Annotated in this window: 54 protein-coding genes, 1 riboswitch and 1 other annotated feature (2 of these 56 cut by a window edge); of the genes, 44 read left to right on the forward strand and 10 right to left on the reverse strand. The window is 37.2% G+C overall.

The window, feature by feature from the left end:
• Positions 1-196 carry the 5' portion of an NAD(P)/FAD-dependent oxidoreductase gene (locus tag IGL17_RS06300; RefSeq protein ID WP_016617940.1) on the reverse strand. It extends 1,091 nt beyond the left edge of the window, so only the first 196 of its 1,287 coding nucleotides appear in the window; the start codon lies at positions 194-196; the stop codon falls past the left edge of the window.
• Positions 197-333: 137 nt separating this feature from the next.
• Here IGL17_RS06300 and gdhA point away from each other — a divergent pair, with 137 nt between their 5' ends.
• A complete protein-coding gene (gdhA, locus tag IGL17_RS06305) occupies positions 334-1,680 on the forward strand; it encodes an NADP-specific glutamate dehydrogenase (RefSeq protein WP_016617941.1) in 1,347 nt (448 codons plus the stop codon).
• Positions 1,681-1,861: 181 nt separating this feature from the next.
• Complete coding sequence (locus tag IGL17_RS06310; protein ID WP_002357685.1) at positions 1,862-3,211, forward strand: glucose-6-phosphate isomerase; 1,350 nt, start codon at positions 1,862-1,864, stop codon at positions 3,209-3,211.
• 65 nt (positions 3,212-3,276) lie between these two features.
• Here IGL17_RS06310 and IGL17_RS06315 read toward each other — a convergent pair whose 3' ends face one another.
• Complete coding sequence (locus tag IGL17_RS06315) at positions 3,277-3,456, reverse strand: hypothetical protein (RefSeq protein WP_002357684.1); 180 nt, start codon at positions 3,454-3,456, stop codon at positions 3,277-3,279.
• Positions 3,457-3,514: 58 nt separating this feature from the next.
• Positions 3,515-3,958, reverse strand: coding sequence for a class Ib ribonucleoside-diphosphate reductase assembly flavoprotein NrdI (gene nrdI, locus IGL17_RS06320; RefSeq protein WP_002396395.1), 444 nt, complete (start codon positions 3,956-3,958; stop codon positions 3,515-3,517).
• Positions 3,959-4,166: 208 nt separating this feature from the next.
• Positions 4,167-4,214 (forward strand) — a sequence feature (sodium ion sensor (DUF1646 type); this cis-regulatory element may regulate processes involved in with the transportation of sodium ions).
• Positions 4,215-4,330: 116 nt separating this feature from the next.
• On the opposite strand from nrdI, the gene IGL17_RS06325 reads away from it, so the two are divergent.
• From IGL17_RS06325 to IGL17_RS06380, 12 genes are all read left to right on the forward strand, one after another.
• Positions 4,331-4,654, forward strand: a complete 324-nt coding sequence (locus IGL17_RS06325; RefSeq protein ID WP_002391201.1) for a hypothetical protein — start codon at positions 4,331-4,333, stop codon at positions 4,652-4,654.
• Positions 4,644-6,623, forward strand: coding sequence for a V-type ATP synthase subunit I (locus tag IGL17_RS06330; protein WP_016617942.1), 1,980 nt, complete (start codon positions 4,644-4,646; stop codon positions 6,621-6,623). Before IGL17_RS06325 ends, IGL17_RS06330 begins: the two co-directional genes overlap by 11 nt.
• 27 nt (positions 6,624-6,650) lie before the next feature.
• The gene (locus IGL17_RS06335; protein ID WP_002363905.1) at positions 6,651-7,124 is read left to right on the forward strand and encodes a V-type ATP synthase subunit K; all 474 of its coding nucleotides are present in this window, start codon (positions 6,651-6,653) and stop codon (positions 7,122-7,124) included.
• 16 nt (positions 7,125-7,140) lie between these two features.
• Positions 7,141-7,722 (forward strand): V-type ATP synthase subunit E, encoded by a 582-nt coding sequence (locus IGL17_RS06340; protein ID WP_016617943.1) that lies wholly within the window; start codon positions 7,141-7,143, stop codon positions 7,720-7,722.
• Positions 7,723-7,738: 16 nt separating this feature from the next.
• Positions 7,739-8,740 (forward strand): V-type ATPase subunit, encoded by a 1,002-nt coding sequence (locus IGL17_RS06345; protein WP_002363908.1) that lies wholly within the window; start codon positions 7,739-7,741, stop codon positions 8,738-8,740.
• Positions 8,730-9,041 carry a V-type ATP synthase subunit F gene (locus tag IGL17_RS06350; protein ID WP_002357676.1) on the forward strand — a complete coding sequence of 104 codons (312 nt, stop codon included), beginning with the start codon at positions 8,730-8,732 and terminating at the stop codon, positions 9,039-9,041. Before IGL17_RS06345 ends, IGL17_RS06350 begins: the two co-directional genes overlap by 11 nt.
• A 17-nt stretch (positions 9,042-9,058) precedes the next feature.
• Positions 9,059-10,840, forward strand: a complete 1,782-nt coding sequence (locus IGL17_RS06355; protein WP_025193351.1) for a V-type ATP synthase subunit A — start codon at positions 9,059-9,061, stop codon at positions 10,838-10,840.
• Positions 10,833-12,209: a V-type ATP synthase subunit B gene (locus IGL17_RS06360; RefSeq protein WP_002357674.1), complete on the forward strand. Its 1,377-nt coding sequence runs from the start codon at positions 10,833-10,835 to the stop codon at positions 12,207-12,209. The genes IGL17_RS06355 and IGL17_RS06360 overlap by 8 nt, the downstream gene beginning before the upstream one ends.
• A 4-nt stretch (positions 12,210-12,213) precedes the next feature.
• Positions 12,214-12,849: a V-type ATP synthase subunit D gene (locus IGL17_RS06365; protein ID WP_002357673.1), complete on the forward strand. Its 636-nt coding sequence runs from the start codon at positions 12,214-12,216 to the stop codon at positions 12,847-12,849.
• A 74-nt stretch (positions 12,850-12,923) separates the two neighbouring features.
• Positions 12,924-13,313: a hypothetical protein gene (locus IGL17_RS06370; protein ID WP_016617945.1), complete on the forward strand. Its 390-nt coding sequence runs from the start codon at positions 12,924-12,926 to the stop codon at positions 13,311-13,313.
• 138 nt (positions 13,314-13,451) lie between these two features.
• Entirely contained in the window at positions 13,452-13,961 is a 510-nt protein-coding gene (locus tag IGL17_RS06375) for an RNA polymerase sigma factor (protein WP_002360391.1), read from the forward strand.
• The gene (locus tag IGL17_RS06380; RefSeq protein ID WP_016617946.1) at positions 13,962-15,059 is read left to right on the forward strand and encodes a hypothetical protein; all 1,098 of its coding nucleotides are present in this window, start codon (positions 13,962-13,964) and stop codon (positions 15,057-15,059) included. It begins immediately after the preceding gene.
• A gap of 108 nt (positions 15,060-15,167) precedes the next feature.
• On the opposite strand, the gene IGL17_RS06385 is transcribed toward IGL17_RS06380, so the two are convergent.
• Complete coding sequence (locus IGL17_RS06385; RefSeq protein WP_002357668.1) at positions 15,168-16,055, reverse strand: serine hydrolase; 888 nt, start codon at positions 16,053-16,055, stop codon at positions 15,168-15,170.
• 154 nt (positions 16,056-16,209) lie between these two features.
• On the reverse strand, positions 16,210-18,090 hold the full coding sequence (locus IGL17_RS06390) for a fructose-bisphosphatase class III (protein WP_016617947.1): 1,881 nt from the start codon (positions 18,088-18,090) through the stop codon (positions 16,210-16,212).
• A 197-nt stretch (positions 18,091-18,287) separates the two neighbouring features.
• Here IGL17_RS06390 and lysA point away from each other — a divergent pair, with 197 nt between their 5' ends.
• Together lysA and IGL17_RS06400 are read left to right on the forward strand one after the other, a co-directional pair.
• Positions 18,288-19,598, forward strand: a complete 1,311-nt coding sequence (lysA, locus tag IGL17_RS06395) for a diaminopimelate decarboxylase (protein ID WP_016617948.1) — start codon at positions 18,288-18,290, stop codon at positions 19,596-19,598.
• Between the two features lie 147 nt (positions 19,599-19,745).
• Entirely contained in the window at positions 19,746-20,738 is a 993-nt protein-coding gene (locus IGL17_RS06400) for an alpha/beta hydrolase (protein ID WP_016617949.1), read from the forward strand.
• A 15-nt stretch (positions 20,739-20,753) separates the two neighbouring features.
• On the opposite strand, the gene IGL17_RS06405 is transcribed toward IGL17_RS06400, so the two are convergent.
• Positions 20,754-21,287, reverse strand: coding sequence for a hypothetical protein (locus IGL17_RS06405; RefSeq protein WP_016617950.1), 534 nt, complete (start codon positions 21,285-21,287; stop codon positions 20,754-20,756).
• A 286-nt stretch (positions 21,288-21,573) separates the two neighbouring features.
• On the opposite strand from IGL17_RS06405, the gene IGL17_RS06410 reads away from it, so the two are divergent.
• Positions 21,574-22,428, forward strand: coding sequence for a hypothetical protein (locus IGL17_RS06410; protein ID WP_016617951.1), 855 nt, complete (start codon positions 21,574-21,576; stop codon positions 22,426-22,428).
• A 212-nt stretch (positions 22,429-22,640) separates the two neighbouring features.
• On the forward strand, positions 22,641-23,180 hold the full coding sequence (locus IGL17_RS06415; protein WP_010713419.1) for a GNAT family N-acetyltransferase: 540 nt from the start codon (positions 22,641-22,643) through the stop codon (positions 23,178-23,180).
• Positions 23,181-23,277: 97 nt separating this feature from the next.
• On the opposite strand, the gene IGL17_RS06420 is transcribed toward IGL17_RS06415, so the two are convergent.
• A complete protein-coding gene (locus tag IGL17_RS06420) occupies positions 23,278-23,622 on the reverse strand; it encodes a metal-sulfur cluster assembly factor (protein ID WP_002357660.1) in 345 nt (114 codons plus the stop codon).
• A 275-nt stretch (positions 23,623-23,897) separates the two neighbouring features.
• Here IGL17_RS06420 and IGL17_RS06425 point away from each other — a divergent pair, with 275 nt between their 5' ends.
• The 12 genes from IGL17_RS06425 (at position 23,898) to fur (ending at position 42,199) form a co-directional block, all read left to right on the forward strand.
• Positions 23,898-24,962, forward strand: coding sequence for a dipeptide epimerase (locus IGL17_RS06425; protein WP_002377472.1), 1,065 nt, complete (start codon positions 23,898-23,900; stop codon positions 24,960-24,962).
• A 16-nt stretch (positions 24,963-24,978) separates the two neighbouring features.
• The gene (locus tag IGL17_RS06430; RefSeq protein WP_016617952.1) at positions 24,979-26,355 is read left to right on the forward strand and encodes a transglutaminase-like domain-containing protein; all 1,377 of its coding nucleotides are present in this window, start codon (positions 24,979-24,981) and stop codon (positions 26,353-26,355) included.
• A gap of 17 nt (positions 26,356-26,372) precedes the next feature.
• Positions 26,373-28,025, forward strand: a complete 1,653-nt coding sequence (locus IGL17_RS06435; RefSeq protein ID WP_010710403.1) for a peptide ABC transporter substrate-binding protein — start codon at positions 26,373-26,375, stop codon at positions 28,023-28,025.
• An 864-nt stretch (positions 28,026-28,889) separates the two neighbouring features.
• Positions 28,890-29,723: a PRD domain-containing protein gene (locus tag IGL17_RS06440; RefSeq protein WP_002357655.1), complete on the forward strand. Its 834-nt coding sequence runs from the start codon at positions 28,890-28,892 to the stop codon at positions 29,721-29,723.
• 36 nt (positions 29,724-29,759) lie between these two features.
• On the forward strand, positions 29,760-31,757 hold the full coding sequence (gene nagE, locus IGL17_RS06445) for an N-acetylglucosamine-specific PTS transporter subunit IIBC (protein WP_438839741.1): 1,998 nt from the start codon (positions 29,760-29,762) through the stop codon (positions 31,755-31,757).
• Between the two features lie 226 nt (positions 31,758-31,983).
• The gene (locus IGL17_RS06450; protein WP_002357646.1) at positions 31,984-32,601 is read left to right on the forward strand and encodes a lysozyme family protein; all 618 of its coding nucleotides are present in this window, start codon (positions 31,984-31,986) and stop codon (positions 32,599-32,601) included.
• 128 nt (positions 32,602-32,729) lie between these two features.
• Entirely contained in the window at positions 32,730-35,066 is a 2,337-nt protein-coding gene (locus tag IGL17_RS06455) for a cation-translocating P-type ATPase (protein ID WP_016617953.1), read from the forward strand.
• A 315-nt stretch (positions 35,067-35,381) separates the two neighbouring features.
• Positions 35,382-37,268: a DNA primase gene (gene dnaG, locus IGL17_RS06460; RefSeq protein WP_016617954.1), complete on the forward strand. Its 1,887-nt coding sequence runs from the start codon at positions 35,382-35,384 to the stop codon at positions 37,266-37,268.
• A 107-nt stretch (positions 37,269-37,375) separates the two neighbouring features.
• Positions 37,376-38,482: an RNA polymerase sigma factor RpoD gene (rpoD, locus tag IGL17_RS06465; RefSeq protein WP_002360364.1), complete on the forward strand. Its 1,107-nt coding sequence runs from the start codon at positions 37,376-37,378 to the stop codon at positions 38,480-38,482.
• Between the two features lie 151 nt (positions 38,483-38,633).
• Entirely contained in the window at positions 38,634-40,679 is a 2,046-nt protein-coding gene (locus IGL17_RS06470; RefSeq protein WP_016617955.1) for a cell division site-positioning protein MapZ family protein, read from the forward strand.
• Between the two features lie 73 nt (positions 40,680-40,752).
• Entirely contained in the window at positions 40,753-41,634 is an 882-nt protein-coding gene (locus IGL17_RS06475) for a CvfB family protein (RefSeq protein WP_231423271.1), read from the forward strand.
• Positions 41,635-41,749: 115 nt separating this feature from the next.
• Entirely contained in the window at positions 41,750-42,199 is a 450-nt protein-coding gene (fur, locus tag IGL17_RS06480; RefSeq protein ID WP_002357640.1) for a ferric iron uptake transcriptional regulator, read from the forward strand.
• Positions 42,200-42,249: 50 nt separating this feature from the next.
• Here fur and gap read toward each other — a convergent pair whose 3' ends face one another.
• Positions 42,250-43,260 (reverse strand): type I glyceraldehyde-3-phosphate dehydrogenase, encoded by a 1,011-nt coding sequence (gene gap, locus IGL17_RS06485; protein WP_016617956.1) that lies wholly within the window; start codon positions 43,258-43,260, stop codon positions 42,250-42,252.
• 287 nt (positions 43,261-43,547) lie between these two features.
• Between gap and obgE the strand changes: the two genes are divergently transcribed.
• The 5 genes from obgE to IGL17_RS06510 all read left to right on the forward strand — a co-directional run bounded on the left by obgE (position 43,548) and on the right by IGL17_RS06510 (position 47,911).
• The gene (gene obgE / locus IGL17_RS06490) at positions 43,548-44,864 is read left to right on the forward strand and encodes a GTPase ObgE (RefSeq protein WP_002384537.1); all 1,317 of its coding nucleotides are present in this window, start codon (positions 43,548-43,550) and stop codon (positions 44,862-44,864) included.
• 138 nt (positions 44,865-45,002) lie between these two features.
• Complete coding sequence (locus tag IGL17_RS06495; RefSeq protein ID WP_002357636.1) at positions 45,003-45,305, forward strand: hypothetical protein; 303 nt, start codon at positions 45,003-45,005, stop codon at positions 45,303-45,305.
• A 26-nt stretch (positions 45,306-45,331) separates the two neighbouring features.
• The gene (locus tag IGL17_RS06500) at positions 45,332-46,630 is read left to right on the forward strand and encodes a PTS sugar transporter subunit IIC (protein ID WP_002363934.1); all 1,299 of its coding nucleotides are present in this window, start codon (positions 45,332-45,334) and stop codon (positions 46,628-46,630) included.
• A gap of 218 nt (positions 46,631-46,848) precedes the next feature.
• A complete protein-coding gene (locus IGL17_RS06505; protein WP_002360361.1) occupies positions 46,849-47,394 on the forward strand; it encodes a TetR/AcrR family transcriptional regulator in 546 nt (181 codons plus the stop codon).
• Between the two features lie 142 nt (positions 47,395-47,536).
• A complete protein-coding gene (locus tag IGL17_RS06510; RefSeq protein WP_002357632.1) occupies positions 47,537-47,911 on the forward strand; it encodes a YxeA family protein in 375 nt (124 codons plus the stop codon).
• A gap of 43 nt (positions 47,912-47,954) precedes the next feature.
• Here the strand turns inward: IGL17_RS06510 and IGL17_RS06515 are convergent, their stop codons facing one another.
• Complete coding sequence (locus IGL17_RS06515) at positions 47,955-48,704, reverse strand: peptidylprolyl isomerase (RefSeq protein WP_002374887.1); 750 nt, start codon at positions 48,702-48,704, stop codon at positions 47,955-47,957.
• Between the two features lie 181 nt (positions 48,705-48,885).
• On the opposite strand from IGL17_RS06515, the gene IGL17_RS06520 reads away from it, so the two are divergent.
• The 8 genes from IGL17_RS06520 to IGL17_RS06555 all read left to right on the forward strand — a co-directional run bounded on the left by IGL17_RS06520 (position 48,886) and on the right by IGL17_RS06555 (position 56,937).
• Positions 48,886-49,977 carry a DUF871 domain-containing protein gene (locus IGL17_RS06520; RefSeq protein WP_002360357.1) on the forward strand — a complete coding sequence of 364 codons (1,092 nt, stop codon included), beginning with the start codon at positions 48,886-48,888 and terminating at the stop codon, positions 49,975-49,977.
• Positions 49,978-50,170: 193 nt separating this feature from the next.
• Positions 50,171-51,100, forward strand: a complete 930-nt coding sequence (locus tag IGL17_RS06525; RefSeq protein ID WP_002357629.1) for an alpha/beta hydrolase — start codon at positions 50,171-50,173, stop codon at positions 51,098-51,100.
• Positions 51,101-51,268: 168 nt separating this feature from the next.
• Complete coding sequence (gene xerD / locus IGL17_RS06530) at positions 51,269-52,159, forward strand: site-specific tyrosine recombinase XerD (RefSeq protein ID WP_016617958.1); 891 nt, start codon at positions 51,269-51,271, stop codon at positions 52,157-52,159.
• Between the two features lie 64 nt (positions 52,160-52,223).
• Positions 52,224-53,018 carry a segregation/condensation protein A gene (locus IGL17_RS06535; protein WP_002384532.1) on the forward strand — a complete coding sequence of 265 codons (795 nt, stop codon included), beginning with the start codon at positions 52,224-52,226 and terminating at the stop codon, positions 53,016-53,018.
• Positions 53,015-53,620 carry an SMC-Scp complex subunit ScpB gene (gene scpB, locus IGL17_RS06540; RefSeq protein ID WP_002357625.1) on the forward strand — a complete coding sequence of 202 codons (606 nt, stop codon included), beginning with the start codon at positions 53,015-53,017 and terminating at the stop codon, positions 53,618-53,620. The genes IGL17_RS06535 and scpB overlap by 4 nt, the downstream gene beginning before the upstream one ends.
• 3 nt (positions 53,621-53,623) lie before the next feature.
• Complete coding sequence (locus IGL17_RS06545) at positions 53,624-54,340, forward strand: pseudouridine synthase (RefSeq protein WP_002357624.1); 717 nt, start codon at positions 53,624-53,626, stop codon at positions 54,338-54,340.
• 153 nt (positions 54,341-54,493) lie between these two features.
• A riboswitch (FMN riboswitch) is annotated at positions 54,494-54,613 on the forward strand.
• A 71-nt stretch (positions 54,614-54,684) separates the two neighbouring features.
• Positions 54,685-55,350 carry an ECF transporter S component gene (locus tag IGL17_RS06550; RefSeq protein ID WP_002382314.1) on the forward strand — a complete coding sequence of 222 codons (666 nt, stop codon included), beginning with the start codon at positions 54,685-54,687 and terminating at the stop codon, positions 55,348-55,350.
• Between the two features lie 255 nt (positions 55,351-55,605).
• Positions 55,606-56,937: a zinc ribbon domain-containing protein gene (locus IGL17_RS06555; protein ID WP_016617959.1), complete on the forward strand. Its 1,332-nt coding sequence runs from the start codon at positions 55,606-55,608 to the stop codon at positions 56,935-56,937.
• A gap of 22 nt (positions 56,938-56,959) precedes the next feature.
• On the opposite strand, the gene IGL17_RS06560 is transcribed toward IGL17_RS06555, so the two are convergent.
• Complete coding sequence (locus tag IGL17_RS06560) at positions 56,960-57,178, reverse strand: ferredoxin (RefSeq protein WP_002357617.1); 219 nt, start codon at positions 57,176-57,178, stop codon at positions 56,960-56,962.
• A 35-nt stretch (positions 57,179-57,213) separates the two neighbouring features.
• Here IGL17_RS06560 and IGL17_RS06565 point away from each other — a divergent pair, with 35 nt between their 5' ends.
• Positions 57,214-57,671 carry the 5' portion of a helix-turn-helix domain-containing protein gene (locus IGL17_RS06565; protein WP_010713410.1) on the forward strand. It continues 577 nt past the right edge of the window, so 458 of the gene's 1,035 nt are visible here — the first part of the coding sequence; its start codon is at positions 57,214-57,216; its stop codon lies off the right edge, out of view.

The raw sequence follows: 57,671 nt of genomic DNA on the forward strand, positions 1-57,671 counted from the left end.
GAATAAATGAAATGATTTCTTCTGCGGGCCGATTATTGGTTACATTACAGCGGCCGCCACCAGTCATTAATAATTTTTTCCCAACACGACGATTTTTTTCAATCAATAATACTTGAGCGCCAGCTTCTGCGGCCGCAATCGTGGCCATCATACCACTCGTCCCAGCGCCGACAATAATTACATCAAATTTCTTCATAGTTCTCCTCCAATTCAATAGGTAGTGTACCATAATTACGGGATTTTTTCTGGATTTAAGGAAAAAATAAACGTTTGACTATGGTAATTTTTGAATTTTCAGTTAAAATAAACCTATAACAATGAGAGGATGATTAAATGGACGCAAAACAATATGTTAAAAATATTCAAGAAAAGATTCACCAATTAGACCAAGGTCAAACAGAATATTTACAAGCAGTCGATGAGTTTTTACCAACCGTAGAAGGTTTTTTAGAAAAAAATCCTCAATACATTGAAGCAAATGTTTTAGGTGTCTTGATTGAACCTGAACGTATTTTTCAATTTCGTGTGCCGTGGCAAGATGACCAGGGCAACTGGCATGTGAACAGAGGCTATCGTGTTCAATATAATTCAGCGATTGGACCATACAAAGGTGGTTTACGGTTTCATCCAAGTGTGAATTTAAGTGTGATGAAGTTTTTGGCCTTTGAACAAATTTTTAAAAATAGTTTAACTGGTTTGCCAATCGGTGGCGGCAAAGGTGGTAGTGATTTTGATCCAAAAGGCAAGTCAGATGCTGAAGTGATGCGCTTTTGTCAAAGTTTCATGACCGAGCTTCAAAAACATATTGGTCCAAGTACAGATGTTCCAGCAGGCGATATTGGCGTAGGCGCTCGTGAAATTGGTTATTTGTTTGGTATGTATAAACGCTTGCGCAACTATGATGCAGGAGTGTTGACTGGCAAACCTTTAGGATACTGGGGAAGCCAAGCAAGAACAGAAGCGACGGGTTATGGAACGGTTTATTTTGTTAAACATTTATTAGCAGATAAAAACGATACGTTTGAAGGCAAAAAAGTCGCTGTTTCTGGTAGCGGGAATGTCGCAATTTATGCCATGGAAAAAGCGACTGAGCTAGGCGCCACAGTAATCACATGTTCCGATTCGTCTGGTTTTGTCTATGATCCAGAAGGAATTGATGTGGCGTTAGTAAAAGAACTAAAAGAAAAAAATCGTGAACGCATTTCAAAATATGTTGAAACACGTAAAGGCGCAACTTATTATGATAAAGAATCTGTTTGGGATTTCGAAACAGCGTATGACATTGCGTTACCATGTGCAACACAAAATGAAATCAACGAAAAGCAAGCCGCTATTTTAGTGAAAAATGGAGTGAAAGTCGTGGCAGAAGGCGCAAATATGCCTTGTACACTAGAAGCAGTCGCCGTTTTTGCTAAATCAGCTGTAATTTATTGTCCAGGTAAAGCCGCTAATGCAGGTGGTGTTGCGGTTTCTGCATTAGAGATGAGCCAAAATGCTGAACGTTTAGCTTGGTCCTTTGAAAAAGTTGACGGTATGCTAGATCAAATTATGCAAAACATTTATGAGACTTGTCGTGATACAGCTAACAAATATCAGGCACGAGATAACTTTGTTTTAGGTGCGAATATTGCTGGCTTTGAAAAAGTAGCGGCAGCGATGCTGAGTCAAGGACTTGTTTAATAACAAAAAATGCTAGGATTTCCTAGCATTTTTTCTTGGTTTGTTTGATTAAGAGAATAAATATCTCTAATTAAATAGTTAAAATTAAACAATTGGTCTATCCAAAAGAATTTGCTTGAAAAAATGTCTAAAAACACGTAAAGTATACATGTAGTAAGTTTACTTTCGAGGAGGAAAAGGAATGTCACACATTCAATTAGATTATTCCAAATTAGCACCATTTGTTGCTGACCATGAATTGGAATACATGCAAACACAAGTCACTGCAGTGGACAAAGCATTACGTGAAGGTACAGGAGCTGGTAATGATTTTACTGGCTGGATTGATTTACCAGAAAACTATGACAAAGAAGAATTCGCGCGCATTAAAAAAGCAGCAGCAAAAATTCAATCTGACTCTGAGGTATTAGTAGTCATTGGTATCGGTGGTTCATATTTAGGTGCCCGTGCAGCAATTGAATTTTTGACACATTCATTTAATAATCTATTATCAAAAGAAGAACGGAAAGCGCCACAAATCTTCTTTGCTGGAAATAGCATCAGCTCAACTTATTTAGCTGATTTAATCAATGTGATTGGTGATCGTGATTTTTCTGTCAACGTTATTTCAAAATCTGGAACGACGACAGAACCAGCGATTGCTTTCCGCGTCTTTAAAGAGTTATTAATTAATAAATATGGCAAAGAAGAAGCCAATAAACGTATTTATGCGACAACTGACCGTGCTAAAGGAGCAGTAAAAGTTGAAGCTGATGCGGAAGGTTGGGAAACATTTGTGATTCCTGATGATGTGGGCGGCCGTTTCACTGTTTTAACGCCAGTAGGTCTTTTACCAATCGCTGTTAGCGGTGCGGATATTGATCGTTTAATGGAAGGTGCAAATGATGCACGTAAAGAATACGGCGCAACGAGCGACTTAAAAGAAAACCAAGCCTATCAATATGCTGCGTTACGTAACATTTTATATCGTAAAGGTAAAACAACTGAAATGTTAATTAACTATGAGCCTGGCATGCACTATTTCTCTGAATGGTGGAAACAATTATACGGTGAATCAGAAGGAAAAGATGGCAAAGGTATTTTCCCAGCAGCCGCAGACTTTTCAACTGACTTACATTCTATGGGTCAATATGTTCAAGAAGGTATGCGTAACTTATTTGAAACAGTGGTTAAAATTGAAAATCCACGCCATAGCATTTCAATTCCAGAACAAAATGAAGATCTAGATGGCTTAGGCTATTTACAAGGAAAAGAAATTGACTTCGTCAATACAAAAGCGTTCGAAGGTACGTTGCTTGCTCACACAGATGGTGGTGTGCCAAACATGATCGTTAAAGTGCCAACAATGGATGCTTATTCATTAGGTTATGTTATGTACTTCTTCGAAATTGCAGTGGGCATCTCAGGTTACTTAAATGGGGTTAATCCATTTGACCAACCAGGTGTTGAAGCTTACAAACGCAACATGTTCGCTTTATTAGGTAAACCAGGTTTTGAAGAATTAGCAAAAGATTTAAATGCACGCCTATAATTTGTAAATAACAGAAGAAAAGAGCCAGAAACACTTACGTTTCTGGCTCTTTTCTTCTGTTTAAATTATTTTTCCAATGGCTCGTTCCATTTTTTAGGACTCCAAATAGTTCCTTCCAATGCAACTTGAAGACTTTCATTATCATCTTCTAATTGTTCAATATATTTGATGGTTTCCTCGATAATAAAAGAATTGGGCTCTTCGCTGATTGACTGAAGTTGTTCTGCTAACCATGTATTTCTCATTTTTCTTCACCTCAAAATGTAGTCTATCATAGGTGAGCTTTTTAGTAATGAAACTTGCTTATTGGTTTTCCTTTAAAATAGCATAAATTCGTTCAATATCCGCTTGAGTACCTCTTAATTCATAGTCAGCTAAGAAGGGGAAGTTAAATTGTTCCGCATACTGTTTAGCTGTCAGGCAGTATTGGTGGTTAAAGTTTTTATTGCCGCTGCCCACCACGCCAGAGCAATAACGATAATTATTTTCAAAAGCAAGATATTCTCGCATGACTTCTGTTAAAATTTCGGTATTGCCGTTGTTGATGCCATCGCCACCATCTAAATAGGTAGGCACAAAAGTAAAAAATGGTTCTGTTTCTACTTCTAACGGAGAATTTTCCGAAATTTCTTTGAAAGTAATCGTAGGATTTTTTTCGTTTTGCTGATGTTGCTCTTCAGCATAAGCTGTTAAACGTTGAACAAATGAGCGTGTATTACCAGAGATTGAAATATATCGTATATTCATCAGAGATCCCTCCAAATAAATTTAATTGTTTACGTAAGTATAGCACATCTATGTGAAAAAAATTCAAGATCAATAATTATAAAGCGAAAAAAATAATGCCTTTTTATTACCTATTATAAAAGTGAAAATTTGTTATTTTAATTCATTTGGGTAAGTATTGAATTTTGCGAAAAACTTTGCTAAGATGGTAGAGTATTGAATAAAGAATGGTTGGGCGAAAGCTTCAAGGATTCAGTTCTTCAAGGGGTGAGAAGAACAATTTTTGAGTTTGCGCCTTTTTGCATACCTAAAACAAAAGGGCTGAGCGTATCTCTATTTCGCTAGTCCTTTTTCTTATATGCTAAAGGTGTAAAAACTAAGGAGGTGGAGACAATGGTACAAGAAGTACTAGAGCAAATCAAGGCAGCGGAAGATGCGGTGGAAGAGCATCGGCAACAAGCTAAGATGAATTGTCGTTTATATGAAGAACAGAAGCAAGAACGTTTAGCTAAACTACGTCAAGAGAGTGAAGAAGCTGTTGAAAAAGTGCTGACGGATTCACTAGCAACGCAAGAAAAGATGTTACAACTTGAAAAAGAACAACTTTTAGATGAAACAAAGCGCACTGAACAAGCGCTTCACGAACGTTACGAAGCGAACAAAGAACAAGTCATTGATTCAATTATTGAGAGGGTGAAAGACGTTTATGGCAGTTAGTAAAATGGAAAAAATGACAATAATTGCCGCTGCCGAAAAAGAAGCAGCAATTCTACAAGCCATTCAAGGCTTGCAAATTGTCGAAGTAAAACGGATTTTTCATTCGCCTGAAGAAGAACAAGCCTTAAAGAGTCAATATTCTTTTTTACAAGCAGAACAGTCAACTGAACAGCTACGTAAATATGAAACGATGCTACAACAATTGCAAGAGCTTCTTTTATTTTTGACACGCTCTTCAGGAAAAGGCTTAAAGATAAAAAGAAAAGTCTATACCTTAGAAGAGTTGGAACAAACCTTTGATGAAAAAACATTACAAAGCTATTTGACGGAATTAAAGAATATTCAAGAATCTTTGAAACAAATTCAAACGGATCGTCAAGGGTTAGAAGCAGAAGAAGAATTATTAGGCCGCTGGCAATATCTGGATGTTCTACCACACAAACAGCAGTTAAAAAGTAGTCATGTCGTTCATGGTTCGATAAATCTAGCCAATAAAGCCAGTTTCTTGAGCGCTTTGTCTCAATGGCCAACGGTTTATTTTGAAGAAATTTATCAAAGTATGCATCATAGTTACTTTACACTCGTTTACCTGAAGGAACATCAGCAGAGTGTAACCGAGTTATTAAACCAATATAGTTTTGAACCACTCCAATACCGTTATGATGTTCCGCCTAAAGAGGCATATCAACAAGTCAAAGAACGATATGAAATTTTACAAAAAGAAGAAAAAGCCTTAAAGCAACAACTGGCTTCTTATCATGATTTCTATGAAACGTTTTGCTTGGCTGAAGAAGTCTTATTGGCGGTTATCCAAAGAGAACAAGCACGTCAACATTTGTTAAATGCTTCATCATTTTTTATCTTGCAAACGTGGATTCCAGTCGAAGAAAAAGCCGAGATTTTGACAGCGATTGAAGAAAAAGTTCCTAAGGACGAAATAGCTCTTACTTTTGAAAATCCTACGAAGGCGGAAATTGAGACAGATATACCAGTTAAACTAGCGAATAATAAACTGGTGCAGCCGTTTGAAATGTTAACAGAGATGTATAGCTTACCAAAATATGAAGAAGTTGATCCGACACCTGCGATGATGCCGTTTTATCTAGTCTTTTTTGGCATGATGGTAGCGGATATTGGCTATGGCTTACTGATGCTACTCTTGTCTATTATTGCTTTGAAAGCATTTGTTTTACCGAGAGGCATGAAACGTTTTGCCGACTTTTTCTTGATTTTATCATTTCCAACAATTATTTGGGGCTTCATTTACGGTTCGTTTTTCGGTGCAGCATTACCGCCAACAATGTTTGGAATCAAATCACCATTTCCGATTTTATCAACGACCGAAGATGTAAATACGATTCTTATTTTATCGGTTATTTTTGGGTTTATCCAATTGGTTGTCGGTTTAATGATTAATGGGATTCAGTTATCAAAACAAAAGCGCTATTTAGATAGTATTAACGAAAGTTACGCTTGGTTAGGGATTTTGTTTGGTTTAGCATTGTTAGTCGTTGGTAAATTAGTGGTTAAAAATGAAGGCTTATTTACAGCAGGTGCGATTTTAGCTAGCCTTTCTGCCATTGCAATTATTGTGATTCCAATGATTCAATCGAAGGCCAAATTAAAAGGCTTAGCCAAAGGACTGTATGGACTATACGGTGTGACAGGTTATGTCGGTGATTTAGTTAGTTATACACGTTTGATGGCGTTAGGAATTGCTGGGGGAAGTATTGCTTCAGCGTTTAATATGCTCGTAGAGTTCATGCCGCCAGTTGCCCGTTTTAGCGTGGGCATCTTGCTGTTAATTGTTTTACATGCGTTAAACATATTCTTATCGTTATTAGGTGCTTATGTTCATGGCGCACGTTTGCAATATGTTGAGTTCTTTGGAAAATTTTACACAGGCGGTGGCCGGGCGTTTAATCCGCTAAAAACAAAAGAAAAGTATGTCAATGTTGAGAAAAAATAGAAAATTATTTATTGGAGGAAAATAGAGATGATGGATTACTTAATTAATAATAATGGTGGAATTGTTTTTGCAGTATTAGGAATGGCGATGGCGACAATTTTTGCTGGGATTGGATCAGCCAAAGGGGTTGGCTTTACTGGGGAAGCAGCAGCAGCTTTAACGACGGAGCAGCCAGAAAAATTTGGTCAAGCGTTAATTTTACAGTTATTACCAGGTACACAAGGACTATACGGTTTCGTTATTGCTTTCTTAATTTATATTAACTTAGGAAACGATATGAGTATGGTTCAAGGATTGAACTATTTTGTAGCAGCTTTACCAATTGCTTTTGCAGGATTGTTCTCTGGGATTGCCCAAGGTCGTGTAGCCGCTGCGGGGATCCAAATTTTAGCGAAGAAACCAGAACATGCAACAAAAGGAATTATCTATGCTGCCATGGTTGAAACTTATGCCATCTTAGGGTTCGTAATTTCCTTCTTACTTGTATTGAACGTCAAATAATTGAGGAGGCAGATGGATGGATGCCATTGAAAAAATCATCAGTGAAATTAAGCAGCAAGGAAAGCAAGAAGTCGAAGCCTATGTCACCAGTGAACAAACGCGCATCGATCAAGAATTCCAAGCAGCACAACAAGAAATTTTGCTGAAGCAAGAACATGAAATAGAAAAACGACAACAACAATTATTAAAAGAATTTAAACAACGCCAACAACGGCAAACACTAGAAATTCGTCAGGATGCATTAAATAAAAAACAAGCATATCTTAACCAATTATTTGACGAAGTGGTCTTAAAGATGAGTGAATGGTCAGCGGAAGAATTTCAACAATTCATGAAAGCACAATTAGGTTCACTTGAATTAACAGGAAACGCGACCATTCTTTTAGGAGAGTATTCTCAAACGAAAGTGACGCAAGAATGGCTGACCGCCCTTTCTGATGCTACTGTTCAATGGGAGCTTTCAGAGGAAGTTGTTCCAAAAGAAAGTGGCTTTATCGTTGCAAAAGACGGTTTGGATTATAATTTTCTCTTTTCAGCATTAGTTGAAGAGATTCAAAAAACAGAAGGCTTTAAAGTAGCAGAAAAACTTTTCAGTTAAGAAGGGAGGACGTAGAATGAGAAAACCAACGTATCATCAAATTAATCCGCTGATTCGTTTAAAAGAAACGGAGCTGCTTTCTGAGCAACAGTTTCAACAACTTTTAGAAGCGGAAACGGTTGAAGACGTTAAAAATATGTTAAAAAGTACGGTTTATCAACCTTATTTAACCGAAACTTTTGAAGAAAAATTTGACTACCATTCTTCTGAAGCGCTGGGAAGTCTTTATCGCTGGTTATATGAAATGGCTCCAGAACCAGCTGTAGTAACGTTGTATACGATGCGTTTTACCTTCCATAACTTGAAAATTTTGACGAAAGCTGAGCGAACAGGTAAAGATTTTGATTATCTTTATTTAGAGGATGGTCGTTATTCTCTAAACACAGTCAAAAGTGCCATTCATACAAAAAACTCTTCCGAACTTGAACCAGCATTATTAGAAGTGATCCGTGATGTTTTTGCCTATCTGGAAGAAGGCGGTTTGCCGCAAGCAATTGATATCCTTTATGATCGAGCATTTTTACAGCAACAGCGAAAATTAGCGGATGAATTGGGGTATGAAGAGTTAACGAAGGAAGTCATCGCTTTTATTGATTTAACCAATCTATCAACGATGGCTAGAGGGATTGTTCAACATCAAAACAGTAACTTTTTATCAACCGTGCTTTCTAGCGCTGGCAGTCTCTCAAAGAAAGAACTGTTGACCTATGCGGAAAAGTCACTTGTAGAATTTACAGCATTTGTCAGAACAACGAATTACGGACAACTATTAGAAAAGATTATCAATAAAGAAACCAATGAATTAAATTTATTGGCTTTTGAAAAACTCAAAGATGATTACCTGACCTCAATGTATGAAAACGGTCGAACGGTCGCTTTTGGGCCGCTCCCATTACTAGCCTTTTTGAATGCGAAAGAAGTTGAATGGAAAAATTTGCGTTTAATTTTGGTCGGAAAACATAGTGGGTTTTCAAATGAAAAAATTCGAGAAAGGATGCGAAAAGTCAATGGGGTATAAAATTGGTGTCATTGGAGACAAAAATTCAATCTTACCATTTAAACTGTTTGGCTTTGAGGTCCATCATGCCATTTCAGAAATGCAAGTTAGAGAAGCCATTGAAACTATGGCAAAAAATAAGTTTGGGGTCATTTTCATAACGGAAGAAGCCTCTACTTTAGCAGAAGAAACGATTGAACGATACAAAGAACAAGTGACACCAGCGATTATTTTAATCCCAAGTCATAATGGTACAATCGGAATCGGTTTAAGCGAGATTGAAAAAAATGTTGAAAAAGCAATTGGACAAAATATTTTATAATGCAAAGGAGAATGAGCGTGCAAATTGGAAAAATTGTCAAAGTTTCAGGTCCTTTGATTTTAGCTGAAAACATGTCAGATGCTAGTATCCAAGACATTTGTCATGTAGGAGATTTAGGCGTTATCGGAGAGATTATTGAAATGCGAGGCGACGTCGCTTCGATTCAAGTATATGAAGAAACAACAGGCATTGGACCAGGAGAACCAGTTATTTCAACAGGAGAACCATTATCTGTTGAATTAGCCCCAGGTTTAATTGCCGAAATGTTTGATGGTATTCAACGACCATTGGATACATTTCAAGAAGTAACCCACAGTAACTTTTTAGGTCGTGGTGTTAAAATTGATGCGTTAGATCGTGAGAAAAAATGGACGTTTGAACCGACTGTGTCAGTTGGTGAAGAAGTGTCGGCAGGTGACATCGTCGGTGTGGTTCAAGAAACACCGATTATTCAACATAAAATTATGGTGCCTTTCGGCGTTTCAGGAACGATTGCCGAAATTAAAGCAGGTGACTTTGCCATTGATGAAACAGTTTATTCAGTGGAAACGGCTAAAGGAACAAAAAGTTTTAGCATGATGCAAAAATGGCCCGTTCGGCGGGGACGTCCCATTTTAGAAAAACTAAGTCCCAAAGTACCGATGGTGACCGGACAACGCGTAATTGATACCTTTTTCCCAATTACGAAAGGCGGAGCGGCAGCAGTTCCAGGACCATTTGGCGCTGGAAAAACAGTCGTTCAGCACCAAATTGCTAAGTGGGCCGATGTCGACTTAGTCGTTTACGTTGGTTGTGGCGAACGCGGGAATGAAATGACAGATGTTTTAAATGAATTTCCAGAATTAATTGATCCAACAACTGGTGAGTCTTTGATGAATCGGACGATTTTAATTGCGAATACGTCAAATATGCCGGTGGCGGCACGGGAAGCCTCGATTTATACAGGGATTACCATTGCAGAATATTTCCGTGATATGGGTTACTCAGTCGCAATTATGGCGGATTCTACTTCTCGTTGGGCAGAAGCGTTACGAGAAATGAGTGGCCGATTAGAAGAAATGCCTGGTGATGAAGGCTATCCAGCCTATTTAGGTAGCCGCTTAGCTGAATATTATGAACGAGCAGGACAAGTCATCGCGTTAGGAAAAGATCATCGTGAAGGAAGCATTACAGCGATTAGTGCGGTTTCGCCATCTGGTGGGGACATATCAGAACCTGTCACCCAAAATACGTTACGCGTTGTTAAAGTATTCTGGGGCTTAGATTCTCAATTAGCACAAAAACGTCATTTTCCTTCTATTAACTGGTTGCAAAGTTATTCTCTTTACTCCACAGAAGTAGGGCAATATTTAGACTTGGAATTGCAAGGAAACTGGGCCGCTATGGTAGCTGAAGGGATGCGGATTTTACAAGAGGAATCTCAATTGGAAGAAATTGTTCGTTTGGTTGGGATTGATTCCTTGTCGGATAAAGACCGTTTAACGTTGGAAACAGCCAAATCATTACGGGAAGACTATTTGCAACAAAATGCTTTTGATGACGTGGATACGTTCACTTCTCGAACCAAACAAGCGAAAATGTTGCAATTGATTCTAACTTTTGGTGAAGAAGGTCAAAAAGCCTTAAGTTTAGGCACTTATTTCTCTGAGTTAATGGCGGGAACAGTTGAAATCCGCGATCGCATTGCTCGTAGCAAGTATTTACCAGAAGAAGAATTAGAAAAATTGGATCGTTTACAAGCAGAAATTAAAACAACGATAAAAGAAATCATTGCTGAAGGAGGAATGACGAATGATTAAAGAATATCGCACAATCAATGAAGTCGTTGGTCCTCTGATGATTGTTGAAAAAGTGGCAGGCGTAAAGTACGAAGAATTAATTGAAGTACGCATGCAAAATGGCGAAATTCGCCAAGGGCAAGTTTTAGAAATCAATGGAGATAAAGCGATGGTCCAAATTTTTGAAGGAACGAGTAACATCAATATTCGTGATTCAAAAGTTCGCTTTCTGGGACATCCTTTAGAATTAGGGGTTTCGCCAGATATGATGGGGCGCGTTTTTGACGGCTTAGGTCGCTTAAAAGATAATGGACCAGAATTATTACCTGAGAAAAAATTAGATATTAACGGCGAAGTTATCAATCCAGTTGCTCGTGATTATCCCGATGAGTTCATCCAAACAGGGATTTCAGCGATTGACCATTTAAATACCTTAGTTCGTGGTCAAAAATTACCTGTTTTTTCAGCATCTGGCTTACCTCATAAAGAATTAGCGGCACAAATTGCCAGACAAGCCAACGTGTTAAATAGTGAAGAAGAATTTGCCGTAGTTTTTGCGGCCATTGGGATTACCTTTGAAGAAGCGGAATATTTTATGGAAGATTTCCGTCAAACAGGCGCAATTGATCGTTCAGTCTTGTTTATGAACTTAGCGAATGATCCAGCCATTGAACGGATTGCAACACCTAGAATGGCTTTGACAGCTGCTGAATATTTAGCTTATGAAAAGGGCATGCATGTCTTAGTTATCATGACGGATATGACCAATTATTGCGAAGCGTTGCGAGAAATTTCAGCAGCACGCCGTGAAGTTCCAGGACGTCGTGGTTACCCAGGTTATCTTTACACGAACTTAGCAACGTTGTATGAACGGGCGGGCCGAATTCGTGGCTCAAAAGGTTCCGTAACACAGATTCCTATTTTAACAATGCCAGAGGAGGATAAAACACATCCAATTCCCGATTTAACTGGCTATATTACAGAAGGGCAAATTATCTTGTCCCGGGAATTATATAAGAGCGGTATCCAACCACCAATTGATGTCTTGCCATCACTTTCCCGTCTTAAAGACAAAGGAACTGGTGAAGGCAAAACGCGCGGGGATCATGCAGCGACGATGAATCAATTGTTCTCAGCCTATGCACAAGGGAAACAAGCCAAAGAATTAGCTGTCATTTTAGGAGAATCAGCTCTTTCCGATGTCGATAAAATTTACGCAGCTTTTGCCCAACGTTTTGAAGAAGAATATGTCAATCAAGGATTCGATACAAACCGTTCGATTGAAGAAACGTTAGATCTTGGGTGGGAGCTATTAAGTATGCTACCGAGAACAGAACTAAAACGAATTAAAGAGGATATGCTCGATCAATATTTAACTGAAGGGAAGTAGAAAAATGGCTCGATTAAATGTTAATCCAACCCGTATGGAACTTTCCCGATTGAAAAAACAGTTAACTACGGCCACGAGAGGTCATAAGTTGCTGAAAGACAAACAAGATGAATTGATGCGACGGTTTATTGCGCTAGTCAAAGAAAACAATGAGTTACGTATTCAGGTTGAACAAGAAGTGACGGATGCGTTATCAAATTTTGTATTGGCAAACGCAACGTTGAACGAAGCCTTTATTGAAGAGTTAGTGGCAATTCCAGCCGAAAAAGTTGAATTAGAAATTATTGAACAGAACATCTTAAGTGTGCCAGTTCCTAAAATGATTTTTGATTACGATGAATCGGTTCAAGAAGCACCCTTAGATTATGGCTACGTGAATTCAAACAGCGAGCTTGATCAAGCTTTTGCTAAAATTTCAAGCATTTTACCGAAATTATTAGCACTTGCAAATGTTGAAAAGACGTGCCAATTATTATCAAAAGAAATTGAAAAAACGCGTCGTCGTGTCAACGCCTTAGAGTATATGACGATTCCACAATTAGAAGAAACAATTTACTACATTCAAATGAAATTAGAAGAAAATGAACGTGGCGAAATTACACGTCTAATTAAAATTAAAAGCATGAACAAAGAAAATTAGTGGTTAGAAAGAACGAGTGCGAAGCCAGTTGGTAGCTTTCGTGCTCGTTTTTAATAAAAAAGGGAGTGGAAAAAATGAAAAATGAAGAACGCCGCAAAGCGATTGCGCTGAATTGTCAAAAGTACGAAAGTGATTATGCTCACTTGGTGGAACCAATCAATGAGCTACTGTTAAACTTGGGAGCGGATATTTCAGAAGAAGCCGCGAAGCAAATCATTCTGAATGTAAAACGATATCATCACGGCGTGAAATATCTTCCTGAGTGTCATTTAGATGAAAGTAACCAATTTATCGAAGATGGGCTTGAAGCTCTTAAAAAGGGAGATTTAGGCAACGGTGCGTTACAACTATTTGGGGCCGGCTTAAACTTTGCTAGTTTTGCAGCAAAAGCACAAGGAACCAAAAAAATTGATGCCCACCAAATGTTGGCAGAACGTTTTACGAAGTTGTTGTCTGTAAAGTAGCCAGCTACTCATTGTGAATTTTAGTATCTGGGATAGTAGTCAAAATGACTCTTGTCCCAGATATTTTTTTTATAAAAATATGAAACCTTTTACAGATACTTAACGTCTAATAGTTAGTTAAATGAAAAGAGGTGTTTTATGGATAAAATTTCAACAAAAAAATTAGTTCAGAAAGCAAAAAAAGGAGATGGACAAGCATTTGTTCACCTTTGTCAAAAATATGAAACAGTTTTATACAATGCTGCATATAAAATGCTATTAAACGAAGTCGACGTTGCTGATTGTTTACAAGAAACTGAACTATGTGCATGGGAAAAAATAACAACATTAAAAAATGAATATGCGTTTAATTCATGGATTTTTAAAATAATGTTAAACCAAGTTCAAAATATTTTTAGAGAAAAGCAGAAAACAACTCACTGGATGGATACTTATTCTCCTGTTCCTGCTTTTGATGATTTATATGATTTGGATAAAGGATTACATAAATTACCTGATAATTATCGTGTTCCGCTAGTTATGTACTATTATGTTGGCCTTAGTATAAAAGAAATCGCTCAGCAACTTGATGTTTCAACAAATACCATCAAAATTCGTCTTTCTCGTGGTCGAAAAAAATTAAGGACATATTTAAAGGAGACATGGTAAATGGATAGAAAACGAAGTGATATATTAAAATATGAAAAAAAGATGCCTTTAGAAACAGTGGAACGTTTAAACATACAAAGAACTAAGATATTAATGGGAGAAATAAAACAATACAGACAGCCAAAGAAAAAGATATCGCGTAAACATTTAATTATAGGGCTAATTAGTATTGCTACCACTTTTACTTTGATAGTAAAAACACCCATTGGACGTGCCATAGAAGAGGTGTTGGGGATTAGTCAAGATACAGGTGTTCAAACAGTAGAATCTTCTGGTGTTCCAACAAAACTAGAATTGCGGAGTGTACAAAATGAGCGAGAAATCGTATTAACAAAATTTGTATCGACAAAAAATAAAATGGCGTTTGATTATCAATTTAAGATTAAAGATCAAAAATTAAAAGAGTTATTACAGAAAAAAATCGCTAGAAATAATTATTCTCAAGATATTCAACTAGGGTTATTTAGAGAAGGAAGCAAAGAAGATTTATTTGGGGGTGTAAGTTCAACATCGTTATATAGAATCGAGAAGGATGTTTTTTATGGTTCAGTGATTTCAACTTTCAATAAGCAAAAACTTGTTAGTCAAGATCAATTAACGCTCCATATCTACCGATTAGCTTGGGAAGATCAAGAACAGCATGATAATGAATTAAAAGAAGCAATCAAAGCAAGTAGCCGATCTTTTAGTGTTGAGAATGCATTAGAGTATCAAGGCGATTGGACGTTTAAAATTCCTTACCAACCCATTATGAAAGAAACGAAACCTAGTATTAAAAACGTGAAAAAAATTAAAAATATTAAGGCCCAAAGTGATGCACTTCAAACTACGCTGATTATGGATATTCCAAATCCAGAAAAAAATAAAAAAAGTCGTGAGATTCTAATTTCAGTTTATAAAAACGGTCTTGAGATACCTATTGCACGTCAGATTGGTAGTGGCTTTAATAAAGGGGAAGATGCTACAATTAACATTTCTTTTGACTTAAGTAGTTTGGATCATAAGTCATTATATAAAGTAATCGTTAGAAATTCTTATGAAGATGATGCAGCAGGAAAAGAATTAGGTTCGTTGGAGTTAAAAAATACTCAGAAATAATTGCTAAAAAGGTTATGGAAAATACAAATATTTTAATTAATATAACTACTAAAAAAGCATCTTTTTTATTGAGCGTTGTCATTAAAAAAGATGCTTTTATTTTCATTATCAATGGTTATCATTAGGATATTCAGACACCTGTAATTGCCATAACTTATCTGTCACTGAAGCAATAAACGCAGCACTCTTAGCATTATCAGGTCCTTTAGTAAAAATTGCTAAAGCAAAGGGGTGAGGTGTTTCTAAAATCCCCATATCATGAATAAATTCATCATAGGAACCAATTTTATGAGCAACTTTTCCTTGAGTTGTGGGAGTTTCCATTCTTTCATGGAAAACACTTTGTTTCATAGAATCATAAATCGCTTGGTAATCTGGTTTTGTTGCTTTTTCAGTATATAATTTTTGTAGAATAACAAGCGCATCTTCAGAAGAAAATTGTGGCTCTTCAATCGAAGGTGTCTTGTGCAAATAACGCTGATACATTTCTCGTTTTGCTTTTGCATCACCACCCAATGTGTCATAGAGCATATTTTTAGCGATATTATCAGAATAGGTGATGGCATATTCTTGTAACGTTTTTAATGGATACTCTGGTTGGATATTATAGGCAATGATCCCAGTTCCTTCTTCATAATCTTCTTCGGCGTTATAGGGAATCAGGTCTGTCCATTTTTTTTGACCAGAAGCAACCGTGTCGGCGACTAGCATCGTCAGGGGCACTTTAATAGTACTAGCTGTATAAAATTCATGTTGGCCATTCACGGAACGCTGTTCGCCAGTTTCTAAATCCAAATAACTAATCCCAACCGTTCCTTCAAATTCTTTGACAGAAGCGACGAGCAGGTCATTTATTTTATCAAAAAATACTGTATTTGCTGAATTATTTTCTTCCTTGTCTTTCGTATGCTTCTCATGTTTGGCGGAATCAATTGTAACTTTTTGTTCAGATTCTTTGGCATAATCTTCGCCACGACTTGAGAAGAAGAAGCCCACAATTAGGAAAAAGCAAAGAAAGAAAATGATGCCGTATAGTGAGAGTTGCTGTTTCTTCAATGTAAAACCCTTTCCGTTTCTCTAATAGATATTTTTCTCAACTCCTCCATTTAATCATTTTTCGGATAAGAGCGCAAGCGTCTTTTTAACGGCACTACTGGTTTTGTTTCATTTGTTTTTGGAGTGCTTGCGATTGCTTTAATAGCTCTTTGCCGATAGTGGTATCTTTTACCAATAGCCGCTGTAAGGGACGATCGATGACTTGTTTGATGGAATGAATGTCTTGATTATTTAAAATGGCTGTTTCTTTACTAGAAAAAGATTTATGCGCGGTCAGTTGTAAACCAAACGAGTTGTACAACAATGTATAACCAGCAATCCCAGTAATTGTCTGATAAGATTTTGAAAAGCCGCCGTCAATTACGAGAAGCGTGCCATTTGCTTTGATTGGTGATTCGCCTTTTGTTCGTTTAACTGGTGTATGACCATTTATGATATGTCGATTTTCACCAGTCACTTCAAATTCATCTAGGATTCTTTCACAAACTTCAACCGTATCACGCAAAGAGTAGTAAGGATTCTTTTCTTCGTAATGTGTTTCTTTTTCAGCGAGAAAATAACGCTCGAAGGTTTTCATAGCTCGTTTGCCAAATAATGAGGAACCTTCGCCACACCAAAGATACCATAAACAATCTGTTGCATAGTCATCTGTACTAGCAGGCTGAGCATAAGCTTCTTCTAACATTTCCTGAAAGAAGTCAACTAAAGCTTTTCCTGAATAGGAGTGGCCTTTAAATGTATAAGCTTGAAAAGTACCGTCCGCATTCAGAGGCAGACAGCCATGAATCAATAAATTTTGATTATACACAAGGTAAAGAGAAGCTTTTTCCATTAGAAAGTGCATGTGTTTTGTTAACCGCGGTGAAGACTGAAATTGCGTTAATAAATCATCAATTATCTGTTTTTCCTCACGTGTTAATTGGTAAGGCTGCTCTTCAGAAACGGTTTGGAAACAGCTGTTAATTAATGTATAACGACATTCGTCAAAAGTAATAGTTTCCCCTTGAATCTTATCTAAGCGTAGCCGATGTGCCAAGTTAAAATCAGGGCGTCGACCAATAATTTGGCCTTCTAGTTTTTCTTGAATAATGGCAATGGCTTGTTGCACACGCATCGCTACTTGTTTTTCAGCTTCAGTTAACGCACGATAGGGATTTTTCTTGGGTGCAAAAGCAGGATTTTCTTTATATGTTTCTAAACTAAATTTTTTTAAGGCGGTTAAATCGATAGCATAACGTTCTTCTAACAGATCTAAATTTCCATAGCGAGCACAAATACGTACTACATTGGCTAAACAAGCCAGTGAACCACTATAAGCAGCCAGCCAAATCATATCGTGATTGCCTAGTTGAATATCCAAGGAGTGATAGGACATTAATCGGTCCATAATTTTATCTGGTGCTGGCCCCCGATCATAGATATCACCAATAACATGTAGGTGATCAATAATCAGACGTTGGATTAGATAAGCTAATTCTGTCACGAAACGTTTGGCTTCACCTAGTAAAATAATTTTTTCAATAATTTGTTGATAGTAACCGTTTTTGGTTGTTGTTTCATCATATTGATAAATCAATTCTTCGAGAATATACCCATAGGTTTCAGGAAGGGCTTTGCGAACTTTAGAACGTGTGTACTTCATCGAAGAAGAACGGACGATTTCAACCAGACGGCGAATCGTTAATAGCCACCATTCATAAGAGAGGGCGCTTTCATTTTCTAAAAGTGTTAATTTTTCTTCTGGATAGTAGATAATAAAACAAAGCTCGTCCATCTGATGGGCATTTAATTCTTGTTTAAATAAAAATTGAACTTTTTCTCGGATTCGCCCAGAACCATTTCTTAAAATATGGTCAAAAGCTTCAAATTCACCATGTAAATCACTGACAAAATGTTCTGTTCCTTTCGGTAAATTCAAAATTGCTTCCAAATTAATAATTTCTTCAATTTGTTGATCGCGGTTCAGTGTAGCCAAGTCATCTGCCTTCTTTCTTTTTCGTATATACCAATTTCGATTTAAAAGATTAAAGTCTTGAGAATAAAGGTTTTTTATCCGTATGCCAATTATTGTAGGCTATTTGGCGAGAAAAAGCAACAGGAGAAAGTCAGAGAAAAATGTGGAAAATTATAGGAAGCTACTGGGTTTTATGCTATGATTTTTAATAAAACGAAATGAAGGGGCGGGAAAACATGTTATTTGGTACAGCAAAAATGAATCGGGAAAATCATTTAGAAATCGGTGGTTGTGACACCGTAAAGTTGGCGCAAAAATTCGGGACGCCGTTATTTGTTTATGATGTCGCTCATATTCGCGCACAAGCACGTGGTTTTAAACAAACGTTAAATCAATTAGGTATCAAAAATAAAGTGGTTTATGCAAGTAAAGCATTTAGTTGTTTAGCTATTTATCAAGTGTTAAAGGAAGAAGATATTGCTTGTGATGTTGTCTCTGGTGGAGAACTATTCACAGCTTTAAAAGGGGGCATGGAGCCAGCGGAAATTGAATTCCATGGAAATAACAAAACCCCTGAAGAATTACGTTATGCTTTGGATAACAAAATAGGTACAATTGTCATTGATAATTTTTACGAAATTGACTTGTTGGAAGAATTATTAGCTACACGAAACCAAACACAAAAAGTTCTTTTTCGGGTGAGTCCTGGCGTGGATGCAGAAACACATGATTACATTTTGACAGGCCAAGAAGATTCAAAATTTGGTTTTGATGTTGCAAGTGGCCAGGCAACAGAAGCGCTCGTTCGCCTTTTATCAAATCCCTCTTTTGATGTGCAAGGGGTCCATTGCCATATTGGCTCGCAAATTTTTGCTGTGGAAGGCTTTTTAGCTGCTGTTGAAAAAATGTTCACTATTTTAGAAGACTGGCGGCAAGTCCATCAATTTACAGCACGTGTTTTAAATATGGGTGGTGGTTTTGGTGTGCAGTACACGCAGCAAGATGAGCCATTAGCACCAGCAACATTTGTTGAAAAAATTGTTTATTCCTTGAAAGGTCATTGTGAACAATTAGGGTATCCACTGCCTGAGCTTTGGATTGAACCAGGCCGCAGTTTAATTGCCGAAGCGGGCACAACGATATATACAGTTGGCGCGCAAAAAGAGGTTCCTGGTGTTCGTCATTTTGTTTCCGTAGATGGTGGCATGGGTGATAATATACGGCCTGCTTTGTATCAAGCGGTTTATGATGGATTTCTAGCGAATCGTGAGGGGCATGATTCAGTCAAGAAAGTCACAGTGGTTGGTAAATATTGCGAATCAGGAGATGTCTTACTTCGAGATATTTTATTGCCAGCAGTTAAAGCAGGGGATTTATTGGCCATTAGTAGTACGGGGGCTTACGGTTATTCAATGGCAAGTAATTACAACCGAAATCCTCGACCAGCGGTGGTTTTTGTCGAAGATGGACAAGCAAAATTAGTTGCTCGCCGTGAGACATATGAAGATATGACAACGTTGGATTGTTGATAGATTAAAAGTAGCCGCCTCTTTTTGAGACGGCTGTTTTTTTTTTCAAAAAATAACAAAATGTAAGGGTGATTTCTTTCAGAAATGAAAAATCCATAGTATATTAAATGAAGAAGGAAATACTTTAGAAGAGGGTGTGATTTGCAGATGAAATGGCTCCTCGGGTTACTGATCATTTTTGCAATGATTGGCGTTGTTTTTTCTTTTTACATTGCCAATTATTTTTTGAAAATCGCGTTGCTTAAAGACAACCCTTGGTATCATAAAAAAGGGCATCGGTTATTAAATCCTGATAATTTTCAAGAACGAGAAACAAGATATACAAAAATAGAAGAACAACAAAAACAAGAAGGCGAAGCTTTTTGGACAGAGTCTTTTGCTGAAGATCGTTGGTTGAAAATTAAAGATGAAACATTGTATGCACGGTGCTTTATTCCTTATCCAGATAACCATCGTTGGGCGATTTGTGTGCATGGTTATCGTTCAAACGGAAAACGCGATATGGCATATACTGCATTACGTTTTGCAGAAGAAGGCTACAATGTTTTAGTTCCCGATTTGCGTGCGCACGGGAAAAGTTCAGGGAATAAAATTGGGATGGGATGGCTGGATCGGTTAGATTTATTAAGTTGGCTTAGTGAAGTTCTTGCCATTGATATGGAAGCAGAAATTATTTTAGTGGGCGGTTCCATGGGAGCGGCTACTGTCATGATGGCAAGTGGTGAAAAGTTACCAACGAATGTCCGCGGATTAATAGTGGATTGTGGCTACACTTCTGTTTATGATGAATTTAAATACGTCCTACATGAATCTTTTCATTTACCCGCTTTTCCTATTTTAACAATTGCTAATCAATTAGCATTAAATAACTATGGCTTTCAATTGAAAACCGCTTCTTCCGTGAGACAATTACACAAAAATACGTTGCCGACATTTTTTATTCACGGTACAGGTGATCGCTTTGTTCCAATGACAATGTTTGAAGAAAATTTAGCGGCAACTCAGGGGATAAAAAAAGGTCTCATTGTTGCTAAAGCACCACATTTATCTTCAAGTGTCTACGAACCTGAAAATTATTACAGTAGTATTTTTGAATTTTTGGAAGAAAACTGTCCTGCGGTAAAAACAATATCCGACTAAAAAAGACATGGATTTTCATGATTCCATGTCTTTTTTTTGTCTGACTCGTTTAGCTAAATTTAAAGTGCTTAAAAAGAAAAATAACGGCGCCAAACTACCAAGGCAAAGGAACCATTTCATTGAATAAGTTAACTCTTGCTGTAAAAGAGATTCTCGTATATAGCTGAAACCTTCGCCATGGACCCGCAAATAAATATAAATGTAAGCAAAAAGAATCACTAAAGGCAAAATACAGACTTCTAATATTTCCAAAAGATAAGGAAAGGTTTTATTTAATAATTTGAGGCGTGTCTTATTCAATAGATAAGCAAAAATGAAAATTGACCATAAAAAACCAAAAAAACTAATCAAATAAAAAATCAGATTCGCACTTCCTGCGTTCATAAAAGCTTTCGGGAAAAGTAGTCTGCCGATGAATGTATTTTTAATTGTAAAAGGAACATCAAAAATGGAAATATAAAGACAAAAAAGTACTAATATTAACAAGGCATGCCAAATCTTTTTCTCCATTTCATTTAAAAAATATCTAATTACTTGGTACATTTCCATAAACTGTCGCTCCGTGTTTGAAATAATCGTAGTTTTGACTATACCATAGCTGTTCTCAATTTTCTTGAAAAAAATACTCGCAACTAGCCTCGACTATACGAAACACACAGAGTGTCTAAAAAATAAGTTGCCGATCGCATTTTTTCGCATGCTAGTGTTGCACTTCTGTTTCGTTGGTGTTTTCTAATTGCTGATTTGTTGATTAAAAAAGGGCAGGAGGGAGCGTTTTTCTAGTATAATAATATAAAAGAATATAGAGAAAATCGTAGGATGGGAGTTATTCAAAGTGGCGGAGATTACAGTTAAGACAATTTCAGCGAAAGATGATTTAAAGAAGTTGCTTTTGGGTCAAGAGTATGACCAACAGCAGCCAGTTAAAAATATTTTAAAAGCTAGAACATCGAATGTCCATATTGAAAAGTACGAGGTTGTGGAGGATGTTTTTTTAAAGTTAACTGGGAAGGCGACCATGCACAAAGATATTATGAACTCATTTTGGACAACGTATAAAATTATGTTACAACTTGTTTATCCCGATTTCTTTAGACCAGCGGAAGTAATTGGGGAAAATCAAGAAAGCTATTTAGAAAAACCTTCTGAACAGAATTTGCTTGCAGTAAATAGCAAGTATCCGCCTCATGATTCCGGGGCATCGGCTGTGATTTCGGACCGATATTTAACTTATTTTGACCAAGCTTTTCCTGACTATTTACCAAATCCTGTACCCAAAAAATATACATGGAATGAATTCCTTCTCGACAATTTTACTAAATTTGATCGAGTCCATCAGGACCCACAATTAAAGCGTTTTGCCGAACTTACCCATTCAATTGGAAACATTACAGTAGTTCCACTAGGATTTAACAGTGGAAGAAGCTTATCGTTTAAAGATTATTGGGATTATTCTTTAGAACAACTTTCGATATTTTTAGCTTCGTTTCATTCATGGGAAAGCTACGTTCATACGTATGAGATGCAACCATTTTTAAATGAACAGTATCAACCAGTAGCGCTATGGAAAAATCATTTGAAAAAAGACTCGTTTATCTTACCTCAGAATCTAGAGGAGATAAATGAATATTTAGTTCAAGTAAATCAACGAATAGAAAAAAGAGGGCAGCGAATAGTGAATAGGTTGTAATGAAATAAGAATCGACTTTTCACTAAACGTTGAAAGTCTCGAATCTTGTGCTCTTTTATTGACTCAGGAACAGAGAACGATTAAACTACTAGATTAGTATCAAAAAATAATTGCGTATAGGGATAACCAGTCGCATGTTTAAATGACTTTTAGGTCTTATGTAAGTAACAAAAGTTATTAGTACGAAGCAATCATTTTAGAAAGGAGCTTTTATGCAATTCACATTATTAAATCAAGGAAATCAAGCCTATTGGGAAGCAACCTACATAGAAGCTTTTCCAGAAGAAGAGAGACTGCCGTTTGATCAATTATTGACGTCTTCTCAAGCAGGAAAATTTCATTTGTTTGTTATTCAAGAGGCGGATGAGAACGTGGGGATTTTGTTAAATAGTCAAATTGCACCTGAAGCAACCTATGTCTTTTTCTTTGCAATTGATCAGCACCACCGAAACCAACGATTAGGTTCAACAGTGTTAGCGTTATTGAAGACACGTTATCCTAAGGGGGTTCTTTTGGAGAGTGAAGAAATTGGCAAAAATGCAGCGAATGAAGCCCAAAGAGAAAAACGTTATCAGTTTTATGAAAGAAATGGCGTGCTGGATACAGGGTATCTGATTATGGATAGAGGACTCACTTTTCATATCATGTTTGCTGGAGCATCAGGCTTCAGTGGAACGCAGCTACAGTTTTTATTAGACTTCCATCCAGTAGCAAAAATTTGGAAAAAGCCAAGTATTGATGGCATCAGGTAATTTTTATCAAATAAGTAAATTAAACAAACAAAAAAACATATGAAAGAACGGACCAATCGGTTCTTTCATATGTTTTTTATCATTAGCCTCGAAATAACTAGCGAATACCCAAAGCAATTCGTGCGTAACGGCTCATTTTATCCGTTGTCCAAGCAGGGTACCAGACTAATTTTACTTCGATATTATTCACTTCAGGAATATCTTTTAAAACACCATGGATTTGTTCTGTTAAAACATCTGCTAACGGACAACCCATTGTGGTTAAGGTCATTTTGATGACAGTATCACCAGTTTCTTCTGCAAATTCAACTTCATAAATTAGTCCTAAATTAACAATATCGATGCCTAATTCAGGGTCAATCACTGTTTCTAATGCAGTTAAAATATCTTCTTTAATTGCTTCAACTTCTTCGGTTGAACGTTGTTGAGGTTGTTCACTCATTCGTCTTCTACTCCTTTGCAAGTTGCCTCTTTACTATCATACCTTTTTTAAGAATGTTTGTAAATGAGAAGTATCTCACATGTCATGTAATTTACTGATTTATTAAAAAAGCTCATAAAATTCGAAATTCATTTTATTTTAATTGAAATCTCATTATTTTATTGACATTAGAAAACAATGAGTTTAGAATGATCGATAACAATCTAAATTTAATTTTTGGATATTTTTAAAAAACTGAATTTTCAGTCAATTGGAAATATCAAAGGGAGGATTTTATGAAAATTAAGCAGGTACATGTTAGGGCATCGAAAATTAAACTGAAAGAAACATTTACGATCGCTTTGGGGACGATAGAATCAGCGGATAGTGCAATTGTGGAAATTGAAACAGAAGAGGGATTAGTTGGATATGGAGAAGGAGGGCCAGGCATTTTTATTACCGGTGAAACGTTGGCTGGCACGCTTGAAACGATCGAATTATTTGGCCAAGCAATCATTGGCTTAAACCCCTTTAATATTGAGAAAATTCATGAAGTGATGGATAAAATATCTGCTTTCGCTCCAGCGGCAAAAGCAGCAATCGATATTGCTTGTTATGATTTGATGGGTCAGAAAGCTCAACTGCCTCTTTATCAATTGTTAGGCGGCTATGATAACCAAGTAATAACGGATATTACACTAGGTATTGATGAACCAAATGTGATGGCACAAAAAGCCGTCGAAAAAGTCAAACTAGGTTTTGATACATTAAAAATTAAAGTCGGAACAGGAATTGAAGCTGATATCGCAAGAGTAAAAGCGATTCGTGAAGCAGTTGGCTTTGATATCAAGCTCCGCTTAGATGCGAATCAGGCTTGGACGCCCAAAGATGCAGTTAAAGCGATTCAAGAATTAGCAGATTATCAAATTGAATTAGTGGAACAGCCAGTTAAAAGACGCGATTTAGAAGGTCTAAAATACGTTACTTCACAAGTTAATACGACAATTATGGCTGATGAAAGCTGTTTTGATGCTCAAGATGCGTTGGAATTAGTTAAAAAAGGCACAGTCGATGTTATCAATATAAAATTAATGAAGTGTGGCGGCATTCATGAAGCGCTGAAAATTAATCAGATTTGTGAAACAGCAGGCATCGAATGCATGATTGGTTGCATGGCGGAAGAAACAACCATTGGCATCACGGCTGCTGCCCATTTAGCTGCTGCTCAAAAGAATATCACACGAGCAGATTTAGATGCGACATTCGGTTTAGAAACTGCGCCCGTAACTGGGGGCGTATCCTTAGAAGCAAAACCATTATTGGAATTAGGAGAAGCAGCTGGATTAGGCATTTCTCATTAAAAAAGGAGTAAAGCAAATGAAGTATGATTTAAAGTATCTTAGTGTTCCTTTGCCTGAGGAAATTCAAAGGGTGAAAGAATTTGGCGATTTTGCAAGTGCGGATATTGCCATTGATTTTTGGTTGACAAAAGAACTTCCGCAGGCATTAAAAGAACGTTTGATAATTGAAAAAGATGTCATTAAAATGATGCGTATGAATGAGTATCCTCATAGCTTTGCAAAAGCTGATCAAATGATGAGAGACACTTTTCAGGATTATCAAACAGAGGAATTAATTCGTTTAAAAGAAACGGGATTAGTGGACTGGGTTTATATTGACGGTGAACCGTATTTCCAACTTCGATTTTTGGCCAATTTAATTAAAACAAATGCGGCATATGTTGCACGTTTGCGGGAAGCAGAAAGCAATCAATTAGAAATTCTCCGCAAAAAAGAACTAAAAGAGAACATCGAACAAATGCAAAAAAACGGTGGTAGAAAAGTGAGAACAACAATTAAAGCCACCATTCAGGTGAAAAAAGAATTTGAGCGTCCAGGTGAGCGTGTTCGTGTCCATTTGCCGCTGCCCAAAGCGTGTCAACAACAATCAGAAATTGAAATCCTAGCTACGTCACCTGAAGCAACCTATATTGCGGCAGAAGATGCGCCTCAACGAACACTGTGTTTTGAAACAATCTTAAAAGAAAATCAAACGTTTACAGTTGAATATTGTTATGTTAATCGGATGGTTTACCAACAGTTAGAAGAAAATAACGTAGACAAAATGCAACCAAGCTTTGATTTAGAGGAACAGTTACCGCATATTCGATTCACGCCTTATTTAAGAAATTTAGCAGATGAGATTGTGGGCGATGAAAGTAATCCCTTAAAAAAGGCACGCTTGATTTATGACTTTGTGACGACAAAGATTCATTATTCTTTCATGCGTGAATATTTTACAATTACCAATATTTCAGAGTATGCTGCAACTAATTTAAAAGGTGACTGCGGCGTGCAAGCGATTTTGTTTATCACGCTTTGTCGGATTACAGGGATACCAGCCAAATGGCAATCGGGATTATATGTTTCTACACATTATACAGGCTGTCATGATTGGGCACAATTTTATATAGAACCGTACGGCTGGCTCTTTGCGGATTTATCTTTTGGCGGAGGTGCTTACCGAGACGGGGATAGACAGCGGTGGAATCATTATTTCGGCAATTTAGATGTTTTTAGAATGGTCGCAAATAGTGAGATCCAGGCAGACTTTCACCCGGCAAAAATGCAATTACGTGCAGACCCAATTGACAACCAGCGGGGAGAATTTGAGTACGAAAATGAGGGCTTGCCCTACGCATGCTTGATAGTTTCGCAAGAACGGCTTTCCATGGAAGAGTTGCCGTTTGATTGACACATAGGGGGAATAGTATGAAAAAGTTAAAAATGATGGGGATTATGTTATTTGTTAGTACGGTCTTGGTAGGTTGTGGCACAACAGCAGAAACAAAAATAGACGAGAAAGCAACTGAGAAAACCAGTGTCTCGAAAAAAGTTTTAAATTTAATGGAGAACTCGGAAATCGGTTCAATGGATTCTATTTTTACACAAGATGAAGCCAGTATTAACGCACAGTCCAATGTCTTTGAAGGGTTATATCAATTGGATGAAAAAGATCAACTAATACCAGCTGCCGCTAAAGAGATGCCTGAAATTTCTGAGGATGGCAAACGATATACCATTAAACTAAGAGAAGATGGTAAGTGGTCCAATGGTGATGCTGTAACAGCCAATGATTTTGTTTTTGCTTGGCGTAAATTAGCGAATCCCAAAAACCAAGCCAATTACTTTTTCTTGTTAGAAGGAACGATTCTGAACGGAACAGCTATTACAAAAGAGGAAAAAGCACCAGAGGAATTGGGTGTCAAAGCGCTTGATGATTATACTTTGGAGGTTACTTTGGAAAAGCCTGTACCGTATTTTACGTCGTTATTGGCATTTTCTCCATTTTTCCCACAAAACGAAGCATTCGTGAAAGAAAAAGGACAAGCATATGGCACTTCTAGTGAAATGATTGTATCTAATGGTCCATTTTTAATGAAAAATTGGGATCAGTCAGCGATGTCGTGGGATTTTGTGCGTAATCCCGACTATTACGATAAAGAAAAAGTAAAATCAGAAACGATTCATTTTGAAGTTCTTAAAGAAACCAATACCGTTTATAATTTGTACGAATCAGGTGAATTAGATGTGGCTGTCTTAACAGGAGATTTTGCTAAACAAAATCGAGACAACCCAGACTATGAAGCAATCGAACGGTCAAAAGTCTATTCCTTACGTTTAAACCAAAAAAGAAACGAAAAACCATCCATTTTTGCAAATGAGAATGTCCGCAAAGCTTTAGCTTATGCTTTGGATAAAAAAAGTTTAGTCGACAATATTTTAGCAGATGGTTCAAAAGAAATTTATGGGTACATTCCAGAAAAATTTGTATATAACCCAGAAACGAATGAAGATTTTCGTCAAGAAGCAGGCGCCCTTGTCAAAACAGACGCCAAAAAAGCCAAAGAGTATTTAGATAAAGCAAAAGCAGAGCTAAACGGAGATGTAGCCATTGAACTTCTTTCAAGAGATGGTGATAGTGACCGAAAAGTTGCTGAATTTATCCAAGGCCAGTTACAAGAAACGTTGCCAGGTCTCACTATTAATGTCAAAACAGTTCCTTTAAATAATGCGATTGAATTAATGAGAAAAGGGGATTATGAATTGTCTGTTGGCATGTGGGGACCCGATTATCAGGATCCAATGACTTTCTTAGAAAGCTCAGTTAGTGGTAACCGTATGAACTATTCTAGCCCAACGTTTGATCAACTAATTGAAGAAGCAACAACTAAATACGCAAATGATCCTGAAACTCGTTGGCAAACATTAATTAAAGCTGAAAAAGTATTGGTGGAAGAAGATGCCGCTTTAATTCCTTTATACCAAGAGGCTCGTAGTCAGCTTATACGACCAGGTGTCAAAGGTATTCAGTATCATAACTTCGGTGCAACGAGCACATATAAGTATGCCTATAAAGAATAAATTAGTGAACGAGCGTGGGACAAAAATCACTTTGGATTTTTGCTCCACGCTCAAAAACTGATAAACGGCGGGAACAGAAGCAACACTACGCGTTGCTCCGATCTCAACAACTTCTAAGGTGTTTTCTCGACATGCGTCTCGTCACAGTACAGCCTTCAAAAGAGCTACAGCTCTAAGAGTTGCGATGTTTCACTGTGAAGCATGAACAGATGAAATCATCGTACCTACTTGGTGAAGGTCCTTCGGAAATAAGCCGAAATTGACTTTCTCACACAAGTGTTCGGCGTATCTTAATCCTTCCAAGTGTTGAGAATCACGAAGAACGTAGTGATTCGATGATGAACAATACCTACTTCGCAGAGCTCCGATCTCATCAATCTCTAAGTGATAAATCACTGAGAATTGAAGGACTTGGTCTCCAAAAATTAAAGAACACCGGGTAGGTATCATGCAACATCAACTCGTTCCTCGTTGTGTTTTATGACAATTTTCGGAAATTCCTTCTTATTGCTGAGAAACACTATTTGCAAAGCAAATAGATGTTGAACAGTACCTACTTGGTTCTCGGAGTTAAACACTTCTGTCCCGACCTCTTCCCGATAAGAGTTTCTTTTTTGTTAATAGTCAACAATTAATAAAAAAATAATTGAAAAAGGTTGACAAAAATAATGATACTCGTTAGAATAAGCACTGTTAACAAATGAATAGCGTTTTCATGTGACTAGATAATACTAGGCATGGAAGAATTTCGTAATACAATGTGGTGTACAATGGTTACGCAACATGTTTAACGGGATTGTTCTATGCTTTTTTTGTTGTTTTCACTGAAAATGTTAGAATTACTTCTGCAGAAGAGGGTCATTTATGAAAATTAAAAAGGTGCTAAATCAAAATGCTGTACTTGTTCTTGACGAAGGACAGGAGAAAGTAGCTGTCGGTAAAGGCGTCGGGTTTAATAAGACTAAAAATGATGTCTTATCTCGACAATTGGTGGAGCGGATGTTTGTGATGGAGCCAGAAGGACTGAAAAAACTTCAAGTACTGCTATCACAAATTGAAGACAAATACTTTTTAGCGAGTGAAGAAATTATCCAACATGCTGAAACGGTATTGGGTGAAAAGTTGAATGAACATATTAATATTGGGTTGAGTGATCACATTGCTTTTGCAGCTGAAAATATTCAAAATAATATTATTGTTCGGAACAAGCTTTTAAGTGAAATTGAGATTTTATATAGTGAAGAATTTGCTATTGCTCAATGGGCTGTAGAATATTTAACACAAACCTTAGAGATTCCATTTAGTTATGATGAAGCGGGATATATTGCAATTCATATCCATAGTGCTCGCAGCGGGCGTACTGATAATAGTAAAAGTATCCGTGAAGTTACAATCGTTTCTGAAATTATTCATTTAATCGAGCAGGAATTGGCTATTGATATTCATGATGATAAAAATAGTCTCAGTTATTCACGTTTGGTGAATCATTTACGTTTGTTTATTCATCGCTTCCAACAAAATCAATACGCTGTTTTAGATGAAGAAATTTTGGAAGTCGTAAAGAAAAAGTATGCTGAAAGCTATGAAATCTCAAAAAAAGTACAAGTCTTATTAATGAGAAATTTTCATTATCAAGTACCAAATGAAGAACTTGGTTATTTATCGATTCACATTGAACGATTAAGAATGACCAAATAATAAAAATTAAATAGTTTATGTGAGGAGTTACGTATAATGAAAGCGTATATGCAAAGAATGGGACGTTCGTTAATGTTACCAGTTGCTGTATTACCGGCGGCTTCTTTATTAGTCGGTATTGCTAACTGGATCGTGGGAACAATCGGCGCTAGTCCAGCCACAACTTTTCTAATGAATGGTGGTTTGGCTATCTTAAACAACTTAGCATTATTATTTGCGGTTGGTTTAGCGTTAGGAATGTCAAAAGATAAAGATGGATCGGCAGCATTAGCTGGTTTAGTCGCTTATTTAGTGCCAAAAACTGTTTTAGCGCCTGCTTCTATCCAAGCCATTAAAGGCTTCAAGGATATTGCTGAAGTAAACCCAGCCTTCAACAGCATGGACAACAATGTCTTTGTCGGGATTGTCGCTGGTTTAGTTGCTGCGGCAATGTATAATCGTTTCTCTGGTGTGAAATTGCCAATGGCTTTATCATTCTTTAGTGGAAAACGTTTAGTTCCTATTATGTCAGCTATTTCGATGTTAGCAATCTCAGCTGTCTTATTCTTCTTCTGGCCAGTTGTTTATAACGGATTAGTTGCTTTTGGTAAAGGAATCTCTAGCTTAGGTTTCGTAGGAGCTAGCTTGTATGGTTTCTTTAACCGACTATTAATTCCAACAGGCTTACACCATGCCTTGAATTCTGTTTTCTGGTTTGATGTTGCTGGTATCAATGATATTGGGAACTTTTTAGCTGGTCAACAAGCGTTAGATACTGGTAAAGCAATTGTAGGACAAACAGGGATGTATCAAGCTGGTTTCTTCCCAGTAATGATGTTTGGTTTACCAGCAGGCGCGTTTGCTATTTATCAATGTGCGCGTCCTGAGAAGAAAAAAGTTACAGCTTCATTAATGTTAGCTGCTGGTTTTGCGGCTTTCTTTACAGGCGTTACTGAACCTTTAGAATTCTCATTTATGTTCGTTGCTTGGCCTTTATATGTTTTACATGCAGTCTTTACAGGTATTTCTTTAGCATTCGCTGCGTTTATGCATTGGACAGCTGGCTTTGCCTTTAGTGCAGGTTTTGTAGACTTCTTCTTAAGTTTGAAAAACCCAGTCGCAAATCACCCAATGATGTTGGTGGTTCAAGGACTTGTCTTTGCGGCAATTTACTACTTCGGTTTCCGTTTTGCAATCACTAAGTTTAACTTAATGACACCAGGACGTGAAGAAGGCGATGGCGAAGAAACGCCAGATGTTGCAGAAGGTGACAACAAATTTGCTTCTCTAGCTCGTCGTATTTATGATGGTTTAGGCGCTGATGCTAATGTAACTTCTATTGATAACTGTACAACTCGTTTACGCTTAACAGTGAAAGATACAGGCAAAGTGGATCAAGCAAAAATTAAAGCAACTGGGGTTCCAGGTGTGAAAGTCATTGATGACACCAATATCCAAGTGATCGTTGGTACGGAAGTACAATTTGTTGCTGACGAAATGCAACGATTATATAACCACCAAGCGCCAGCAACACCAGTCAAAGAAACACCTGTTTCTAAACCAGTTGTTGAAGAAAAAGCACCAGTTTCAACAAAAGAAACTGAATTATATTCTGTAGCGAATGGGAAAGTTATTCCTATTTCTGAAGTACCAGATGATGTTTTCTCAGCAAAAATGATGGGTGACGGTTTTGCTGTCGTACCAACAGACGGCGAAGTTTCAACACCTGTTGCTGGTAAAATTACTAGCATTTTCCCAACAAAACATGCGTTAGGTATCCAAACAGATTCAGGCATTGAAGTATTATTACACATGGGTCTAGATACTGTTGAGTTACAAGGTGGACCATTTACATTACATGTTGAAGAAGGCCAAGTTGTAAAACAAGGCGATAAAATTGCAACCATTGATTTAGCCGCATTAGAACAAGCTGGCAAAAAATCAGATTTAATTGTTGTTTTCACAAATCAAGATATCGTTGCTCAATACGATTTACAAAAAGCAGGTCAAACGACTTCAATGAATGATGTAATCGGAAATGTTACCGTAAAATAAAAGTAAAAAAGGGCTAGCCGTAAGGCAGCCCTTTTTTTGATGAAATTCGATAAAATTACTTGTTATTCTATTCTAGGTGAAAACGTTCAATCTTGCGAAGTTACGGTTTGTTCACAAAAAAGTTACTTTTATTAAATAAAACTAAAGAAGTAACAAAAACTTCGCTTTTTTCAGTTATTTCAAGTAACATAGAACGTATCTTAAAAGAAAAAGTTTGGATGATTCGATGCGTAGAGTAAGAAAAATAATTTATAAAATCATGCTACTTTTGTTTGTTGGTTTAGTTGCTGGTCTTGGCTATCTTGGCTATAAAATACATCAAAATGTTGAAACGGTAATGACCTTTGAAAAACAAGTAGAAGCAGAAGTCAAAAAAAATAAAATACCTGAATACAAAACATTAGCTTTAGCGATTATCTATACAGAATCTAAAGGGAAATCTGGCGATATTATGCAGAGCAGTGAAAGTGTTTATGGACAACAAGAAGTGATTGAAACACCAGAAGAAAGTATCGCACATGGCGTCAAATTTCTCGCGGAAGCGTTAGCGAAAGCAAAAGAAGCTGGCTGTGATGAATGGACAGGCGTACAAGCATATAATTATGGACTGGATTATATTCAGTTTGTTAAAGAACGTGGCGGGAAACACACGACAGAGTTAGCAGAAGAATATTCAAGAGAAGTCCTTTCACCGTTGCTAGGGAATGACCAAAATACGAAATATCGTTATTATCGTTGGCAAGCGTTAGTTTACAATGGTGGTTACCTTTATCAAAATGGTGGCAATATGTTCTATGCGGAAATTGTCAAAATGAATCGTTGGTTTATTGAAAAGTTAAATTAAAACGAGAAAAGTCTAAAGAATTCTTTCAACTTACAGGAATTTTTTAGGCTTTTCTTGCAGTTTCATGAAAATGCAAGTAAACTAGAAGGGATGTAACTGATTAATTGAAAAGGTAGGGAAAGAGCTGGATGTTGAATAAAGTCGACCTGAAAAAAGGGTTAAGTACAGAAGAAGTTGCCAAGCAGAAAGAGTTAGGCCTTCAAAATAATTATGAGGAAAATGTAGCGAAATCTACAAAAGATATTATTTTTGATAACGTCATGACGTTATTCAACTTTTTAAACTTTGCAATCGCTGTTTGTTTACTATTTGTCGGAGCGTATTCCAATCTGGCTTTCTTAGCGATTATTATTGTGAACATGTCAATCGGGATTTTCCAAGAAATTCATGCCCGTAATTTAGTTCAAAAATTATCTATTGTGGCAAAAGAAAATGTTCATGTTGTTCGAAATGGCGTACAACAAGAGATTGATACAAAAGAACTAGTTATGGAAGATATTGTTATTATCTCTGCAGGGGAACAAGTTCCTTCTGATATGGAAGTTATTGACGGTAAAGTCGAAGCGAATGAAGCGTTGTTAACAGGTGAATCAGATTTAATTGAAAAGGAAATCGGCGATACCTTGCTTTCTGGAAGTTTCATTGTTAGCGGACAAGCCTATGCCCGTGTTATCCACGTTGGTGCCGAAAACTATGCTGTGAAAATCACCCAAGAAGCCAAAGTGCATAAACCAATTCAATCAGAGTTAGTCAATTCGATTCGTAAAGTCTCTAAATTTACAAGTTGGGTGATTATTCCTCTAGGGATTATTTTATTTGTTGAAGCTTTTTGGTTAAGAGATGCTGGCATTAAAACATCTGTTGTTGCTTCTGCAGCTGCTTTGTTAGGAATGTTACCAAAAGGATTAGTACTATTAATTAGTATTGCGCTGACAACAGGTGTCATTAAGTTAGCCAAAAAACGTATTCTAGTACAAGATATGTACTCAATTGAAACATTGGCCCATGTGGACACTTTGTGTTTAGATAAAACTGGAACGATTACAGAAGGTAAAATGAAAGTGCAAAAGGCGATTATCTTGCATGACAAATATGAAGAACTCTTCCCACAGATTATCGGAAGCTACCTATCTGAAAGTACGGATAATAATATTACAATGCAAGCAATTCGTGATCATTATGAAGTATCCAATCGATTTGGCGCAAAAGAAGTCTTGGCTTTTTCTTCTGAACGAAAATGGGGAGCTATTGAATTTCCAGAAATTGGGACAGTTTATTTAGGGGCTCCTGAGCGTTTGGTAGACGATAGTCGGTTGCCAGAAGCTGTTTTTACAGCACAAGAGAATGGGTATCGCGTCTTGATGTTAGCCATTGCGGAACAACAACCGTTAAACGAAACCAAAATGCCTTATTTAGAGCCATTAGCAATTCTAGAAATTGATGATCCAATTCGCCAAAATGCCAAAGAAACACTGGCTTATCTAAAAGAAGAAGGAATCGACTTAAAAGTAATTTCTGGTGATAATCCGGTGACTGTTTCAAATATTGCTCGTCGTGCTGGGCTACCCGGTTATGAGTCTTATATTGATTTGTCGACCAAAACGACAGAAGCAGAAGTGCGTGAAGCGGTTCGGCAATACACAGTGTTCGGACGTGTATCGCCTCAGCAAAAACGAACCATTGTACGTGAGTTGAAAGACACAGAGCATGTGGTGGCGATGACCGGCGATGGCGTTAACGATGTTTTAGCGTTACGAGAAGCGGATTGTAGTATCGCCATGGCAGAGGGAGATGGCGCTACTCGGCAAATTTCTAATCTAGTTTTGCTAGATTCTGATTTTACAACGTTACCAGATGTCTTGTTTGAAGGACGGCGTGTGGTAAATAATGTAACCCGAGTTTCCAGCGTTTTCTTCATTAAAACGATTTATTCGTTTATTCTCTCAATCATTTGTGCCTTAACGGCCATTGCGTTTCCGTTCATTCCGATTCAAGTGACCTTGATTGATTTAGCAATTGAAGGATATCCAGCCTTCTTCTTATCTTTCGAAGGGGACAAACGAAAAGTTGTCGGGAAGTTTTTACCAACGGCTTTGAAAAATGCGTCTGTTAATGCGCTTTTAGTTGTAGCGAATATCATTGCTGTTTATCTGATTGGACAAAATCAAGGATTTTCTTCTTTAGACACCACGACGTTAATGTATTATTTATTAGTTGGAATTAGCTGTATGGCTGTTGTTCGAGCATGTCTGCCTTTAAATCCATTACGCATTTTCTTGGTTTTCAGTACCATTATTGGTATTTATGTAGCAGCTATGTTATTCCACAACATTTTAGAAATTGGTTTCTTAACTTCGCAAACAATGGGTCTCTTCTTTATTATGATGGCCATTAATATTGTGGTGCGTGTAGCAATTGGTTTCGTACAAATGAAACGTGCTGGAAAAACAATTAAAGATTTATAAAAAGCAGAGGTTGATCTAAAAGCATTCGTCTCCAGAAATGCAGTCCTTCTTTAAATCTTGAAGGAAGTCGGAGCAAGCTTGATGTTTAACTGATTATTTTAAGAGTTAGTGTCTGGGCAGGAGTCAGGATGACTTTTGTCCTAGATACTTTCTTTTTTTGTTGAGTTGAAACAAGATACTTGAAAAACAGAGATTATGTGATACAATAAATCATGTGTAAATGTGTCCATTGGAATTCGCACTGAAATGACAGTGCGTTTTTTAAACGGTCAATCACATGAGTTAGCACAATGCTATTCTTAGGAGGTGAGGACAATGGCACAACGCATTCCTCAGGAAGTCATTGAGGAAGTTCGTCACCGAACGAATATAGTAGATATTATTGGGCAGTATGTCCAGTTAAAAAAATCCGGTAAAAATTATATGGGTTTATGTCCGTTTCACGAAGAACGTTCCCCTTCATTTTCAGTAGCAGAAGACAAACAAATTTTTCACTGTTTTGGCTGCGGGAAAGGTGGAACTGTTTTTAATTTCTTGCAAGAAATTGAAGGCATTAGTTTTCCAGAATCCGTGAAACGTGTTGCAGATTTGGAACATTTATCTGTGGACTTTGATTGGTCAGAGCCGCGTGAAGTAGCGGATACCCCAGAAAACCAACAAAGACGGAGTTTGTTACAACTGCATAGTAAAGCCGCAGAACTTTACCATCATATTTTAGTGAATACTAAAATTGGCGAACCCGCATTAAACTATTTATTAGAGCGGGGGTTAACACAAGAACTAATTGAGACCTTTCAAATTGGATTTGCGCCGCAAAAACGTGATTTCTTAAGTCAAGTTTTTAAAAATGAACAACTGGATGAAACGCTTTTTGAGCCTTCTGGGCTGTTTGTCCAAAGAGATAACGGTACGTTTTTGGATCGTTTCTATCAACGAATCATGTTTCCAATTAATGATCCCCAAGGCAATGTCATCGCCTTTTCTGGTCGCTTGTTAAAAACAGCTGATTTTCCAGGGGATGAGATGCCTAAATACTTGAATAGTCCTGAAACAACACTTTTTAATAAGCGAGAAACGCTGTTTAACTTTGATAAAGCCAGAAAAGAAATTCGTAAAGAAAATACAGTCTTGCTTTTTGAAGGATTCATGGATGTTATCGCTGCTTGGCAATCAGGCGTAAAAAGTGGGGTGGCTTCAATGGGGACTAGTTTGACCAATGAACAAATTCGGCGTTTGGAACGGGTCGCTAAGGAAGTAGTTATTTGTTACGATGGCGATAATGCCGGTGTTCAAGCCACAAACCGTGCGATTCAATTATTGCAAGGAAACAGTCATTTTGACTTGAGTATTGTCAGCATCCCTGAAAAGCTGGATCCTGATGAATATGTGCGAAAATATGGCGCAGAAGCTTTTCAAAATTTAGCCAATCATGGCCGAGAAACAGTTTTTAGTTTTAAAATGAACTATCATCGGTTAACTAGAAACATGAATAACGAAAAAGAACAATTGGATTATGTGAACGAATTGTTACGGGAGTTAACCAATGTTCAATCTCCCTTGGAACGTGATCGTTATTTAAACCAAATTGCTCAGGAATTTCAACTTTCTGTTCATAGTTTAGAAGAACAATTCAATCAATTGAAGCAAGAGCAACGTTCAGTCCAACGGCAAGAAAGGCAACAATTTTATCAAGATGAAATGATGCCACCACCAATGGAAGAACCTGTTTTTGAAGAGAATCACGTACAGAACAAGTTACCGTTAACCCAAGTTCAAAAAGCAGAACGTTCTTTATTATTTCGTTTAATGAATGAACAAGGAGTACGGCAAACCATTCAACAATTGCCAGATTTTTCGTTCGCTCATGATGAATACCAAGAATTATATTTCTTGCTAGAAAGTTATGCGACACTGCATCAAAGTTTCGACATTGCCGATTTTATTAATTTCTTGCAAGATAATCAAACCAAACAATTAGCAATTGAAATTGCGTATCAGAATTTATCAGAAGAAAGCTCTGAGCGAGAAGTTGCCGATTTATTACATGTAATTGCCTTATCAAGTATTGCAGAGGCAATTGAGCAGAAAAAGATTCAACAGCAAGAAGCAAAACGAGTGGGCAACCAACAGCTTGAAGCCGAATTAACAATGGAGATTATCCAATTGGCTCGACAGCTTAAAGCTCAACGAACATTTACTTAAGCAATAAATGAATAGAACTAAGCGTTTTGTTCATTTTATTTTGATAAGTCCCAGTGATTTATCAGTTATTTCAAGCGTGAACCGAAAAATGAAGGGGGCCTTCTTTCATGGAAAAAGAAACAAGTAAAAAATATGAAGCTGCAGTGGCAGCATTTATCAAAGAAAACAAGCCTAAAGGAACAGTGGTTTATGATGATTTAGCGAATCAATTAGCCACACCGTATACTTTGGATGCAGAAGCTATGGAAAAATTGATCCAAAAAGTTGAAGATGCTGGTATCAGCGTGGTCGATGAAAATGGAGACCCAAGTGAACATAGCTTGAAAAAAGATGAAAAAGAAGCGGAAAAGGCCCAAGCAGAAGACTTATCTGCGCCAACAGGTGTTAAAATTAATGATCCCGTGCGTATGTACCTAAAAGAAATTGGGCGCGTTCAATTGTTAACTGCCGCAGAAGAAGTTGAATTGGCACTTAAAATTGAAGAAGGCGATCAAGAAGCAAAACAACGTTTAGCAGAAGCCAACTTACGTTTGGTTGTTTCAATTGCCAAACGATATGTAGGTCGTGGTATGCAATTCTTGGATTTAATTCAAGAAGGTAATATGGGCTTAATGAAAGCTGTTGAAAAATTTGACTACCGTAAAGGGTTCAAATTCTCTACGTATGCTACTTGGTGGATTCGTCAAGCGATTACGCGGGCAATTGCGGACCAAGCTAGAACGATTCGAATTCCTGTTCACATGGTTGAAACAATCAATAAATTGATTCGGATTCAACGCCAACTATTGCAAGATTTAGGTAGGGAACCAACGCCAGAAGAAATTGGTGCGGAAATGGATTTACCAACAGAAAAAGTTCGTGAAATCCTAAAAATCGCACAAGAGCCAGTCTCTTTAGAAACACCAATTGGTGAAGAAGATGATTCACATTTAGGTGATTTCATTGAAGACCAAGATGCTACAAGTCCTGCTGAACATGCAGCTTACGAATTGTTAAAAGAACAACTAGAAGATGTTCTGGATACTTTAACAGACCGTGAAGAAAATGTTTTACGTTTACGTTTTGGTTTAGATGATGGTCGGACACGTACGCTAGAAGAAGTCGGAAAAGTTTTCGGTGTCACTCGCGAACGTATTCGTCAAATTGAAGCAAAAGCGTTAAGAAAACTAAGACATCCTTCTCGTTCAAAACAATTAAAAGACTTTTTAGAATAAACATACCGTTTAGTGGCTCTTTTCGTGCATGCGAGAAGAGCCGCTTTTGTTTTTTAAAAAGTCTCTAAATGTCATTGCTAGTTATTGGAAGAAGGCGCAAGTTATGGTAAATTAGAAGTAATGGAATATTAGCAGAATGTGAGGCGGAAGAATGACAAAGAAATGTCCGAAGTGCGGGAACGAATTCGATGCAGAATTAACGACCTGCCCAACATGTGGCTATTCACTAACTGACACAACAGTTGATAAAGAAGAAGTGGAAACGACTTCAACAAATATAGATTTTGAAACACAGGAAAATGAACAACACGAAGATCAATTAAATGAGAATATTGAGTGGTCTGAGTTAAAAGATATGAGCTTAGGCCATGTGATGGAACTGTTTGGCGAATCACCAGAAGAAGAAAGTAATGATGACAAAAAAGAAGAGTCGATAGAAGATAACTTAATAGTCTCTGATTCAGAAGCAGCGCTTCAAGAAGGGGCTAGTGAGGAGACTCATGATTCGGTGGAGGAGTCGATACCAGCGACAGAAGAGACGCCTACTCATTCAACAGAAGAAGAACTAGCAACGGACGAAGCAGTTAATTTAGAGGAAACAACGGAAGAAACAGCTACTGTTGAAGCAGAAACAGCTGAGGTATCTGAGACGGTGAAGTCAGAAGAGGAAGCTTTAACAGAGATTTCAGGAACTGAAGTTATCTCTACCACTTCTGAAGAAGAAATTTTTTCACAACCACCGATAGAAGATCAAGATGTAACACCAAACGAAACTTTGCAAGCTTATATTCAAGCGCATCGAGCAGATACAGAAATGTCTGAAAATCCATCAGAAGAAACAGCAGAGACCCAAGAGTTAGAAAACAGCGGTGAGGCAGTATTAACCCAAGCCGAAACACCAACTGAATCCATTTCAGATTCTGAAGAAGGGTTAACAAGTGCAGCGTCGCTAGAGGAACCGAGCGAAGCTGATACAACCGAGGAAAAAGTTTCAGATTCAGGTGTGATACCACCGATGAATGAAACTGGGAATGCTCAACCAGCGCCTGCTCCAAAGAAACCATCAAAAAAAGTGGCTTTCGTTGCGCTTGCGGTTGTTTTATTAGCTGGAGGTAGTGCTTGGGCGTATCATGATCAAACGCAAAAAGCTGCCGCGCAAGAGGCGGCGGCACTATCCAAGAAAACAGGTACGCTGAAAGATGAACTAGCAGCCTTTTATACCACAAAGGAGCAAGTTTTTATTAAACCCGATATGGTGACTGTTAGTCCAGAAAAACTCTCAAAACAAGTCGCGGAAATTAAAGATTCAGAAGAGTATTCTCAATTAAATAAACAAATTCAAACATTGAAAGAGAAACAACAAACCATTCAACAAATCAACCAATTATTTGAGGCCCCGATTGTCAATGGCAATGAGTTGAAACCGGCGATTCTAGCTGCTGATCAACCAATTTCCGTAAAGAAATTAACAGGAAATGATCCGTTTGACCAATTGATGAACCAAGCAATCGATCAAGCGAACCAACAATACAACCAATTACAAAAAGCTAAAAAAGCGGTTGAGGTCATTTATAAAGATGGAAAAACTACCAATCAGCTGAATCGAGACACGTATCAAGCTGCTAAGGCAGAAGTAGATAAAGTAACAAGTGATAAGCTGAAAAAAGAACTGGTCAAACAAGTGACGACAGCTGACCAAGCGTTAACCAAGGTTGAAGAAGAACAGAAAAGAATTGCAGAAGAACAAGCTGCCGCAGAGCAAGCAAAACAAGCAGAAGAACAAGCGAAACAAGCTGCTGCCGCGAAAAAAGAGAACGCTAAGAAGGAAGAAACAGCAAAAACAGAAGCGAATGGCTACACGGCGCCGAACAGTGACGGGGTTTACACTAGTCCGCTTTATGCGCCAGATGCTGCCGATATCGCTGATAGTAGCAATCCAGCGTGGACATGGGCACCAGGTGTGAAAGAAAAAGTCTTAGACACAGTGATTGCTCGTGGCTATGTGGTTCCTGGTGGATATTCTTTAGAACCTGCCAAAATTGTGAATGGCGAAGGTTACTACAATCTTTATGCAACAAACAATCAATCAAAATTATTAGAAGGCACTACAGAGAAAAATGTTCACATGTATTTAGTTACAATCAATGCTAAAACAGGTTGGTTCAAAGGGAACGCTTCTCGTAATGCAGGGCAATAAAAGAAAATAGAAACAATCGAACAAAAGCGGAAATCTTTTGTTCGATTGATTTTCCTTGAGGAGTTAATGATAAATGAGAGAATTACTAGCAACAACATTTACCGGCATTGTGGTCGATGAAAATGAACAATTTTATTTTGTTCAAAAAAATGGTATCACATTCCGTTTAAAAAAAGAAGAAGGTACGCATGTTATAGGGGAGGCTGTAGAAGGGTTTGGTTATTTAAATCAAAAACAAGAGCCAGCACTGACAACTACAATTCCTACTGTGCGTATTGGTAGCTATGGCTTTGGTACTGTCACAGGAACGAGACGTGATTTAGGTGTCTTTGTAGACGTTGGCTTACCAGATAAAGATGTCGTTATTTCGTTGGATGAATTACCAACTATGCGGGAACTTTGGCCTAAAAAAGAAGACCGAGTAATGGTTACTTTAAAAGTGGACAGTAAAGACCGCATTTGGGGCGAATTAGCAGATGAAAAAGTCTTTAAAGCAATGGCAAAACGTGGGAATGCTGAAATGCAAAACCAAAACTTAACTGGGCATGTGTATCGTCTGAAACTTGCAGGAACGTATATTTTAACTGATGATTTATACATTGGATTTATCCATCCTTCTGAACGATTCCAGGAACCACGTTTAGGTGAAAAAGTAGTGGGACGTGTGATTGGCGTGCGGCCGGACGGCGTATTGAATCTTTCATTAAAACCAAGAAGTCATGAAGTAATCAGCGATGATGCGTTAATGATTCTAACTTTCTTAGAAAGAGCAAACGATCATCAAATTCCTTTCACTGATAAATCAAGTCCTGATGAAATTAAACAAACCTTTGGCATTAGTAAAGCTCAATTTAAACGCGCCTTAGGCCATTTAATGAAACAAAAATTAATTAAACAAGAAGATGGTAAAACAATTCTAATTGGCTCGTTGGAACAATCAAAAGAAAAAAATTAAGGTAGCTAATTGAGAATATCTTGCAAATTACAGTTGTTTCTTTTATAATTATTTTAATTTGATTGATAAATTAAGTTTCTTAATTTGTAATCATTCTAAACAAGGAGCTGTAATAATGGATTCGACTGCTGCTTTAAAAAAGACAAAAAAACAATTACATGAATCAGGCTTTAAATTAACACCACAACGGGAAGCAACCGTACTTGTATTATTGGAAAATGAAAAAGATCATTTATCAGCAGAAGAAATTTACTTCTTGGTAAAACAAAAAAGTCCGGAAATTGGTCTAGCAACAGTCTATCGAACGCTAGAAATTTTAACAGACTTAAAAGTCGTTGATAAAGTGAGCTTTAACGATGGTTTAGCTCGCTATGATTTAAGAAAAGAAGGCGCCAAACACTTTCACCACCATTTGTTATGCTTAGAATGTGGCACAATTGAGGAAGTGGAAGAAGACTTGCTTGGTGAAGTAGAGCAAATTGTTGAAAGTCGGTATCATTTTTTAGTCAAAGATCATCGCCTAACTTTTCATGGTATTTGTCAAAGTTGTCAAAGTAAACATTAAAAAAACTGCCTTGCATTAATTTATGCAAGGCAGTTTTTTATTCATTGGAATTATAAATTAGCGAATTTTTCCAATAAGCGAATCATTTGGCAAGTAAAACCATATTCATTGTCATACCAAGCCACAGTTTTCACTAATTGGAAATCGCCAGCTGTCGTTACTTCTGTTTGCGTTGGGTCAAAAATCGAACCTTCTGTCGTGCCGATTATGTCTCCAGAAACAATTTCACGATCATCATAACCGAAAGAAGGGTTATCAATGGTGTGTTTTTTCATTGCTTCATTTACTTGATCAGCTGTTACTTTTGTTTTTAAAATGCTAACTAATTCTGTTAAGGATCCATCCACAACGGGAACACGTTGGGCATGGCCTTGTAATTTTCCATTAAGTTCTGGAATAACTAAGCCAATTGCTTTAGCAGCACCAGTTGAATGGGGAATAGTATTGTCTGCAGCAGAGCGTGCCGCACGAAGATTTCCGCCACGAACAGGGCCATCTAATAGCATTTGTGTTGATGTGTAGGCATGGACAGTTGTCATGGTACCAACTTCAATTCCAAATTCATTATTTAAAAAGTAAGCCATCGGTGCTAGACAGTTTGTCGTACATGAGCCGGCAGAAATGATTTTATCGTTGACATCAAGTGTATCATCATTGACGTTATAAACGATTGTTTTCATTGCGCCTGCAGGAGCAGAGATAACCACACGTTTCACACCTGCATCTAAATGAGCTTGTGCTTTTTCTTCAGAGGTATAAAAACCTGTACATTCAAGGACAATGTCTACTCCGTTTTCTTTAACCCAAGGGATTTTACTTGCATCTGGTTCTGCGTAGACACGGGTTTCTTCGCCGTCAACAACAATGCCATTTTCAGTGGCTGTCACGGTGCCAGGATAGGTGCCATGCGTAGAGTCAAATTGTAATAAGTGAGCCAACATTGTTGGGCTAGTCAAATCATTGATTGCCACAACTTCAATATCATCAGAAACTTCTTTTATTCGGCGAAAGGCTAAACGACCAATTCTTCCAAAACCGTTAATTCCTACTTTGACTGTCATAACAAAAATTCCTCCTTTAGATGTTTGTGTTTCTTTGGACCCTTGCTGAAAAAGTGATTTTCTTCAACTATCTATAGTATGAACCTCTAAAATTTTTTTGTCAAAAGACTGATAGCGAAGCGACAAAAAGAAAGCGAAAGATTCATGAGAAATTTTGCTTTTTCCAACGATAACTAACTAGAATTGCTAGACAAACGGTTGTTTTCCCGATACAATAATAAAGACTTTCGAATCACGCTTTTTGAGGTGATTAAAGATAGTAGAAGTAGAATAGGAGGACAAATTATATGTCCATGTTTTTAGATCAAGTGACGATTGATGTCAAAGCTGGTAAAGGCGGCGACGGAATGGTTGCTTTCCGTAGAGAAAAATATGTACCAGACGGGGGTCCCGCTGGTGGTGATGGCGGTCGCGGTGGCGACGTTGTTTTAGTTGTTGAAGAAGGATTACGCACATTAATGGATTTCCGGTTTAATCGTCATTTTAAGGCGACACCTGGAGAAAATGGTATGAGTAAAGGAATGCACGGTCGTGGTTCAGAAGATTTACTTGTCAAAGTTCCACCAGGTACAACAGTTCGTGATGCAGAAACTGGAGCCTTAATTGGGGATTTAATTGAGAATGGTCAGACCTTAGTAGTAGCAAAAGGTGGACGCGGTGGTCGTGGGAATATTCGCTTTGCTTCCCCAAGAAACCCTGCACCAGAAATTGCCGAAAACGGCGAACCAGGCCAAGAACGTAAAATTGAATTAGAATTAAAAGTTTTAGCAGATGTTGGCTTAGTTGGGTTTCCTTCTGTAGGGAAATCAACATTACTCTCTGTTATCTCGTCCGCTCGTCCGAAAATTGGTGCCTATCATTTTACGACGTTAGTTCCAAACTTAGGGATGGTGACTACTAGTGACGGTCGAAGCTTCGCTGCAGCAGATTTGCCAGGCTTAATTGAAGGAGCTTCTCAAGGTGTCGGCTTAGGAACACAGTTCTTACGCCACATTGAACGGACGCGTGTTATTTTACATGTCATTGATATGAGTGGCATGGAAGGACGCGATCCTTATGAAGATTATTTGGCAATCAATAAAGAATTGGCTTCACACAATTTACGTTTGATGGAGCGACCTCAAATTATTGTTGCCAATAAAATGGACATGCCTGAAGCAGAAGAGAATTTAGCGAAATTTAAAGAGCAACTTGCGAAGGAACGCACAGATGAGTATGCTGATGAGCTACCTATTTTCCCAATCTCTGGGGTTACTCGTAAAGGTATTGAACCTTTATTAAATGCAACAGCTGACTTGTTGGAAGTAACGCCTGAATTCCCATTATATGAAGATGAAGTGGTAGAGGAAGAAACCGTTCGTTATGGCTTCCAACCAGAAGGTCCAGAATTTACGATTGATCGTGAACCAGATGCTTCATGGGTTTTATCTGGTGAAAAATTAGAAAAATTATTTGAAATGACGAATTTCGATCATGATGAAACAGTAATGCGTTTTGCACGTCAATTACGTGGTATGGGTGTCGATGAGGCATTACGAGCACGTGGCGCGAAAGATGGCGACATTGTTCGGATTGGTAATTTTGAATTTGAATTTGTTGAATAAGCATAAAACCAGTTCACTCAGTGAACTGGTTTTTTATTTTAAAATTAGTATTAAATCAGCGAATAGATTGAAATAATATTTTTAATAGCTTATAATTTTAAATGTAACAAAATAACAAACGAAAGGAGCGAAATTGAAATGGAAAACAATCAAGCAATGGTTCCTAAGTTTTCAGTTAAAAGTGCCGGTTTTCTTTTTAGTATGGGGCTCTTATGTGGTGTCCTGTTGCCGAGTGTTTTATTATGGACTTTCAATCTGCCGTTTAATATTGGTGCCATGATTTTTTTGCCTGTTGGGATTGCTTTTGCGTTAGCGTATAGTCATTATTTTATTGAAACGAAAACAGGTTTTTGTAAGCGTTTTATTTGGTTGTTTTTAATTTCTCTTATTTTATTAGAGCTTATCTCTTATTTATGGCTGATTAAAGGAGTTATTTTTTAAGAGAAAAACAGAGGAGAGTGTTATTTATGTTAGATAAACTGACTGTTTGGATTGAAAATCATCTAGCTGGACCAATGGCTAAAATTGCCAATCAGCGCCATTTACGTGCGGTGCGGGATGGGATTATTGCGACATTACCTTTAATTATTGTCGGTTCTTTTTTTCTAATTATTGCGTTTCCGCCGTTACCAGAATCTTGGGGCATTACTCAATTTTTAACAAGTAATGCTGCTACAATTTTACTGCCTTACCGAATGACAATGTACATTATGGCGTTATATGCGACTTTTGGCATTGGCGCTAGTTTAGCGAAATCATATAATCTTGATCAAGTCTCTGGAGGGATTTTGGCTACGATTGCTTTTTTATTAACATTAGTACCTGTAGCGATTCCTGAAGAAGCCAGTAAAGCAGCTGGCGTTTCTGGGTTTGTTTTACCAATGGCTAATTTGGGTGGTGCAGGGATGTTTGTCGGGATTGTGACGTCAATTATTGCTGTCGAAATCTATCGAGTGACAGATAAGTCTAAGTTCAAAATTACAATGCCTGATAACGTTCCACCTGCTGTTGCTCGTTCATTTGAATCATTGACTCCGACGTTAATTGTCATGTTATTGATTGGTTCAATCACTTATTATTTAGGCTTTGATTGGCACACATTTGTGGGGAACTTGGTGGGACCACTAGTTCAAGCAGCGGACTCTTTATTGAGTGTCTTGCTGTTAGTCTTTTTAACCACATTTTTCTGGTTCTTTGGGATTCACGGCGCTTCAATCGTAGGATCGTTGGCGCGTCCTCTATGGCTACAACTATTAGAGGAAAACACGACTGCTAAAGCAGCTGGCGAAGCATTACCTCGGATTGCGGCAGAACCTTTTTACCAATGGTTTATTTGGATTGGTGGTGCTGGAGCCACAATTGGTTTAGCTATATTATTAGCCTTCCGGGCAAAATCAGAATATGGTTCAAAACTAGGAAAAGCTATTTTAGCACCGTCTATTTTTAATATTAATGAGCCAGTTATTTTCGGTGTACCGATTGTCTTAAATCCGATTTTAATGATTCCTTTTATCTTTGCACCAATGGTTTTAGCAACGATTGCTTGGTTTGCCACAAAATTAGGTTTAGTAAGTGAAGTTGTCTTTACCGCTCCTTGGACCTTACCAGGACCAATTGGCGCCTTTATGGCGACAGGCGGCGATTGGCGTGCTGCTGTTTTGAATATTGTTTTAATTCTAGTGGCCATCTTGATTTACTATCCGTTCTTTGTAGCTTATGATAAAAATGAGCTTGCCAAAGAACAAGGCAAACAAATAGAAGAATAAAGAGTGTAGCCGTTTAGTGTCCAGAACAAAAGGTGATGACCTTTTGTTCTGGACCTATTTGTTTATAAGTGTTAAAAATTCTCAATTTTTTTGAAATGTATAGAAAATTTTGAGAAAAGAAACGCATAAAAAAGTGTAAAATATTATATATATAATGAAAATGGTTTTCTTTTGTGTGAACATAATAAAGTTATTGTTAACTAAAAGAGAAAAGGGGTATGAAAATGGTTAGAACGAAGGTATATACAAAGGAAAAAATCTTAAACGTAGCTGAAAAAATTTTAGTAGATAAAGGTTTTTCTAATTTAACTGCTAGAAATATTGCAGATACTATGGGGATTTCTACGCAGCCAATTTATTTAGAATTTGTCAACATGGACGATTTAAAACGAACCTTAATTAAATCGTTATTTCATCGTATGCAATTATTTTATAAAGCAGATGTCGGTGCCTCAGACCCAGTGATTGCATTGGGTCTGAACTTTATATTATTTGCCCAAAAACATCAAAAAATCTATACGGCGTTATTTATGAAAGCACATGGTTATGAAGAAGAATTGCAGCAGATGCTTCAAACTTTTTTTGAAGAGCGTTTATTATTGGATAAAAAATATGTACAAATGGACAAAGGAAAATTTGTCGAATTATTTCCTAAAATGGTGGTAATCTATTTAGGTTTAGCCACAGCGGTTACAATGAAAACAATTGACTTAACTAAGAATCAAGAAATTCAATTATTAAGTCAATTATTGATAGAAGAGTAGTGTTTTGTTATTTATTCAAAATAACAAAAATACGACATAAGTCTGAGGAAAAACTGGTCGTTGCGCCCGAGGAAGGATTGTTTAAAACTTGCTATACTTTGGAAGAAGTAACAGAGAATAATTACTCGGGAGGATTTATGTGATGAAATTTATTAAATTTTTAGTGGTGACAGCAATTGTTATTGGTGGTGGTTTATTTGGGGCCAAGTTTTACGCAGAGAAGAACTCTGGCGAATTAGCTGGTGTGTTAGATCAATTAAATCCATTGGTTAAAGAAGGAAATGTGTATGTTAAAACAAAGAAAGCCGATAGCGTTAATGGCTATGGAATTGCTAGTTATACGCAAGTAGCCGCAGATGAGGAAGGCAAAACACGAGAAATAACTTTTACAGCGGACCATGAATTAAAAACAGATCATTATCTAAAAGTCTCAAATAAAGGGGCCCACATCAATACGTATGAAGAGGTCAATCAAGACCAAGTACCAGAAAAGGCATTACAAGCGATTCAAAAATAACAAAAAGTCAGAACGTATCTTCAGCGTACGTTCTGACTTTTTGTTATTTTTTTGCTTCTTGAAGAATATTGATTTTTTCAATTTTAACATCAGTTTTTGGTTTATCGTTGGCACCAACTTCGACTTTGGCAATTTTATCGACAATATCCATTCCTTTGGTAACTTGACCGAAAACAGTATGTTTTTTATCAAGAGAAGGATAGCCGCCTTTTTTGTAAGCATCAATGATTGCTTTTGGATAATCATCATATAAAAGACCATCAGATTGATCATCTGTATTTTGGACAATAAAGAACTGACTGCCGTTAGTATTAGGTCCTGCATTCGCCATTGATAATGCGCCACGAATGTTATATAACTGGTTTGAAAATTCATCTTCAAATGGTTTATTCCAGATGCTGTTTCCGCCAGTTCCATCACCGCTAGGATCGCCACCTTGGATCATAAAGTTATTGATGACGCGGTGGAAAGTCAAGCCATCATAATAGCCATCTTTGGCATGTTTCATAAAGTTCTCGACAGTTTTTGGAGCCTGTTTAGGAAATAGTTTGATTTCAATATTTCCCATTGAAGTAACCATTTGGACTAAGTCTTGATCTTCGGCAACTTTGTCATCTAGTTGTGGTAAATCTAGTGAATTTAAGTCGACCGAATCCTTTGTTTTGCTTTCACTGGATTTAGCGACAGAATCACTCGTTGCGGTCGTGCCTTTATTATTGGTTGTGTTACAGCCTGCTAAAAGCAAGGTGAATGCTGCAACTGAAGCAACAGCAAGCATTTTCTTATGTTTCATCTGTTTTCCTCTTCCTTTCACACTGACAATTAGGTTCTTTTTTATCATAACAAAAGAGAAGATAACAAACCAGTGGAATTTTTATAAGATTTCCTATAGGAAAGGTGTAGACCACTTTTGTTTTTTTTGTTACAATGTAAGCAGATACATTATTATGTTTTACAATTTAGGAGGCAATCACATGGGAAAATTAGGTATTTCAATTTATCCAGAACGTTCAACATTTGAAAAGGACAAAGCATATTTGGATTTGGCTCATAAATACGGCTTTAAGCGTGTCTTTACTAGTTTATTGCAAATCAATGATGATCGGGAAAAGGTATTAGCAGAGTTTAAAAAAGTCGTAGATTACGCCAACCAATTAGGTATGGAAGTGATGGTCGATATTAATCCTGCATTGTTCGAACAATTAGGCATCTCTTATGATGATTTATCATTTTTCCATGATATGGGCGCTTACGGTATTCGTTTAGATCTTGGCTTTACTGGGCAAGAAGAGGCGAATATGACAAGAAACCCTTATGGCATTAAAATTGAAATTAATATGAGTTCAGGGACAAGTTATGTAGATAATATTATGGCCTACTCACCAAACACAGAAAATTTACTAGGCTCACATAATTTCTATCCACATCGTTATACAGGCTTAGGCTATGAGCATTTTGTTTATTGTTCAGAAAAATTTAGAAAATATAATTTAAATACTATGGCGTTTGTGAACTCACACGATGCTACATTTGGACCATGGCCGACACAAGATGGATTATGTTCTTTGGAAGACCACCGCGATTTAGAAATTGCAACGCAAGTTAAGCATTTAGTTTTAACAGGATTAATCGATGATATTTCTGTCGGAAATGCTTATGCCTCAGAAGCAGAATTAGCAGCAATGGCAGAAGCCTTTCATGCACCGTATCCTTCGATCAAAGTGGATACAGAACCAGAAATCACAGAAGATGAAAGAATTGCATTGTTCGATAACTTACACAGTTATCGTGGAGATCGTTCTGATTACGTTTTGCGTTCAACAATGACACGTGTTTACTATAAAGATCGTCCTTTCCCAGCTCATACAACGAGAGATATTGTTCGAGGCGATGTCTTGATTGACAACGTTGGCTATGGACAATACAAAGGGGAAACACAAATTGCTTTAAAAGAAATGAAAAATGATGGCCGTGTAAATGTGGTTGGTCGTATTTCTGATGACGAACGTTTCTTATTAGAATTTTTGAAACCATGGTCAAGTTTTAAACTTATTGAAAATAAATAATTTTTAGTTTCCTATAAATAGATAAGTGGAGCATAGCGTAAAAGGCAATATTTTTATGCTATGCTTTTTTGTCGCAACAAAATTGTCCCATTGTAGTGGTAAAGAAAGATGGCTGAATCTTTGAATGGTAGTTGTCAAAAAAAGGGCGACAACTTATAATGAATCATACAGTTTAAATAAAAGGAGTACGTAGATGAATCGATGGTTAAAAATTTTGATTGCGCTTATTGTAGTAATTGCAATTGGTTTAATTGCGGCAGGCTTATATTTTTATAATTATGCAGTAGTTCCAGGAAAGAAAGACTTTATAAATGAGAATACCCCAGGGTCAAAAGTGGTCCAGACACCTGAAGGCGCGTGGTTTAAAGATGACAAAAATCGACAAGAATGGTCAATTACTTCGGAAGATGGGCTACGTCTAAAGGCCATTTATTTACCAGCCGACAAAAAAAGTAATCGTACCGTTATTATGGCGCATGGTTATATGGGTTCGGCAGAAACGATGTCTGTCTTTGCGAAAATGTATCATGATTGGGGCTACAATGTGTTAGCGCCAGATGCGCGTGGTCACGGGAAAAGTCAAGGAGATTATATTGGGTTCGGCTGGCCCGATCGTAAAGATTATGTCCAATGGATTGAGAAAGTTTTAACCGAAAATGGTCAGCAAGAACAAATCACTTTATACGGTGTCAGTATGGGTGCTGCTACAGTCATGATGACGAGCGGGGAAAAATTACCAGATAACGTGAAAGCCATTGTGGAAGATTGTGGCTATTCTACAGTCAATCAGGAGTTGCAATATCAATTGAAAGAGCTTTTCAATTTACCAAGTTTCCCATTAGTTAATGTTACTAGCGGGATTACGAAACTTAGAGCTGGCTATTTCTTTGGGGAAGCAAGCGCTGTTAAACAATTACAAAAGAATCATTTACCAATGCTCTTTATTCATGGTGAAAATGATACGTTTGTGCCGTTTAGTATGTTAGACGAAGTTTATAATGCAACCCAAGGACCTAAAGAGAAATATGTCGTGCCTGGAGCAGAGCATGCGAAAGCTTATAATAAAAACCCAGAAAAATATAAGGAAACAGTAGCTGCTTTTCTAGATAAATATATAAAATAACAAATTTATTCTTTACTAATAGTAGCAACAACAAAAGACTTGTTCTTAAGTTAACGACTTAGTGAACAAGTCTTTTGTTGTCAGTTGATTTTTTTTAATAAGTTGGAATTTACCCATGCAATCTAGGGCATAATCTGATAGGATAGTACTAGAAATGAGGGAAGGATAATGGAAGAACAATTAGTCGATTATTTACACTATTTACAAATAGAGCGGGGCTTATCAAATAACACACGACGGAGTTACGAACGAGATTTAAAAAAATACGTAGCCTTTTTACAAGAACAAGGCCTGCATTATTGGGACGAAGTTGACCGTTACATGATTACAGAATTTTTGCAATCCCTTCACGAAGAACAGCAAGCTTCAGCAAGTGTGATTCGGATGATTTCTAGTTTGAGAGGATTTCATCAATTTTTACGTCAAGAACGCTTAAGCGAACATAATCCGATGCAACATATTGACTCCCCCAAGAAAGTTCAAAAATTGCCAAGTACATTATCTGTTGACGAAGTGACTCGATTAATTGAAACGCCTGATACAAGTAAACCACTAGGTATGCGGAATCGTGCTATTTTAGAAGTGATGTATGCAACGGGCCTGCGAGTTAGTGAGCTAATTGAAATAAAATTAGGGGATCTGCATTTATCCATTGGTTTATTGCAAACAATCGGAAAAGGGGACAAAGAACGAATTATTCCTTTAGGCGATTATGCGATTCAATGGATTGAGCGCTATATGAACGAAGCCAGACCTCAATTGATTAAAAACCATCCGAATGAAACACACCTGTTCGTTAACCATCATGGCGAACCGTTATCTAGACAGGGCATTTGGAAAAATTTAAAACAGATTGTTCGAGAAGCCCAGATAGAGAAAAATATTACCCCGCATACATTACGGCATAGCTTTGCGACACATTTGTTGGAAAATGGCGCAGACCTTAGAATCGTGCAAGAATTATTAGGACATGCAGATATCTCCACGACACAAATTTATACACATATTACCAAACAACGAATGGCAGATGTTTATAAGGAACATTTTCCTCGGGCTTAATTTGCGAGAATGCCCACAAACGAATAAATTTATGGTAAACTAGGAAGTCGAGAAAAGAAAGTAGGTGTCGTTTTTGCAAGAAATTAATTTAAAACTAGATGTCTTTGAAGGACCACTGGATCTTCTACTACATTTAATTCAAAAATTAGAAATCGATATCTATGACATTCCCATTACAGCAGTAACTGAACAATACATGTCTTATATTCATGCGATGCAAACCTTAGAGTTAGAAGTCGCTGGAGAATATCTAGTCATGGCTGCCACCTTAATGGCTATTAAAAGTCAGATGTTGCTTCCAAAACAAGAGCTTGAAATCATTGATGATGAAGATTTTTTTGAAGAGGAAGACCCACGGGAAGCTTTAGTAGCTCAGTTATTGGAGTATCGGAAATTTAAATATGCAGCGACTGTTTTACATGAAAAAGAAGAAGAACGTAAACTCTATTATACAAAAGAACCAATGGATATGGATGATTATAAAGAGGAAGATACAACACTACCGCCTAATCAAATCAATACAATTGATTTATTTCTAGCCTTTCATTCCATGTTAGAAAAGAAAAAAAATCGCCAGCCTGTTGAAACAACTGTTGCCAGTGACGATGTTTCCATCGAAGAAAAAATCTCCGCTATTTCAGAGCGTATGCGTCAAGTACAGAAAGGGAAGGCAGTGTCGTTTGACTCTTTCTTCGATTCTTATTCCAAACAAGAAATTGTGACAACGTTCATGGCTCTTTTAGAATTAATGAAAACGGGCGTGATTTATGCTGAACAAGAAAATAATTATAGTGAAATTTTGTTATTTAATACAGAAACCCAGCAGGAAGATACAACAGAGGTGGAGGAAACACAGTGACATTAGTTAGTCAAATTGAAGCAATTTTATTTGTGGTTGGCGAAGAAGGAATTGGCTTGGAAGAGCTTGCGTACTTATTAGAGAAGTCAACAGCAAAAACCTATGAAGAATTAACGAAATTGAAAGAACATTATGCTTCTGACAATAAATCGGCGTTAAATATTTTAGAAGTCGGCAATCATTTTGTCTTAACAACGAAGAAAAAATATGCCTCATTACTAAAAAAATATGCGCAATCGCCTATGTCGAACGCCTTATCACAAGCGGCGCTAGAAACATTATCCATTATTGCTTATAAGCAACCAATTTCGCGTATTGAAATTGATGAAATTCGTGGCGTACAGACTTCTGGCTCTATCCAAAAGTTAGTTGCCCGTCAGTTGATAGAAGAAAAAGGCCGCGTCGATGGTCCTGGTAGAGCAATTTTGTATGGCACAACGAAGTATTTTATGGATTACTTTGGGTTGAAAAGTTTAGATGAATTACCAGATATCCAACAAATGGAAGATGAATTAGAAGAAGAACTACCAATGGATCTATTTTTTGATCGTTATCAAGAAACGAACCCAATGTCTGAAACAACAGAAGGCGAGGAAGCTTAAACAATGGAAAGATTACAAAAAGCAATTGCTCATGCTGGGGTGACTTCGCGTCGCAAAGCAGAGGAATTAATTGTCAAAGGTCGCGTAAAAGTCAATGGCCAAGTGGTCAAAGAATTAGGAACGCAAGTAAGTAAACAAGATACTGTTGAGGTTGATGGTGTACCAATTTATCAAGAAGAATATGGTTATTATTTATTCTATAAACCAAGAGGGGTTATTTCTGCAGTATCTGACGACAAAGGCCGTAAAGTAGTAACGGATTATTTTACAGATGTTACTGAGCGAATTTATCCAGTCGGTCGTCTGGATTATGATACTTCTGGGTTGTTACTTTTAACGAATGATGGAAGTTTTTCACAAAAATTAACCCATCCTAAACATGAAGTAGATAAAGTCTACGTAGCAAAAATTAAAGGTGTACCAACTAAACGGGATCTATTGCCATTAGCCAAAGGCATTCGCATTGATGGCAAACGCACAGCACCAGCCAATTTTCAAATTCTTTCAGCGGACATTAAAACAGGTAGCAGTGTCGTGGAATTAACGATTCATGAAGGACGTAATCATCAAGTGAAGAAAATGTTTCAAGCTGTTGGTTTCCCTGTTCAAAAATTAAAACGTGAACGTTACGGTGAGTTGACCTTACAAGGTTTGCGACCAGGGCAATATCGTGATTTAACTAAAAAAGAAATCAGTCAATTATTAAATCAAGCTAAATAAGATAAAATGACTCGATCTCTTCGCGCTTATGGCGGAGGGATTGTTTTTTTTTTGAGAAACGAAACAATCAATGAAATTTAATAAAAAAGCTTAGTTAGTTGCATTCATTGTTCAAATCGGTTACACTAAGTAAGTAAAAAAATATAATACAAGGTTCGTCTTCAGGGGCAGGGTGTAATTCCCGACCGGTGGTTATAGTCCACGACTCGTTTTTAACGATTGAATTGGTGTAATTCCAATACCGACAGTATAGTCTGGATAAAGAAGATAGGGCTTATTTGAGACGCTTTTTCATCAGATAATCCTACTCTATTTTTCCCTGCAGAAAAATAGGGTTTTTTTGTATGACAAAGAAGCGAATCAAAAAGTTCGTTGAAGATGGGTCCTTAATTGGAGGATTTCAGATGAACAACAAGGTACAAAAAATGGTCAGCATTGCAATGTTGGCTGCAATCGGTACAGTATTACAATTTGTGGCATTTCCGATTATGCCAGCGTTTAGTTTTTTGAAAATCGATTTTAGTGATATTCCGATTCTACTCGGAATGTTCTTGTACGGACCGTTAGCAGGAGTAATTACTGCTTTTGTTCGTTCGTTGCTACACCTGTTCTTAACCGGACTAGCACCGCAAAATATGGTGGGAGATTTCGCTAGCTTCTTAGCAAGTAGTATCTTCACCTTGCCAATTTTTTATTTCTTTGGTAAAAAGAAAAATATCCGTACAAATCGGATAGTGGGCTTAGTAAGTGGGATCTTAGCCTTGACAATTTTCATGAGTATTGCGAATTATTTTGTCATTACACCCATTTACTTACAATTATATGGTGTGACCACACAACAATTTTTAGGAACATCTTTAGCAAGCTATGTGGCGATTGGTATTGTGCCATTCAACCTTATTAAAGGCCTCTTAGTCAGTGGTGTTTTTCTAGTACTACATGCGAAGTTATTGCCATGGCTATCAAAAAAACAACATACTATTCAGAAAAAAACACCGTTAACAAAATAAATGATAAAAAACCTGCTGTTGAACAATGTTTGACAGTGGGTTTTTAAAATTTACGCCTAAAAGAAAAGAGGTTGTCATAATCTGTCATCATTCTGTTAAAAAATACTAAACCATCTGCATTGTAATTTTAACTTTCCCTTGGTATGATAGAAATCATCAAAGAAAGAGGAGTTTTCCTGAGTGAAAAAGTGTAAAAATTGTCGTCACGTGAATCGTGATACGGAGTCCTTTTGTGAAGAATGCGGCGCTCCGCTAATGAATGAATCAATGCATCAAGAGGAAAACCAAGCACAACCATCAATGAATAAAGGGAACGAATCTACTCCTCTCAGATCAAAAAGAAGCTGGATCTGGGTGTTTCTTTTTGTGTTCATCGTTCTTGGAACGGGTAGCTATTTTCTCGGGACGCATTATTTTTCTAAGGAACAACAAATTTCTCATTTTATTGAAGCGATTGAGAATGGTGATGCCCAAGAATTAAGTAAAAAAATGAGGACGAACGAGTCTGAATTTCAAGTGAATCCGCAAAGCATTAAGCCTTTAATCACTTATTATCAAAAAAATCCAACTGAGCTAAAAAAATTAGAAAAAGCGCTATTAAAGGATAAAAAGCTACATGGTTTAACTATTCGTGAAACAAGTCAAACAGCATTTTTCTTTCACCGTTATCAATTCATTTTAACGCCTGTTTCTGTTCAGTTAACGACGAATCAGCGCGGTGTGACACTGGCAATGAACGGATGGGAAGTGGGCACTTCCGACTCAACCACTTATCAAAAGGAATTGGGACCCTTAGCACCAGGACAATATACCTTTACAGCCACAGTGAAAGATAGCACCGGCGAACCTGTTATCACAGAAGAGTATCGTTTATTAGAAGAGGAGAATTATATTTCTAGTATACCTTTAGATTTTAAACGAATGAATTTTGTTGTGGAGAGCAATCTGCCAGACGCAGATATTTATATTAATGATCGGAAAGTTGGTACGCTAACGAATGGAAGCAAAACGATTGGCCCTTTGTTCTGGTCCAAAGGGATGACGATTCAACTTAAAAAGACGATTAATGGAGAAGAAATTCAAACATCAAAAGAAACGATTGGTGAAAATGATTTTGTCGAAGCGCTCTCCGATAATCCTACGCTACAATTGAATTTTCCGTTAGCTAGCGACTATGATGCCCGCAAAGCGCTAGAAACCTTTTATCAAGCATTTGCCAAACAAGTGAAAAGTCATACGGATAGTGCAGAAATTGCTGAAAAATATCTCGTTGGTGGGGAAAATAATCCTCAATTTCCTTCTTTTATAGAAGCACTTGAACGATTACGTGAAAAGAAATCGACCGATGGTTCACCAGATTTTGAAGTGACCATTAATACGCTACAATTGGATGGTAAAGAAAATTACCATGTCAATTATTATTTAGAAGCTAAAAATTCTAAAGCAAAAGAAAATGGTCTTCGTTATGAATGGATCAATGGCCTAAATGATCAAATTCATTTAGTCAAAGAACCGCTAAAAGAAGGACAATTACAGTTTGTTTCGATAGATGAGCAAACACTTGCTTGGCTCGAAAAAATACTCTAAGCAAAAATGAGTGCTAAATTATTTAGCACTCATTTTTGCTTATTTCTATTGCACGCGTGGGACATTTGCGGTACGCTTTTAACACATTCTCGCGTTCGTTTTCTGGAATAAATTGTTGTCGAGCATGCGGCTCGTCTTTAAAAAGGACAATCCCATGATCATCATAATCAAATATATTGGGCGCATAAACTTGACAAAGTCCACAAGCAATACATTTTTCAGGAACTAAACGTGATTGCATAAACAGTGACACATCCTATCTAAAAGAGGTTTACTATGGAAGCAACTTTTATTTTAGCGTTATTATCTCACGGATACAAGGTACGTGCATCAACTTTGTATCATCTTTTAAAAGGCAAACGGACTAGCTCTGTTTTGATTTATGGTTTTTTATATGATTGTTTACGATTCATTGGCTGGTGGCCAACGATTTCCGAACAAGCCTATTTTCAATTTCTTGAAAAACTTTCAAAGGCGAAACAAATTCAGTATCACAAAGAGACAAATGAGATTCAACTAACAAAAGAAGGGCAACTATTTTTAAAGGAGCACCATTTTTCGTTGCTGGATTATCCTGCAATTGATCTTTATCGTTTTGGCAGAAGTGATCGAGAAAGTTGGCAACTCATTCAATTTGCCGTGCAAGTGACTTCGTATTTATCATTTGAGGAAAAACAGTATATTCCACTTTTATCAACACCGATTCCGCAACTATATTTGAAACGATGGTTACA

Origin of the sequence: Enterococcus sp. AZ088 (assembly GCF_051714845.1) — a bacterium.
Taxonomy (GTDB): Bacteria; Bacillota; Bacilli; order Lactobacillales; family Enterococcaceae; genus Enterococcus; species Enterococcus faecalis.

Coding starts and splice junctions, on each gene's coding strand:
- gdhA (WP_016617941.1), top strand. CDS start 334: ATGGACGCAAAACAATATGTTAAAAATATTCAAGAAAAGATTCACCAA.
- IGL17_RS06310 (WP_002357685.1), top strand. CDS start 1,862: ATGTCACACATTCAATTAGATTATTCCAAATTAGCACCATTTGTTGCT.
- IGL17_RS06315 (WP_002357684.1), bottom strand. CDS start 3,456: ATGAGAAATACATGGTTAGCAGAACAACTTCAGTCAATCAGCGAAGAG.
- nrdI (WP_002396395.1), bottom strand. CDS start 3,958: ATGAATATACGATATATTTCAATCTCTGGTAATACACGCTCATTTGTT.
- IGL17_RS06325 (WP_002391201.1), top strand. CDS start 4,331: ATGGTACAAGAAGTACTAGAGCAAATCAAGGCAGCGGAAGATGCGGTG.
- IGL17_RS06330 (WP_016617942.1), top strand. CDS start 4,644: ATGGCAGTTAGTAAAATGGAAAAAATGACAATAATTGCCGCTGCCGAA.
- IGL17_RS06335 (WP_002363905.1), top strand. CDS start 6,651: ATGATGGATTACTTAATTAATAATAATGGTGGAATTGTTTTTGCAGTA.
- IGL17_RS06340 (WP_016617943.1), top strand. CDS start 7,141: ATGGATGCCATTGAAAAAATCATCAGTGAAATTAAGCAGCAAGGAAAG.
- IGL17_RS06345 (WP_002363908.1), top strand. CDS start 7,739: ATGAGAAAACCAACGTATCATCAAATTAATCCGCTGATTCGTTTAAAA.
- IGL17_RS06350 (WP_002357676.1), top strand. CDS start 8,730: ATGGGGTATAAAATTGGTGTCATTGGAGACAAAAATTCAATCTTACCA.
- IGL17_RS06360 (WP_002357674.1), top strand. CDS start 10,833: ATGATTAAAGAATATCGCACAATCAATGAAGTCGTTGGTCCTCTGATG.
- IGL17_RS06365 (WP_002357673.1), top strand. CDS start 12,214: ATGGCTCGATTAAATGTTAATCCAACCCGTATGGAACTTTCCCGATTG.
- IGL17_RS06370 (WP_016617945.1), top strand. CDS start 12,924: ATGAAAAATGAAGAACGCCGCAAAGCGATTGCGCTGAATTGTCAAAAG.
- IGL17_RS06375 (WP_002360391.1), top strand. CDS start 13,452: ATGGATAAAATTTCAACAAAAAAATTAGTTCAGAAAGCAAAAAAAGGA.
- IGL17_RS06380 (WP_016617946.1), top strand. CDS start 13,962: ATGGATAGAAAACGAAGTGATATATTAAAATATGAAAAAAAGATGCCT.
- lysA (WP_016617948.1), top strand. CDS start 18,288: ATGAAGGGGCGGGAAAACATGTTATTTGGTACAGCAAAAATGAATCGG.
- IGL17_RS06400 (WP_016617949.1), top strand. CDS start 19,746: ATGAAATGGCTCCTCGGGTTACTGATCATTTTTGCAATGATTGGCGTT.
- IGL17_RS06405 (WP_016617950.1), bottom strand. CDS start 21,287: ATGGAAATGTACCAAGTAATTAGATATTTTTTAAATGAAATGGAGAAA.
- IGL17_RS06415 (WP_010713419.1), top strand. CDS start 22,641: ATGCAATTCACATTATTAAATCAAGGAAATCAAGCCTATTGGGAAGCA.
- IGL17_RS06420 (WP_002357660.1), bottom strand. CDS start 23,622: ATGAGTGAACAACCTCAACAACGTTCAACCGAAGAAGTTGAAGCAATT.
- IGL17_RS06425 (WP_002377472.1), top strand. CDS start 23,898: ATGAAAATTAAGCAGGTACATGTTAGGGCATCGAAAATTAAACTGAAA.
- IGL17_RS06430 (WP_016617952.1), top strand. CDS start 24,979: ATGAAGTATGATTTAAAGTATCTTAGTGTTCCTTTGCCTGAGGAAATT.
- IGL17_RS06435 (WP_010710403.1), top strand. CDS start 26,373: ATGAAAAAGTTAAAAATGATGGGGATTATGTTATTTGTTAGTACGGTC.
- IGL17_RS06440 (WP_002357655.1), top strand. CDS start 28,890: ATGAAAATTAAAAAGGTGCTAAATCAAAATGCTGTACTTGTTCTTGAC.
- nagE (WP_438839741.1), top strand. CDS start 29,760: ATGAAAGCGTATATGCAAAGAATGGGACGTTCGTTAATGTTACCAGTT.
- IGL17_RS06450 (WP_002357646.1), top strand. CDS start 31,984: ATGCGTAGAGTAAGAAAAATAATTTATAAAATCATGCTACTTTTGTTT.
- IGL17_RS06455 (WP_016617953.1), top strand. CDS start 32,730: ATGTTGAATAAAGTCGACCTGAAAAAAGGGTTAAGTACAGAAGAAGTT.
- dnaG (WP_016617954.1), top strand. CDS start 35,382: ATGGCACAACGCATTCCTCAGGAAGTCATTGAGGAAGTTCGTCACCGA.
- rpoD (WP_002360364.1), top strand. CDS start 37,376: ATGGAAAAAGAAACAAGTAAAAAATATGAAGCTGCAGTGGCAGCATTT.
- IGL17_RS06470 (WP_016617955.1), top strand. CDS start 38,634: ATGACAAAGAAATGTCCGAAGTGCGGGAACGAATTCGATGCAGAATTA.
- IGL17_RS06475 (WP_231423271.1), top strand. CDS start 40,753: ATGAGAGAATTACTAGCAACAACATTTACCGGCATTGTGGTCGATGAA.
- fur (WP_002357640.1), top strand. CDS start 41,750: ATGGATTCGACTGCTGCTTTAAAAAAGACAAAAAAACAATTACATGAA.
- gap (WP_016617956.1), bottom strand. CDS start 43,260: ATGACAGTCAAAGTAGGAATTAACGGTTTTGGAAGAATTGGTCGTTTA.
- obgE (WP_002384537.1), top strand. CDS start 43,548: ATGTCCATGTTTTTAGATCAAGTGACGATTGATGTCAAAGCTGGTAAA.
- IGL17_RS06495 (WP_002357636.1), top strand. CDS start 45,003: ATGGAAAACAATCAAGCAATGGTTCCTAAGTTTTCAGTTAAAAGTGCC.
- IGL17_RS06500 (WP_002363934.1), top strand. CDS start 45,332: ATGTTAGATAAACTGACTGTTTGGATTGAAAATCATCTAGCTGGACCA.
- IGL17_RS06505 (WP_002360361.1), top strand. CDS start 46,849: ATGAAAATGGTTAGAACGAAGGTATATACAAAGGAAAAAATCTTAAAC.
- IGL17_RS06510 (WP_002357632.1), top strand. CDS start 47,537: ATGAAATTTATTAAATTTTTAGTGGTGACAGCAATTGTTATTGGTGGT.
- IGL17_RS06515 (WP_002374887.1), bottom strand. CDS start 48,704: ATGAAACATAAGAAAATGCTTGCTGTTGCTTCAGTTGCAGCATTCACC.
- IGL17_RS06520 (WP_002360357.1), top strand. CDS start 48,886: ATGGGAAAATTAGGTATTTCAATTTATCCAGAACGTTCAACATTTGAA.
- IGL17_RS06525 (WP_002357629.1), top strand. CDS start 50,171: ATGAATCGATGGTTAAAAATTTTGATTGCGCTTATTGTAGTAATTGCA.
- xerD (WP_016617958.1), top strand. CDS start 51,269: ATGGAAGAACAATTAGTCGATTATTTACACTATTTACAAATAGAGCGG.
- IGL17_RS06545 (WP_002357624.1), top strand. CDS start 53,624: ATGGAAAGATTACAAAAAGCAATTGCTCATGCTGGGGTGACTTCGCGT.
- IGL17_RS06550 (WP_002382314.1), top strand. CDS start 54,685: ATGACAAAGAAGCGAATCAAAAAGTTCGTTGAAGATGGGTCCTTAATT.
- IGL17_RS06555 (WP_016617959.1), top strand. CDS start 55,606: ATGAATGAATCAATGCATCAAGAGGAAAACCAAGCACAACCATCAATG.
- IGL17_RS06560 (WP_002357617.1), bottom strand. CDS start 57,178: ATGCAATCACGTTTAGTTCCTGAAAAATGTATTGCTTGTGGACTTTGT.